This is a genomic window from Brucella anthropi ATCC 49188 (genome assembly GCF_000017405.1).
Taxonomy (GTDB): Bacteria; Pseudomonadota; Alphaproteobacteria; order Rhizobiales; family Rhizobiaceae; genus Brucella; species Brucella anthropi.
In genome coordinates, this window is the sequence record NC_009668.1 from 1545302 (window position 1) to 1600000 (window position 54699).

Consider the following 54699-nt stretch of genomic DNA (forward strand, 5'->3'; position numbering starts at 1 on the left):
TGGTGCGCGTCCGCTTAATGACCTCAAAGTCATTTCTTTGCTCGGCGGTATTGTGCAGCCACGGCGCTCGAACCCGCCGGAATTTGCATGGCAATTTGCGCAGATTTTTCAGGGCGAAGGCTATCTGATCCCAGCGCCTGCGTTGGTTGACAGCAAGGAAACCCGGATTGCGCTTATCGAGCGCTGCGGCTTGAACACTGTGCTTGATATGGCAGAGCAACTCGACATGGTGCTGCTCAGCGTCGGTGACATTCAGACAGCCAGCAGCACGTCTTATCGCGTCGGCCTGATTGACGAGGAACAGAAGCTATCGCTCATTGCAAATGGCGCTGTTGGCGACGTACTTTTCCACTTCTATGACAAGAACGGCAAGATCGTTGATGATCCCGTGCACGACCGCGTCATGTCGGCCAAAATTGAAAGTCTTCAGAAGACGCCGCAGCGTATTCTTACATCAGGCGGCAAAGAGAAGATTGCCGCTCTGCTTGGTGCAATCGAACTTCTGAAACCCACCGTTCTCATCACCGATGAAGAAAGTGCGACACAGATGCTGAAAGACAAGGCTTAATAAGGCTAAAAACAAAAAGCACATCGTCGCAAACGATGTGCTTTTTAAATTGCTTTAGGCTCGTATTAATTGGCAGCGGCGGCGCATTCTTTGAGAATTTGCAACACCGCAGCCCGCTCTTCGATTTGTGGCATATGTCCACAACCTGCGAAAATGTGGACGCCAACTTTCCCTGGCAAACCATGGGCCTGGGCAACGGGAATAACCCGATCTTCGGCACCGAAGATGAGCCGCACCGGCATTGCAAGCGAAGCAATGCTTGAACGAACCTCAAAAGTCTGTGTGCCATCCGCAAAAAACCGATGACCAATCGCTTCCTGCGTATCGCGCAGTTCTGCATCAGCGGCTTGAGCAACTGTTGCATTGATGAACGGCTTCGTCAGATGGCTCTCATCGGCAACGAGCAGTTTCAACCAGGGAACGATGCTGGCTTCGCTTTTCGCGCCGACGAGACCTTTTATGAACGCGCCGTTGACCTGCGGTCCCAAGCCCCCCGAAGAAATAAGCAACAGGGAACGCACATCGACAACACCACGCGCAGCGGTGACTGTGGCGACGGCTCCGCCAAGCGAGTGACCAACCAGCAGGCACGACGTCACGCCGAAAGCAGAAAGCGTCGCTTCGACTGCCGTAGCAATATCATCGATGCTTTCAGGAACAACACGTGGCGAATTACCGTGTCCCGGAAGATCAAGCGCCAGTATCGGGTGGCCAAGCGATGCCCCGGCAAACAAGCCACGCCATGAGTTGAGGTCTGCGGCAAAGCCGTGGATCAGCACAATCGGCAACCGATCGGCCTCGCCCTCACGCAACCAGACTGCATTGAGCTGACCGGGCGCGGATGGTTCAGCATTTTTAATCGCAGGCGATTTAGCCGATACTGTATGCTTCGCAATGCCGGTATTGCCTTCAACGTCCTTCTTCTGCACGCGGCCCTTCGGACCTGAGCCCTGAATGGTGGCGAGATCAATGCCTGCTTCACGGGCGAGCCGCCGTGCAAGCGGCGTTGCCCGCACATCATCAGCTGAACCATTTTTATCGTCTTGGGAGGATTTTGGTTCAACCGGGTTTGGTGCTACCGTCTCAATGATAGTTTCGACGGGCACAGCAACAATTGGCTCTTCAACGACGGGCGCTGACTTGGCACTACGTTCTTCACCTTCGTCGTAAATCCAGGCGACAGTCTGACCAACCGGGACAACAGTGCCTTCTGCGGCACTGATATCCGCAATGATGCCTGATGCCGGAGCATCGACTTCCATCGCCGCCTTGTCAGTCTCAATTTCAAAGAGAAGCTGGCCCTTCGTGACAGTATCACCATCCTTGGCATACCAGCGCGAAATCTGCCCCGTCTCCATATCCATATCGACCTTGGGGAGAATGACTTCCACAGCCATGGTCAGCGCACTCCTTTAGCCAGATCACGAGCGCTTTTCAGGATGTCAGGCACCTGTGGAACGGTCGCACGTTCAAGATCAGGATTGTAAGGAATTGGAGTTTCTGCCCCGCCAAGACGCACGATTGGCGCATCGAGATAATCAAAAGCGTCACTTTCTGCGACGATTGCGGAGATTTCAGCACCGATACCAAGCGTCTTCACCGCTTCATAAACGCAGAGAAGCTTGGACGTCTTCTTGACGCTTTTAATGATGGTTTCGCGATCAATCGGGCGCACGGTGCGCAGATCGATCACTTCAACATCAATGCCTTCCTTGGCAAGTTCAGCGGCCGCATCAAGTGCTTTGTGCACCATGATTGCGGTTGCAACGATGGTCAGATCGCGCCCCTCGCGAACCACTTCCGCCTTCCCGATTGGCACGGTGTAGAAGCCTTCAGGAACCGGACCTTTGGTTTTGTAAAGCAGCTTGTGCTCGAAAATCATAACCGGATCAGGATCTTCAACGGCTGCAAGCAACATGCCCTTGGCATCATAAGGTGTCGAGGGCTGCAAAACCTTGAGGCCCGGAACATGGCCAAGCCATGCCTCTAAGCTCTGACTGTGCTGTGCTGCGGCACCCGTTCCCGAACCTGCAGGAAAGCGCATGACCAGTGGCACAGAAACCGCACCGCCAAGCATGTAGCGGATTTTTGCTGCCTGATTGACGATCTGCTCCATAGCAAGTGCTGCAAAGTCGGAGAACTGGAATTCAAAGATCGGGCGCATGCCGGTCAGTGCTGCGCCGACAGCAACACCTGCGCCGCCCAGTTCTGAAATTGGGGTGTCCATAACCCGGTCTTCGCCGAAGCGATGCACCAGATCACCCGTCACCTGAAATGCGCCGCCATAGACGCCAATATCTTCACCCATCAGAAAAACGCGGTCGTCGCGTTCCATGGCAATTGCCATAGCTTCTTGAATGGCTTGCGAGTAGCTCAACTCACGGATTGTCGTGTCCATGTTCAAATATCGTCCGTGTAAACGTCGCGGGTCAGGTTGGTCAGATCAGGCACGGGGCTGTTCTTGGCAAACTCAATCGCGTCAGCGATTTCCTTTTCCACCTCAGCACGAATTGCCTCGATCTCGGCGTCATTGATGAAGCCATAGGCTTTCAAGTCGGCCTCAAAATGCGCGATTGGATCGCGATCATGCTGCCAATGCTCAATTTCTTCCTTGGTGCGATAGCGGTTGCGATCGCTCTTGGAATGACCACGAATGCGGTATGTTTTGTTTTCAATGAGCGTAGGCCCATCGCCGCGCCGTGCGCGTTCGGTGGCTTCGTTCACGGCCTCTGCCACTTCCGACAGATTGTTGCCATCCACGATCACGCCCGGCATGTTATAGGCCGAGGCGCGGTCAGCAACATTGGCAACTGCCGTAGAGCGCTTGGTCGAGGTGGACATGCCGTAGCCATTGTTTTCGCAGATGAAAACGACCGGTAACTTCCAGACCGCGGCCATATTGAGTGCTTCGTGAAAAGCACCCTCATTGTTCGCACCATCGCCAAAGAACGAAACGACCACCTTGCCGTTTTTCTGCTTCTTTGCAGAAAGAGCTGCACCTACCGCAATCGGGATACCTCCGCCGACAATACCGTTCGCACCGAGATTTCCCTTGGAAACATCGGCAATGTGCATCGAGCCGCCACGGCCTTTGCAATAGCCGGTTTCCTTGCCGAAAAACTCCGCAAACATGCGCTTCACGTCTGCACCTTTGGCGATGCAATGACCGTGGCCGCGATGGGTCGACGTAATCATGTCATCGTCGTTGAGCGGCAGGCACGATCCCATCGCACTCGCTTCCTGCCCGATAGAAAGATGCATCGTTCCGTGAATAAGGCCACGCGTGTAGCTTTCTTCCGCGCCTTCTTCAAAGCGGCGGATAAGATACATTTTATGCAGTGCTTCCTTCAGCTGTTCCGGCGAATAAGTGCGGAAAGCATAAGGCAAATTGTGACGGTCGCCCGTATCCTGCGGTTCGACTTTTTTGGCTTGAACCATGATGTTTTGTCCTCACGCTCCGTAAACGAGCTTGTCCTGACGTGCACGCAGTTCGGCAATCTTGGAACCAGGTGCCACAGCCGCATTATCGTAAGTGATGAGCTCGCCCTTCTTGATCGGCTTGGTCACGCTGCCGCCTTGCAGAAGCCCGCAAGGGATCGCGTGCGCATCGCGCGCTTCGCCCGAAGTCATGATCCACGCGCGGTAGCAATATTCGCCGATGGCATCGAGCTTTTCGCCCGGCTGCATGTCTTTCTTTGCAACGGCTGCCACTTCGGCGACCGGCTTTGAAAGCGGAACCATGTCCGGCTTGCCATAGAGCACAACGCGGGCGCAGGTGAGTGGCACTTCAAGGGAAGTCAGGTGATACGGACGATGGAACGTAAAATACGGCCCCTTGCCCATCTTCAGATCTTCCATGCGCTCGGAAATACGCGGATGCGACATGTCGGCCACGACAAATACGCCCGGCGCAACACCCTTGCCGATAGAGTAATCAACCACACCAACCTTCGACAGCACGCCGCCATCCTTTTCAGGGATCAGCGTCTTATTGAGCTGATCGAGCGTTGCAGCGGGGCCGTGCATACCAGCTTTATCGGGGACAAGACCTGTGGCATTGGCAATAGCCGCCATTTCAACCATGGTCTTTGAACCGTCAACGAATTCCACCAACATACGTACATTCATGTTACGGCGCGTGGCTTCTTCCAGATATTGATCCGGAACAGCATCAATATTGAGCGGATTGTTTTTACCCTTACCCGCAGCCACAATTGGGTGGCCCATAGCGCTTACGAACTCGATCAGCTCCATGCAGGATGACGGCTCATCGCCTGCGCCCAGCGAATAGGTCACGCCAAGGCGTTCAGCTTCGGCTTTCAGATAAGCACCGATGGTGACGTCCGCTTCGACATTCATCATGACAAGATGCTTGCCATACTCCATAGCGCGCAGGCCGATTTCAGCCCCCACAGCCGGAACACCGGTTGCATCGATCACGACATCGATAAGATCATTTTCGAGGATCAGATTGGCATTGTCGGTTACAGCAACCTTGTGCGCTTCCATAGCAGCAGTCAGGTCGGAAGCTGTCGAGACCTCGCGGCCATGGCCTTCTTCCTGAAAAGCAATATCCACGGCCTTGAGTGCATTGGGAACGCGCAGTTCAGAAATAGCGCCAACCTCGATGCCCGGCATATGCGCAACGCGCGTGACTATATCGGTGCCCATTTCGCCGGAGCCAATCAGTCCGATGCGAATTGGGCGCCCACTATCCGCCCGCGCCTGCATGTCACGCGCCAAACCTGTCAACGCCACATTGGTTGCCATCGTTTCCTCCTGAACATCCCTGCAAAATTCTCGCAGTCTCCTCTGATGCGCTATCGATTAATGAACATTTGTTTCTAAGTCAATACCAGTGTTCATTTCTCGCAGCGCTTACACCTCTCGAAATGCCATCTTGTTATTCAACTTTAGTTTGCTATAGAATACAAATGTTCTGCCGTTTCGCCCAATTCACATTTTGAAACGTCGATACGTGCGAGCTAATAATGATGTTCTGTTAGTTCGGTGCACTTTGGGACGTGCTCCGAGGGGGAGGAGAGATAAATGGACGCATTTCTGAGCGGACTTAAAACGGCAGTCGATACGCTTGGGGCGACAGTCCTGTTGCCTATCGTGATTTTCATTATTGCAGTGGTACTTGGGGCGAAGGTCGGCAAAGCCTTCCGTGCAGCCATAACAATTGGCGTCGCTTTCATCGGTATCAACCTGGTCCTTGGCCTTATGTTCACCTCCATCGGTGAAGTGGCTCAGGCAATCGTGACCAATACAGGCATAAAACGCGATATCGTCGATGTCGGTTGGCCTTCCGCTGCGGCCATTGCCTTTGGTTCATCCGTGGGCTTGTGGGTTATTCCAGTAGGTATTCTGGTCAATATCGTCCTCCTGCTCATGCGCTGGACGCGCACGCTCAATGTGGACGTATGGAATTTCTGGCACTTTGCTTTCGTGGGCTCGCTGGTTGTCGCTGCAACCGATAACCTCGCTTATGGCATCATCATTGCAGCACTGGTTGCAGCACTGTCGCTGTTGTTTGCAGACTGGTCCGCACGCGCTGTTCAGCAGTTCTATGGCGTACCCGGTGTGTCCGTGCCGCATCTGGCCTCGGCGCAGATCCTGCCAATTGCCATCGTGCTCAACTGGATCATGGATCGCATTCCCGGCATCAACAAGATCAACATCAGCACTGAAACCATCGAACGTCGCTTCGGCGTTTTCGGTGAGCCGGTCGTGATGGGGCTGATCATCGGCCTCGTGCTTGGTACTATCGCATTTTATAATGCTGGCGATTTCGGCACGATCCTCGCCAAGGTTCTCGGCACCGGCATGACGCTCGCAGCGGTCATGCTGCTTCTGCCGCGCATGGTGAAAATCCTGATGGAAGGCCTGCTGCCGGTTTCTGACGCTGCACAGGAATTTGTGCGCAAGCGCACAGGCGACCGCGAACTTCTCGTCGGTCTCGACTCGGCAATCCTGATTGGACACCCGGCTGCGATTTCGTCATCACTCATTCTGGTGCCGATTGCGATTATCCTGTCGGTCATCCTGCCGGGCAACCGCGTGATCCTGTTCGCCGATCTTGCCGTCATTCCGTTCATCGTCGCCATGACGGCACCGCTTCTGAAAGGAAACGTGTTCCGCATGGTCGTCGTCGGAACCATCACACTGGCCATCGGCTTCTATGTCGCCAATGCGCTCGCACCATTGTTCACCAGCGCTGCTGTTTCATCGGGCTTCAAGCTGCCTGAGAACGCCTTGCAGATTACTTCGGTGGTCGATGGATTCCTGTGGGTGCCTTACGTCATCATCTCGGCCATCCAGTGGCTCGGTGCTATTGGTATCGCGGTAATCGCCGTCGTTATTGCAGCACTTTTCATGCTCTATCGTCGCAATACGCAGGCATGGGAACGCGCTGCGGGTGCTGAGGACGAACCTGCAGACGAAATTGCTGCCTGAGGGCGACAATGATCGCTGCATGAAATACAAGTCGCACGTCGAGATCGGCGTGCGACCTTCTTTGAATGGAGAATGGAATGGCTGCTGGTCTGATTGAGTTTCTCGACCCACAAGCGATCGAGCTTCAGAGCGAAGCAAAAACCAACGAAGAGATTATCCGGATATTGGCGGGCAAGCTCGAGAAGCTGGGCTATGTAAAGCCAAGCTACGCCGATGCCGTCGTCCGCCGCGAACTGTCCATGCCTACCGGATTACCGCTTGAGCGCGATGATAACGTCGCAGTCCCCCACACCGATCCTGAACATGTGATCAAGGCTGGCATTGCATTCGCGACGCTGAAATCGCCCATCCAGTTCGCCAATATGGAAGACCCGGAAGAAGCTGTCCCGGTTGGATATGTGTTTCTGCTTGCCATCAATGACAAGGATAAACAGATTGAGACCTTACAGCAGATCATGGCAACCATTCAGGATGCTGATGCACTCGACAGGCTGAAGGCCGCACGCACGCTTGGGGACGTTCAAACTGCCTTGCAATAAAGGCTAGAGCATTTCCAGCAAAAGTGCGAAGCGGTTTTGCGTCGGATAATGCGAAAAAACAAAGAAATAGAGCATTTCCAATGATTCAGGAATAACAGGAAATGCTCTAGCGCTCTGAACACACAGGCACCAATTGGAGGAAACCATGGCTAAAATGAAAACAATTCTCTTCGCTTGCGGTACAGGTGTAGCGACATCTACGGCAGTGAATGCAACCGTCACCGAAGAAATGAAAAAGCGTGGGCTTACCTTCAACGCTCAGCAGGCAAAAGCAACTGAAGTTGCTTCTCTGGCTGACAATGTGGATTTCATCGTTTCCACTACGCCTATTTCGGCTTCTGTGACCAAGCCCGTCATAAAAGGCCTCCCCTTCCTGACCGGCATTGGCAAGGATCAGGTTCTCGATCAGATCGAAGCCGAGCTGCGCAAATAAGCGCGGACCGTGAAACCTGACCGTTCACGCGATCTAACGGGTTTAATGCGGGTTATCTTCTGAAATCCGATAATCCCTAAGTTTCGCAACAGCGCAGCGGGCGGCGCCAACCCCTCCCGTTGCGAGTTCTCTCCCGCACTGACTTGAACCAAAGCCCTATCGCAGATCAACCAGATCGCCCACAATCGCCGCAGCCTCGTTCTGCAGGACATCTGTCGCGCTCTTGCGGTTTTTCTCAATCGCCAGATCAGCACTCAAGCTTCGCTCATTCGACTGCAGACCGTCATCCATCCCGGTATCAATACCGTCGTTGACCTTCCCGCGTGCCTTGATCCGCTTTTCCTGAGCAGCCATCTCGTTGCGACGTTCAGTTTCGTTGAGGGATATGGATTTTTTCTCGCGCTGCTCTTTCAGCGTTGCAACGTCTTGCAAAAAGTCCTGAAACTCCGGGGATTTCTGCACGCGCTCATCATGCAGGTTCTGCAGCCGGGGCAACAGCGTCTTTATATTGTCCGATGACTTGTACTTCGCAGCCTTCACCTGCGACCACGGCAACGCATTGTCGAAGCTTGATTCACCGACAAGCTTGAGATCGAAAAGCCCCGGTAGACTAATATCAGGTGTTACACCACGCAATTGGGTCGTACCACCGTCAACTCGGAAGAACTGCGCAACTGTAAATTTAAGCTCGCCATATTCCGGTTTGGGATTATTGGCCACTTCGTCGAGATTGACCACGGTCTGCACCGTTCCCTTGCCGAAACTTGGTTCGCCGATAACCACACCACGACCATAATCCTGTATCGCCGCAGCAAAAATCTCGGAAGCCGAAGCTGAACCGCGATTGATGAGTACGCCCAGCGGGCCCTTCCAGGCAGGTGCCGAAAGAGTATCGCTTTCCACCTTGACTTCGCCGCTTGCATTGCGCTGCTGAACGACCGGTCCTTTTCCAACAAACAATCCTGTCAGATCGATCGCTTCGCTGAGCGAACCACCGCCGTTGTTGCGCAGGTCGACCAGCACACCATCAACCTTGTCTTGCTTCAACTCAGCAATGAGCTTGGCAACATCGCGGCTGGCACTCCTGTAATTCTTGTCGCCCTTGCGCCGCGCTTCAATGTCTTCGTAAAACGCCGGCAGAGTGATCACTCCAATCTTGCGGGAGGCGTCTCCGTCTTTCACCGAAAGGATCTTCTTCTGGGCGGCCTGCTTGTCGAGACTGATCTTGTCGCGGACTAGAGAGATAACATGGTGCTTGCCGTCGGGGCCAGCATCGACGGGCAGGATATCGAGCCGCACAACCGAACCCTTGTCACCACGGATCATCTGCACGACCTCATCGAGACGCATGCCGATCACTTCCTTGATAGGACCTTCCTTGCCCTGTCCAACGCCAACAATACGGTCGCCCACGGCAAGCTTGCCCGATGACTGTGCCGGACCACCCGCAACCAGTTCACGGATCGTCGTATAGTCGTCTCTTTCCTGGAGCACCGCGCCGATACCGACCAGAGACAGCTTCATTGAAATATCGAATTCGGCTGAAGCCTTGGCACCGAAGTAATCGGTATGCGGATCGACCGACGTCGTATAGGCAGCCATGAATGATTGGAAAGCGTCGCTGCTGTTGTATTTAAACGTGCGCTCGATGGAGTTTTCATAGCGCTTGTCGAGGGTTTTGCGAATCGTCGCATCATCCTTGCCGGCAAGCTTCAAACGCAGCCAGTCGTTCTTGACGCGTTTGCGCCACAGATCATTGCTCTCCTCACTTGATCGCGGCCAGGGCTCCTTGTCGCGCACGATGGAGAAATCTTCCTGCTTGCTGAAATCAAACCCCTGCTTGAGCAGGCTGCGCGCAAAGGTCATGCGCTCGATGATGCGCATCTGGTAGGTGTTGAAGATGGAAAACGGAACAGTCAAATCCTGACGTTCGATGGCATCATCGATTTCCTTGCTGCCGGTCAGGAACTTGTCGACATCCGCCTGCAGAAAGATGAGCCGATCCGGGTCCAGCGAGTCGATAAACCGGTTCATGATCCGGACCGACAGCGCATCATCCAGAGGAATGGGCCGATAATGAAAACGCGTGAGAAACTCTGCCGTTAGATTGGCGGCTTGCATTTGCTCCGGCGACGGCTTCAAAATGGCCGGAGAACTGACTTCAAGAGCATGCGCTGACGAAATGCCTGCCAAAAAGAGCCAGACCAAGCCAATTTTAATGCGTTTCAAGCTGTGTTCCATTCTCGACATTGAGCGCTTAGTTCCAACCCTTGTTCAGCAATTATGTTTTTTTGGCAACCGTCTGCATGAATTATTCAGTCGAGCGGCACTTGGTACTGGCCCATAAGAGATAGACATTGGCTACCGGAGGGGCTTCTTCATGATCAATGGCCCATCTGAGGCGGGTGCCGTATATCGCATTACCACCCGGATCGTCCGCGACTTAACCGGAGTTCTGTTCGCGCACTCATTCAGCGCCTGCTGCGCGCTGATTGCGAATTCTCGACCCGCTCGTCTAACTGGTTGATACTCGACAGTCACGATGCGCACCAACTCGCCCTCAGCATTATATGTAACCTCGAAAGTTGCGGACGCTCGTTGATAGTCAATATTCTCGGGCAACTTCCAGCACTCGGAAGCCATATCGGCAACCAATTGCGCGTCGTTTGCAGCAGCGGGAAAGGCTGCGAACAGCATCAGGATAGTTCCGACGAAGCCAGTTCTGTGCATGTTTCTCCGTCGCGATTTCACGGGTTACGATTCCACCCTTATACGTAGTCGTTGAATCGCTAAGCTACCAGTCTGGGGAGGTTTGTGGTTGTAAAACTTGTATGACCATCAAGCCGGATTTTCCCCGCTTTTTCCCGTTCATCATCAGTTCATGCGCCAGATTTCAGGATGCGAGCTTGAAAGGAGTACGCAGAATGAACCTAGTTAAAGGACTGATCGCCGGTGTTCTCGGTGTCGGGATGCTGATCGGAGCAGGTGCTGCCAATGCCGCGCCGACACTGAACGTCGCAAAACCAGACGTGAGTTCGAATGTCGAACAAGTCCGGGATCATCGGGGGCATCATTCACGGAAACATTGGAAGAAACGGCATCACTACAAGCGAAACAACTGGCGCTCGCATCACCGCCATTATCGTGGGCCACGCTGGCATTCGCATCGCCATTACAGGCACAACGCCTGGCGCAATCATCACAGACACCACTATTATAGTGGGCCACGCGTGAGGCGGGGTCACTATTAGTAAAAGGGGCGCGTAACCGCGCCCCTTTTGTCATTCTCGCTGAAAATGATCGGGGTTGAACCACCCTCAGCCCCGATTGTTCATTCTTACCTTGCTTCGATAGCCTGCAGACCGGCAAGTGCGCATTCCGCATCGGTTGCACCCGATGGTGCGCCGCCAACGCCAATTCCGCCAACCAATGCATCCCCGATCTTGATCGGCAACCCACCCGCCTGAATAACGAAGCGAGAATCCATGTCCCGCATGCCATTATTGGCTGGTTTCGACGCGATAAACTCTGCGACTTCACCGGAATCACGGCCCAGAGCAGCCGACGTGAACGCTTTTCCTTCCGCGCTGCTGCCGGTATGCGGACCAGAAAGATCGGCCTTGAGCAGAACCTTGGTCGATCCGTCTCGCGCCACAACTGCAACGCTCACATTATTGCCCTTGGCGACACAGGCATCCAGTGCAGCCTGTGCAGCTTTGGTTGCCAGATCAAGCGGCAGATAGGGCGTGGTGGGAAGAGTCTGAGCGAAAGCGGTAGCCGGGGCCATCGACAAAACGATAATTGCAAGTTTACGGATCATGGTCGTTCCTCAGTTGTGATGAGGAACATTTAGTTCCCGTCAGCAAGCAGTGAAATCCGTAACATTTACGAACTTATCGGTAGTTCTACGGATGTGACTGTCCTTCAAGCCACAAGCGTGTCATTTCCGCTTGCGATGTCGTGCCCAGTTTTGCTCCTATGGCCGCACGGTGGCTATCTATCGTGCGTGGCGACAATTCAAGACCATCGGCAATTTGCCGGGTAGTGAAGCCCTGTGCAATACGATCAAGCACCTCACGCTCACGCGCCGTCAGCGCGTCCAGCAATGCCAGCGTTTCGGCTCTCAGAGCCTCGCTCCCCAGCTTGCGTTCAAGCAGTTGCTGAGCCTTCTGGATTGCATCGATCAAATCCTGCTCATCGACCGGCTTGGAAAGATAATCCACCGCGCCATTTCTAAAGGCGCGACGACAGGCTTCGATATCGCCGTGGCCCGAGATGATGATCACCGGCCAGTCAACTTCCTGCCCGGCCAGAAGCTCCTGAAGCTTCAGGCCCGTCATGACAGGCATGCGAATATCGAAAATCATGCATCCGGGTTTCAGTCGCGGCAGCTGCGCCAGAAAAGCGGAAGGATCAGCAAACCCCCTGACCTCGATGTCTATGGTCGACAGAAGAAGGCTGAGCGACTTTCGTACCGCTTCATCATCATCGACAAGATAGACCGGCTGAACCATCGTCTTAACTTCCTGTGCCATCGGCGATTGGGAGCACAACGCGAAACAACGCACCTTGCTCCTGAGGAATATAGGAAATTTCACCACCAAAGCGTTCAACCAGCCGCTGGCTGAGTGCCAGGCCGAGACCGGTTCCTTCAGGGCGATTTGTCGTAAAAGGGGTAAAAAGACGCGGCAACAACTCTGGCGCAACACCGGGGCCGTTATCGGCAATTTCCAAAATAGCGAGCGATCCATCAGCTTTCAGGGATGCGTTGACCCGTCGATCACCATCACTATCATGAAAGGATTCAATTGCATTGCGGAGAAGATTGAACATCACCTGTTCCATTTCCACCGGGTCAAACGCAGCCAACAAAGGTGTCTCGGGTATCGAGAGTTCAACTTTGACGCCTTGTCGTACAGCCTCCGAGGCGAGCAGTGTCTGCACGTTCTGCAGTGAAAGGCGCAGATCAGCATGTTTCGTCTGCCGGCGCTGCGGACGAGACCAATTGCGTAGCCGATCCAGAATGGCGGATGCCCGACGCGCCTGATCCACCATATCGTCCAGCGCTCCGGCCAGTGCCGTCATATTGTTGCGGCTCAACAAGCGGCGCCCCGCCTGAGCCCCCGCCAGAAGGGCCGTCAGGGGCTGCGTCAACTCATGTGCCATGCCGCTTGCCATTTCGCCCATCGTGTTGACGCGTGAGGCGTGTGCCAATCGGGCTTCGAGGCTACTCAGTTCTGCACGACGTTCCGCATGGCGCGTGCGTTGTGTCTGGCGAACGATGACCAATCCACCAAAGAACAGCAGGTTCGTAAGAACGAGGATCGGAATAAGCTGGTCAAACGGCAAAAGATCAGTCCAGCCCATGGCAAGGGCTGTCTGGAAGAGAAGCGGTTGCGTTGCACTGCCCAGTTTCTTGGAAAAATGCGCTTCACCAAATGTGCCCGCGCTACTGAATAAAACCTTCCCATCTGGCATGAGGATACGCAGCGCAACGCCATCCCGGCTCCAGAATGCATCGTCAGAACTGATAAGACTGCCCGCATTGATCGAGAGTGTCAGGCCGTCGTGCGGGTTGTCCGTATTCGGGCTGCGTTTTACGATCATGTAATGCCCGGGTCGCGCAGCAGGTGCCAGAAGCTCGGGGACGCCTCGCGATGAACGGGCAGCCACACGTATGGCATCAGCCAGTTCCGGTTCCAGCTTTCTTGTGCCGGTCACGGGCTCAGCCGGGTTCATCGGCACCAGTTGAATTTCATCGATGCGCGGATAGAAACGAGTGATCGTTGCCGCCACTTCGAGGAAAACGTCATCCTGCGAAACATCAGCCGTTCGCGCTTTGGATTGAGCGATCGTTGAAAGCGCCGTCAGATGGGCATCGTGTTGGTCGGCCCGTTGGGAAGCCTCACGATGTAACGTAAAGCTGGCAGCTTGAAGTTCGGACAACAGCGCCGCTCGTTGATAAACAGCAAGGCTGCCTATCGCCAGAAGGTTGAACAGCAGACACAAGAGAAATGGAAGCAAGGCAGATCGGATGCTTCCATTGTAGAGGTTCATAAATTGCATCCCGGTATCAGGCTGTGTTCTGGTCTTTATGGCATCTCTGCTATCTATATATACCCGTATTTATCTCCCCGTCCAAACCGCACCATGCACGATACATGCCTGGGCTGTTGAACGGCAGGCTGACATTGCCTTTGCGATCCACCGCAACAAGACCGCCAGAGCCACCGATTTCACCCAGCTCGCGGACAACCGCGCCAGCCGCCTCATTGAGCGATTGCCCTGCCCAGCGCATCCGTGCATCCACTTCGTGACCCACCGCCCAGCGAATGAAATATTCTCCGTGACCTGTGGCGGAAAGCGCTACCGTCTCGTCATCCGCCCAGGTTCCAGCACCGATGACCGGGCTGTCACCAACGCGTCCCGGTGTCTTGGCGGTCATGCCGCCCGTGGATGTAGCTGCCGCCAGATGACCGAAACGATCCAGTGCAACTGCTCCGACAGTGCCGTGTTTGCGGGCAGGATCGCCATCGTCGGCGGCACCACTGCGACGACGTGCCATTTCGTCGTGCAAGGCCTTGCGACGCTGTTCCGTCGAGAACCATTCCGGCGCCATCATTTCCAGACCGGCAGCTTCGCAAAATCGCTTTGCCCCTTCGCCTGCGAAAAATACGTGTTCGGTCTGCTCCATGACTGCACGTGCCGCCAGAACAGGATTGCGCGGCCCGCAAATTCCGGAGATGGCACCGCATGCGCGGCGGCGGAACGGCAAAAGGATTACGTGCAGGCAGCCCTTTCCGTGCCGATGAGTGGCTGGCACGTCGTAACACGGCATATCCTGCCCAACTCCCTGCCACCGCTCATCGTCGTGGCAACTGTGCAAGTTGCTTCAGCCATTTCGCTGGAAGCCACGCTTTCGTTTCTTGGTGTCGGCCTGCCGCCAACAGAGCCCTCCCTTGGAATGTTGATTGCCAATGGCTTCCAGTATCTTCTGTCGGGCCGCTACTGGATTTCCATCTATCCGGGCGTTGCGCTGATCGTTCTGATCATGGCCATCAATCTCATGGGCGATCAGATCAGAGACATACTCAATCCGAGGCTGCGCAAATGACAGCTCTGCTACAAGTCGACAATCTCTCCACTTATTTTGAAACTGACCGCCGTACGGTGAAATCCGTCGAGGGCATCTCATTTGAAATCGCGAAAGGCGAAATACTTGGCCTTGTCGGAGAATCCGGTTCAGGAAAATCGATCACCGGTTTCTCTCTGATTGGCCTGATCGATAAGCCCGGCAGAATTCAACCCGGAAGTTCAATTCGATTTGAAGGCCGGGAGCTGGTCGGATTGCCGGAAAACCAATTGCGCAGCATTCGTGGTCGGGAAGTCTCTATGGTCTTTCAGGACCCCATGATGACCCTAAACCCGGTCCTCAAGGTCATCGACCAGATCGCAATGGCTATCCGCGCTCACGAAAAGGCTTCGGATGCCGAAGTTCGCCGCAGAGCGATCGAAGCTTTGGCGCGGGTGCGCATTGTCGAGCCGGAAAAGAAGGTCGACCAGTATCCACATCAGTTTTCAGGTGGCATGCGCCAACGCGTGGCGATTGCTATTGCGCTGCTTCACAAGCCCAAACTGGTAATCGCGGACGAACCCACAACGGCGCTCGATGTGTCGGTTCAAGCGGAAATCCTCAAAGAAGTGAAAGCGCTCGTCTCTGAACTGGGTATTTCGATGATCTGGATCAGCCATGATCTCGCGACCGTTGCTTCAATCTCACAGAGAATAGCCGTCATGCGGCTTGGCAAGATTGTCGAGATGGGGAGCGTTGCCGAAGTACTCGGTTCTCCCAAGCACTCCTACACTCAAGGCCTGCTTGATGCCCTGCCGTCACGAAAACAGCCAGGGGAGCTTCTAACCTCAAGCGCCACCGAGAACGCTGGCGAATGTTCAATTATAGAGACGCAGAAGAACAAATCTCTCGCCCCAAGCCCGAACTTCGTCAGCGCCGATGACGTTACGATGGTCTTCCAAAAGCCGGTAGGCTCGCTTGGCCGTTTTGCCCAACGGCTCGGCCTCGCCAAACCAGCTCATGCCGTCCATGCCGTTCAGTCCGCAACTCTTACGACTGCACGCGGCGAAGTGCTGGGGCTGGTCGGCGAATCCGGCTCGGGGAAATCAACGCTTGGCCGCATCATCTGCGGCATCTCCACGCCAACTTCGGGTAATGTTCTGGTTGACGCTCGCAAGGTCCGGGAAAAAGACCGCAAGATCGGCACGTCCGTTCAAATGATCTTTCAGGACCCCTTTGCATCGCTTGATCCACGCCGCACAATATTTCAGTCCGTCGCGGAAGGGCCGATCGCACACGGGCTTTGCACCAAGAAAGACGCGCGCGAATATGTCAATCGCTGGCTGAAATCAGTGGCATTCGATCCGGCGCTGGCAGACCGTTATCCTCACCAGTTCTCCGGCGGACAGCGACAGCGCATTGCTATTGCGCGAGCACTGGCAATGCAACCGGAGCTCATCGTTTGCGACGAGCCAGTGGCTTCGCTCGACGTCTCCATTCAGGCACAGGTTATCAATCTCCTGTTGCAACTGAGGAAAAGCCTTGATCTGACATTGCTTTTTATCAGCCATGACCTGTCTGTCGTTCGCCATCTGTGCGACCGCGTTGTTGTCATGCATCACGGCAAGATTGTCGAAGAAGGTACCGTTTCTCAAATATTCACTCAGCCAAAACAGCCATATACGCGCATGCTGCTTGACGCGGTGCCCAAGCTGGCCTGGTGAAAGGGCCTATCGAACAGGGTCAAAAGGCTTCACTCACCCCGTCTCAGAGTATAGGGCAGAATAAACAGATACAGCCCGGTTGCGAGTAATATAAACAGCGGTAGAAGCGGAGAATAGACGATCCACACCGGAGGCTGCCCGAACGCCATAGTGACGAAATTCGCAATCACGGTAAGCGTGAATATGATCGACAACCAGCGGTGAATTTGGCGTATGGATTTATTCAAGACCATATGTGCTTCTCCTTATGGAGTTCGCCAACCACATTGGCTGAACTCCAGCTCCTTCCGGCTCATTATGCTTTGCGGCACTCTCTCCAGGAGCGGGTTCAGTCCAAATCAGCGGCGACGGCATCGAGCTTTTCAAGGAAATTTCGCCATCCATGATGTGCACCGTGAAAGGCCTGTTTCTGACCTGGCATAAAGCCCGACTGTTCCATCCGCAAATGTGTCCCGGTGGCGGTAGGTATCAAAGTCAAGGTCACGATACTTCTGAGATTGTATGCTTCGTCCTCATGGGTGTGGTTCCAGGTGTAGGATAGCCGCCTGTTCGGCTCGACCACCAGAACCTCACAATCCAGCACCCCGCCCCACTCACCTTTGAGCTTGAAACAATGGCCTACGGTCGGAGCGAAATCATTATTCATCAGCCATTCCGCGATGAGGTGAGGCTCCGTCAATGCGCGCCAGAGCTTTTCAGGCCGATGAGGCATTTCACGCTCAACAATTACCGTTCGCACATCATCAGATATCTCGGTCATTGATCCATCCTCTTCAACAGGTCTTCAAGGGCATCGAACTTCTGCTCCCAGAAACCGTTCAACTCTTTCGCCCAATCGATCAGTGGAATTAGTGCCGTGTATTCGGCCCTGTAGTGGCTTTGGCGCCCCTCGTGACGATCACTGACGAGGCCTGCCCTCTTGAGAGCGGCAAGATGCTTTGAGACGACCGGCTGGGACACACTCGTTCCTGCGGTCAAAACCGTAACCGTCTTCTCGCCCTCTCGGCAAAGTCGTTCAAATATCGACCGTCGGGTCGGATCGGATAAAGCTTTGAAAACTTCGTCTCGCATAGTCATCGCTCAATTCATACCCAATTGGCTATGCGTTGATACATAGCCGAATGGCTATACATCAGTCAAGTGCCTTTCGACGAACTGTCCGTAACGACGTGACACACTGACTGACCTGAGAGCCGTCCGATGCAAATAAAATAAGGATGGACAGGCGGAACATGCCGCCTCCGTTATCAGAACTGCTTCTTGAAATTGACCAGGAAACCGTGTTCGCGGTCCCCGTCTGCAGCTATCAGACCACGATATTCAAGCAGTGCTGCTTGTCCCTTTGTCGCCAATATCGCTATCATCACGACCACAGCCGAAGCTGCCCCGACAGTCAGTTCTCTGGCAAGATGATAACCCATGCTAGCGCTGACGCCGGTGGTCGTGAACCTGACGTGCTTGCCATCATCATGCTCACCCACATTGATCGCACCACACCGGTCCGCAGAGTAAGACGATTGCACCGGAACCAATCACTTTGCCAGAATTCATCGTGGCCTTCACCAAAGCCTCAAATGAGCGGTTGAGCATCATGCGCTCATACACCTGTTCCGGTCTTTCGCCACTCGGCTTCCCGCCGCTTCAAAAGTGGGAGTGTTGCAGGATGACTACAAACCGACAAACATGACTCTTTTAATCATGTAATTTCTTGCCAGCACCAATACATGAATATATCACTCATGATTGTCAAAATCATGTTGGGAATATTCTATATGCGCTCCGATTGCATGCCTCTTCGCCGTACAATTCTGGCTGGCACATCCCTGATTGCTCTTGCCGCCACGCCAATTGCGCAGGACCAGACCACTGCCTCTCCAACGGAGAATGGTGCAATCGTTCTCGACAAGATTGTAATCGACGGCGGCAGCGGCGGCGTGATCGATGCGGACGGTTATGTGGCGCGCAGCAGCGCGACCGGCGCCAAGATCGACACGCCATTTGTGCAGACCCCGCAGTCTATTTCGTCCGTCACCCAACAGCAGCTTGAAGATCGTAATCCGCAGACCTTGCTCGACGCCATTGCCTATACGCCCAGTGCACGCGTTGGCGGCTTTGGCTTCGATCCGCGGTTCGACTCCTTCACCGTGCGTGGCTTCGACGTCACGTATACCGGTGTCTTTCGTGACAATCTGCGCCAGCCCGGAGCAAGCTCGGCGCTGTTCAAGACTGAACCCTATGGCCTGGAAGGCGTTTCCATTCTGCGCGGCCCATCGTCAGCCCTTTACGGTGCTTCCGGTGCCGGTGGTCTGTTCAACCTGATCAGCAAGCGCCCGACCGAAACCCCGCTTCACGAAGTACAGGTCCAGTACGGTACCAATAATCGTTATCAGACCCAGTTCGACCTCTCCGGCCCGGTCAAGGAAGGCGACCCACTTTACTACCGCCTGACAGGGCTTTGGCGCAACGCCGATACCGAACAGCCCTCGGTTCCCGACGACCGCATTTACATTGCACCGGCATTTACGTGGAAGCCCGACGAAGACACGCGCCTGACAATCCTCAGCGAGTTCTCCCGCATCAAAACCGGCGGCACTGCCGCTTATTATTACGATGCCGTAACGGGCAAGGTATCCGACATTTTTGCAGGCAACACTGCCTTCAATGACTCAGTACAAACGCAGGGGCGTGTCGGTTATGAATTTGAAACCCGCCTCAACGACACTTTCGTGTTCCGCCAGAATGCCCGCCTTGCATCGACCAAGATCGGAGCCGACTGGGCCTTTGCCTATCAGGCCAATGAAATCGATCCGTTGCTTCTCGACAGCAGCGCAGGCACTTTTGAGGAGCGGCTGACCAGTTTCACCATCGATAATCAACTGGAAGCAAGCTTCGATACCGGCAATTTCGAGCACACGCTTTTGGCCGGCGTAGACCTGACAAAGCTGCAATGGAAGGGATTGAACGGGTATGGCTATACGCCACCGCTGGATACCAGGCATCCGTCCATGGGGCGCCCTGTAGCGCCAATCGATTTCCAGACAAAAGACGTTCAGGACCAGCTCATGGCTGGCATCTATCTGCAGGATCAGATCCGCTATGATGCCTGGACCATAACCCTCGGCGGTCGTCAGGACTGGGTCAGCACCGACACCAAGAACACCGATCTGGCAACCAGCACGTCCAGCGATTTTGATCAGAGCGACAAGGCCTTCACATGGCGCGCCGGGCTGACTTACGAAACACCTTGGGGCATCACGCCATATGCCAGCTATTCGACAGCCTTTTCACCCAATGCCGGTGTAAACCGGGCAACAGGCAATCCGTTCGAGCCAACGGAAAGCGAACAGCAGGAAGTCGGGATCAAGTATCAGCTGCCCAACAGCAACACCCTGATAACGGCCGCCCTGTTCAACATCAATCAGGACAACGGTCTCTATTACGAAGTGGTCGAATTGGATGCTGGCCCGGCCAACATTCAGGTACAGCGCGGGAAACTGCGTTCGCGCGGTCTGGAACTGGAAGCCAGCACCAGTCTCGACAACGGCCTCTCCCTCATTGCGTCCTATAGCTACATGCAGACCAGCATCAAGGACGGCCCGGACGGAACAGTGGGCAATGAAATCTCATCTGTACCGACCCACATGGCGTCAGCCTGGGCTCACTATAAGTTGCCTGAGAACAGCTTCCTTTACGGGCTGGGTGTCGGCGCAGGTGTCCGTTTTGTCGGCTCAAGTTACGGCAATGACGAAAATACTATGAAAAACAGCTCGCGTGCCTTTGTCGATGCAGCAATTGATTTCGATTTTGGCGCGATCAAGAAGGACTATGAAGGTGTCAAACTGCAGGTCAACGCCACCAACCTGTTCGACACCAGCAAGCCGGTCTGCTCCGCAGGTTTCTGTTATCGTGATCAGGGCCGCACTGTTGTCGGCAGCCTGAAATATTCATGGTAAGCGCCGATACCAGAAATGAAGCACTGCAAGCTCTCAGGCCCCAAGGCCTGAGAGCACTGTTCCATGGTGACAATGCATGGTGTGCCGATAGTATGATGCTGTCCTGCGAAATGACTGACAGCATGCCTCTGTCGGAATTTCTGTACGGCCCTCTCCTGACGAAAACCCTGCATCAATGCGCAGCCGCCTATCCTGATGCCGACCTGCGGGCGGTTTCTTCGTTCTGGTCGCTCTATTATTTTTCGCTTCTGGTCATTCCCTATATCTGCGCCCGACAAAGTGGAGTGGCCCTTCCGGTCGAGCTCGAGAATATGACCATTGCCATCAATGATCAGGGCTTGCCACGTTCCTTTGGCTTGCCCCACGAAGGGCAAGCTTGTGACGCGCCGGATGTGATGACGGTTATCAGCCATGTCGCAAAAAGCCATCTGAACACTGTCGTTCAAGTCCTGAAAGACCGCACCGGCATCTCACCGAAGCTCGCCTGGAATAATGCAGCGGTCTATATCGACTACGCCGTCAACAGCGCAGCTGAAAACCATTGTCGTGATGGCTGGCCATGTCGCCCGCTTTTTGAAACGCAGATTTTTGACGATGGAACGCGCAACCCGTTTTTTGGGTGTCTGCGTCAAGAAACAGATCATGGCGCCAATTTGTGCCGGCGCAAGATTTGCTGCCTGCGCTATAAACTGCCGGGCGTTGCCGGATGCGGTGAATTATGCGCGCTCCCCGAACTTAGAAAGCAATGAAATGATCCGTCTTGTTGTGTGTCTGACTGTAATCTGGCTGGCCCTCGGTAAAAGCGCTGTTGCAGAGGTAACCTATCCCATTCACGTCAAGGATGCGCTTGACCGGGAAGTCACCATTACCGCCCAACCAAAATCCATATTGCTTGGCAGCGGATTCAATCTGATTGCGTTGTCGCTCGTCCATCCAGATCCCGTCAGTGTGCTGGCCGGTTGGGCCGGTGACCTCAAGGGGGACAATCCGGAAATCTATGCCGGCTTCAAACAGCGCTTCCCGGAAATTGAAAAACTGCCGATCATTGGCGACGGCATTACAGTTTCGGTCGAGAAAATCGTTTCTGTAAAAGCCGATCTGGTCATTCTTTCAGACTGGCAGATGCGCAATGATGAAGGTGTGCAGGCGATCGCCTATCTCGAGAAAATGGGCATACCGGTGCTCGTGGTCGACTTCGGCAATCATGCACTCGAAAATACTTCGAAAAACATGCGCCTGCTGGGCAAGGTACTCAACCGCGAGGAGCAGGCTAACGCTTTTGCCGACTTCTACGACGAGCGCATTGCCCGCATTCGTGATCGAGTGGTGAAGAGCGATGCCGGACCGACTGTATTGCTGGAAGCCTTTCCCAATGCCGATCAATGCTGCTACGCTTACGGGCGAACCAGTATGGGCGAGTTCATCACATTGACCGGCAGCCGAAATATTGCTGCAGATGGACCAGCACAGGGAGGGGTGATCAGCAGCGAATTTATCGTTGCCGCCGACCCGCAAGTTTACATCGCCACCTCATCCCCAGGCGGGAAGTATAGCGGTTTTTCGGTTGGGCCGGGCGTAAGCGAACAGGAAGCGCGCGACACACTTTCAAATGCCCTGAAAAATCCTTTCCGCGCTGGTTTGAAGGCCGTGAACGACAAGCGCGTGCATGGATTGTGGAACTTTTTCAATGCCGTTCCCTTGAATGTTCTGGCAGCAGAAGCCTTCGCCGTCTGGCTGCGACCGGAACTGTTCGCGGATATCAGCCCCGAAGCGACACTGGCGGAAATTAACCAGCGTTTCGCGGCTGTCCCGTTTGAAGGTTCATACTGGATCAGCCTGAAACCCTGACCCCGCATTTTTCTTGCGTATACTGCTATCGCAGGCCGCCAGAAGCCTGAGTGTGGGCGTCCGCAGCCAGACCCGGCCAGTAATAACCATTGCTGGTCGGACGTGGACCGAAAATGGCCTGCCCGACCCGTACCACGGTTGCCCCCTCCTCAATTGCAACCTCGAAATCGCCAGACATGCCCATGGAAAGTCCGTTCATATGCGGATGCACATCAACAACACGATCCCGCAGACCACGAAGCAAGCGAAAGCAGGCGCGCACGCGCGCTGTGTCGGAGCTGAAAATTGCGAGCGTCATCAGCCCACGTGGTTTGAGGCGGGGAAACTCTGAGAGACGCGCCACGAACGACATGAGATCGTCCGGATGCAGCCCATATTTGCTTTCCTCGTCCGAAGTATTGACCTGAACGTAAACATCAAGATCACGATCTTCCGCGTCCAGTCTGCGATTCAGTTCTTCCGCCAGGCGGAAACTATCCAGCGCATGGAATTCCCATGCAAGACGAACGAGATATTTGACCTTGTTTGTCTGCAGATGGCCGACAATGCTCCAACGGATCGGCAAATCGTTCAGGGCCGCTTGTTTGTCGCGCGCTTCCTGAAGTTTATTTTCTCCGAAATCGAGAATTCCGGCCGCATAAGCGTGCCGCAGGATGCGAGCCGGGACTGTTTTTGTGATCGGGAGAAGGCGCACATCGTTCGGATCGCGTCCGCTGCGATGACAAGCCGCAGCGATCCGCGCGCGAACCTCTTTGAGATTGCTCGCGAAAACAGAAGTCGGATCAGCACCGAAACGCGCTATCTCGTCTTTGATTGCCTGTCCCTCAACCGGCTGCGGCTCGACAGATAGTTGCATCGCCAATCTCCCTTCAAGCGCCGATACAAATGCTTGCCGCTGCCCGGATACGACATGGCAACCATCCCGCCAGCTTGTATCACAGAGGTGGTCTGGTTCTCCCATCCACTTCTAGCACAAAGATCAGACCAATTTCCAAGTCACCCGGTCATGACGATCATTCAACTGCTGACCACTCGAGCACCTATGGCTTCATGATCGTGCGAAAGGTCGTCGCCAGCTTTTTAACTGCGGTCTCGATTTCTGTCGGCGTATAGGCTGCAAACCCCATCAGAAAACCGGCCTTTCCATCACCGGCCGCGTAAAGCCCGGACAGGCCGAGGAGTTCGATACCGACACGCTGGGCTGCAGCGATGGCATTGCGCTCCGATAAATCACCGGTGAGCAGACAAGACATCTGTAACCCTCCGGCAGGCACATGCGGCTCGACGAAATCCGCCAGATATCGCTCGATCAGTCTGGCCAGTACATCGCGCCGTTCAGCATAGATGCCGCGCATGGCCCGGACATGCGCGCCGAAATGTCCACCTTCCATAAACCGGGCAAGCGTCAACTGCGCCATCGGTGCGGAATGCCCATCAAGCAGAGTGCGCGCAACGGTCATCGGTTTGACCAGTTGCGGCGGCAATACCATGTAACCGATACGCAGGCCCGGAAAGAGTGATTTGGTGAAAGTGCCGATATAGATTGTCCGCTCATGCCGGTCGAGGCCTTGTACGCAGGCGGTCGGTTTGCCGGCGTAATGAAACTCGCTGTCATAATCGTCTTCGATAATCCATGTCTGCTGGCGGGCGGCCCATTCGATCAGCGCTAGTCGACGATCCAACGACAAGGTCGCGCCGGTTGGAAACTGGTGCGAGGGTGTGAGAAACACGGCCTTGGCCTTGAGCGTTTCGCCAACCATCCGCTCGATCACAATGCCTTGGTCGTCCACATTGACTGGAATGGATTCAAGGCCTGCAGCATCGAACGCCTTGCGTGCGCCGTAATAAGCCGGGTCTTCGATGAAGATGCGGTCACCGGGGTCGAACAGCATGTTGGCACATAAAGTCAGCGCCTGTTGCGAGCTGGTGAGGATCAGCACCCTGTCAGGTGTCGCGCGTCCTCCGCGCTCCAGGTTCATGTACTCGGCAACAGCGCGTCGCAAAGGCTCTGTCCCCTGCGGATGACCATGCAGCAGCGCTTGCGTGCCGGCTTCCTTCAAAACCTGCCGTTCCAGACGTTCCCAAAGCTGAAGCGGAAAATTTCGTGTTTCCGGAACACCGTGAGCGAAAGGTCGTGGCGCCAGCAGCTCGCGCACACCACCGCTTCGGAACATGGCTGCTCCGCGTTTGCTCAGGTTGGGCGCCTGATTGCGCAATAGCGCTTCGCGCTGGGAAACGCTGTGTCCGGGTGTGAATTCCGTTATCTGCGCCACGAAACTTCCACTGCCCACCCGGCGGTCGATAAAGCCCTCTGCATGCAGCTGCGCATAAGCCGCTTCGATCGTGTCTCGGGAGACACCCAGCGATTTGGCGAGGCTGCGCGAAGCCGGAAGCGGCTTTCCCGGCCCCAGCGCACCATCGATGATCAATTGCCGGATCGACCGCTGAATACGCGCATGGAGCGGCATTGCCGCATGGGCGGGGTGGGCAATCCAAGCCTTGACGGATTCAAGTTGCGAATGCCTGAACAAATGGACTGGTCTTTTTGTCAAAAATGGATGGGCATATCAGGCCATTAAACAGCTAACTGTCAATCAATCTTTTCAGCCCGACTTGCAGGCCATGTGCCCAATTCCCAGAAGGTTTTTGAGGATGATACCATCCCGTGCTTCAACGTCATCGATCCGCTTGAGCGACCTTGCCCATCCCATCGTGGCGGGCCTAATCTCCGTCATTGTCAATTATGGCGGCACATTCATTCTTGTTTTTCAGGCCGCAAAGGTTGCGGGATTGAGCCCGGAACTGACTGCCTCCTGGGTCTGGTCGGTTTCGATTGGCGTCGGGCTTACCGGCCTTTATCTCAGCTGGCGCTACCGCGAGCCGATCATCACCGCCTGGTCGACGCCAGCGGCTGCCTTTCTTGTAACGGCACTTGCCACCACATCCTACGCCGAGGCAATCGGCGCTTTCATGATTTCGGCTCTCGCATTCGTCATCCTCGGTGTGTCGGGCTATTTCGAGAAAGTCATCCGGCTGATACCGCCAAGCATAGCTTCAGGGCTTCTGGCCGGCATTTTGTTGCAATTCGGAATAGGGGCCTTCGGCGGCACCACCACCGACCCGTTGCTGGTTGGACTGCTGATTGTTGCCTATGTGGTTTTGAAACGGCTGTCCGCTCGCTACGCCGTAGTCGGCATTCTCGTGCTCGGACTGGCCTTCCTGCTTCTGCAAAACAGGGTCGACCTGTCTGGACTGCGACTGGAGTTTGCAACTCCAGTCTTCACCATGCCTGCATTCTCTCTCAATGCCCTGCTGTCCGTCGCGCTGCCATTGTTCCTCATCACACTGACGGGACAGTATATGCCGGGGATGCTGGTTCTGCGTAATGACGGTTTCAAGACCAGCGCCAATCCAATCGTTACCGCAACAGGTCTCGGCTCGCTCATCATGGCGCCATTCGGATCGCATGCCTTCAACATTGCGGCAATCACGGCAGCAATCGCGACCGGGCCTGAAGCACACGAAAATCCATCCAAGCGCTGGATCGCCGGTATTGCAGCGGGCGTGTTCTACATTCTCGTCGGCATATTCGGTGTGACGCTCGCAGCTGTCTTCATGGCTTTTCCCGCAAGCTTTATCACAACGCTCGCAGGTCTGGCCCTGTTGGGCACGATAGGCAGCAGCCTGGCTGGAGCCATGTCAGACCACACGCATCGCGAGGCAGCATTGATTACCTTTCTCGCATCCGCCGCAAACATCAATCTCTTCGGCATCGGCGGTGCTTTCTGGGGACTGATAATCGGATTGGTTGCCTATATCGTTCTCAACGGTCGTCTGCCGCGTCGTGAACGGACCGAATTGAGCGTGAGCGAAGGAGTTGCAAAATGACTGCTAAAAGCACTGGAATGACCACTTCCATCATTTCAATCCAGAGCCAGGTTGTGCACGGGCATGTCGGCAACAGCGCTGCGGTTCTGCCCATGCAGGCCCATGGGTTGAATGTCGCTGCAGTCCCCACGACCTTGCTGTCCAACAATCCGCATTTCGAAACCATGCGCGGGCGGGTTCTCGAATCCGAACTGGTCGGCGATCTTCTGCGCGGTGTCGAAGAGCGCGGATTGATTGAAACAAGCCACTATATTGTTTCCGGCTATCTCGGCTCTCAGGCAAACGGGGATGTGGTCGCCGCTTTCGTCGAACGCGCCCGCCAGATCAATCCCGACATAAAATACATTTGCGATCCGGTCATGGGCGATATGAACCTCGGGATCTTCGTTGCCGATCAGGTGGTGGAATGTATCGTTGAACGGCTTGTTCCGCTAGCCGATCTGTTGACACCCAACCAGTTCGAATTGGGTCTTATCGCACAGACAGATGTAACCTCCTGGGCTGCATTTGAAACCGCGGCGGGGCGTGTGCAGGCACTTCACGGCGCGCAGCTGGTTGTGACCAGTTGCGAACTTGCCGACACTCCTGAAGGCTTGCTGGAAAACATCGTCTTCGACCACGAGACCCGCACGCGACTGATATCGCCGCGCCTGCCGATCGTACCTGTCGGGACTGGTGACCTTTTCACCGGCCTTCTGACTGCCAAGCTTACGCGCGGAAAAACATTGATCGAGGCAGCCCGCAGCGCCGCTGCAACTGTGCTTGAAGTACTCAGGCGTACCATGGAGGCAGGTGAACGTGACATGCAGCTTGCCAGTGTCATCGATGCGCTCATTCCGAGCAAGAATGCTCAAGAATGAAATTCCGGACGATACCTGTCAGATAAAATAATAGCTCAGCGCGATGAATCTGCTGGCTGTTCAACTGTTGCCCCGTAGTGCAATCGGGATTTGCCGTGCAGTGTATCCCGATAAAGGAAACGGAAGAAGAAGGCGTCGCCCGTTCCGCGCAGAAGTCTGGCAAATATCGCGACCAGAACAATGGAGAAAATCAATCGACCGAACAGGACGACATAGATATCCGCGCCAAGAGCCACCACGATCAGCGTATCTTCGATCAGGCTGTGGCACAGCCCCATGAAACTCGACGCGAGAAAGACGTCCCGAGGTTGAATGTGTCCGCGCTGTGATTCACGGATGATGAGACCTCCACCATAGGACAGTCCCAGCACCAGCCCGACCACGGTCAATGGCGCGGCATTCTTCGATATGCCGAGCAAGCGCAACAAGGGTGAAAGAAGCAGGTTGAGGAAGCGTGTCACATCCAGCGCGTCCATTGTTCTCAGCACGGCCACCAGACCGAGCAGGACGATAAATATCCAGACCAGCGTGGAGGCCGTATCGGCGACGAAGCTGCTCCAGCTTGAATCGTAATGGCCCGGCACCCAGCTCGGTGCAGCCGGTTCTGCCAGCCAGCCGGTATGACTGGAAATCAGGTTGATCCCCCATGCGAAAACAAGTCCGCCAACAAGCCGTATCAGCGTCGAGACTATCAGGCGCGGGCCGGCCTTTTGTACGATACGCTGTTCGATGGGAAGAGCATGAGCGAAGAGGAAAAGCGAACCGAGGATCGTCACCTGAGCTGTGGTGAGCGTGTCGACCGGCAAGACGGCGAACATCACCACTGCCCCGCTCCACACGCCAACCAGCAGGTTCATAGCCCAAACAAAACCGGCTTCAGGCGGCAGCCCCACGAACTGCATGACGGGAGCGAAGGCAGGAGAAATGGCTTTGATCAAGCCCATCTCGATTGCCAGCTGCGTCAGCACCATCACCGGCAGCATGATCTTGACGAGCGTCCAGTAGACGCCGATCGCCTCGCGCAGGATAACCATGCCAAATGCCGCCAGTCGCTTTGCCAATCCAGTGGCCATCCCGTCCCCTCCGCTTTTGTCCGGAGCGTGCGACGGATCAGGGTCGATGCTTTCGGCTTTGCGAGCAGAAAATCAGCCCACGCACGCCGATGCAAGCCATATTGCTTATGCTTCACGCGATTTATCGGGATTAGCGAAAGTCCGCGACGATGCCGGTTGCGATAATCAGCAGAACCGTTGCGGCAATGACGGTGTAGACGTAATCACGCTCGCGCAGAAAAAGATACATCGTCAGCGCGACCCGGATGATCGGCAGGAGAATGAATACCGCAATGCCAGCTTTCACGATGTCATAGCCGTTCAGTGCAAGCGACGTCGGTTCAATAGAAGTCATAACGACTCCGACCGCGATCAAGGCAGAAGCGAACCATGTGCCATACCAAAGAAGCGCTGCAATGATTTTGTCCCGTCGTCCGGCGTCTGCGGTAACTTTCATTTTAAGCCTCCAGAGATCTCTATACCGAAAGCGCTCAGAAGCATCTGGACCGCGAGAACAAGGAGAACCACGACAAAGAAGATGCGCAGTTTTTCCGCCGGAAGGCTCATCAGCAGGCGGGCGCCGACCAGCGCACCGATGACCGAACCAAGCGCAATCGGTCCCGTGATCCCGATATCGATGTCACCGCGAACAAAATACGCGCTTGCGCTTGCAGCAGCCGTCACGCCGATCATGAAATTGGAGGTGGCGGACGAGACCTTGATAGGAAGTTTCAAGGCGGTGTCCATCGCCGGGATTTTCAAAACACCCGAGCCTATCCCCAGAAGGGCCGAGACCAGTCCCGCCCCATACATCAGCGCCATGCCCAGCGGAACATGGCCGACGCGATAGTGCACCTCCTGCCCGGATATGTGATCGGGAAAGCTGGAATTCAGTCGCAGGCTTGTTGCGAGGCTCTTCGCATCCGGCATCGTTGCGCCGATTTCGTCGCGCCGCCGTACCAGCATCTGCTTTGCAGAAAGCACCAGAATGGCTGCGAACAAACCATATAGAACCGAAGTCGAAACGATTCCGATCAGAAACACGCCGGTCAGCGCGCCAAGCGTGGTTGCCGTCTCAAGAACGACCGCAAGCCGGACATTGGTCAGCCGTCGCTTCAAAAGCGGAGCCGCGCTGCCGCAAGAACAGGCGATAACCGAAACAATACTCGCCCCGATAGCGACATGAATATCCACGCCGAAAAACAGCGTAAGCGCTGGCACGATGAAGATGCCGCTTGCCATGCCCAGCACGCCACCGAGCGCGCTTGCCCCGAAAGCCGCTATGAACAGCCATAAAGCCAACATTTCACCCCCGGCTATTTTTGGCCGCGCGGTCGCCGGGCCAGGCGAGTGACAAAGCTGATGAGATCACCGCGATAGTGAAGCTTTTCGTAGTCGATTGCCCGATGCCCCTCGGTGTAGGACGTGCGCTCGATCAGGAAGACAGCGCTGCCCGGCTCGACTGCGAGGGCCTCCGCAACATCTGGCGAAGCAGTGACAGCCTCCAGCCGATACTCCGCCTCGACAAGCGGCAGATCATATTTGTCTTCCAGCAGTGTGAAGATCGGCTCGACGTCCAGATCGTGCGTAACAATCTTCTCACCGATTTCACGTGGCAGATATGTTTCATCCAGAGACATGGCGACGCCGTCGGCAAGCCGAACGCGCCGGATCCGCATCACCAGAGCTCCGGACGGCAGAGCGAGCTGGCGCGCAATGTCTGCATCGGCTGGCACTATCTCCGTGTCAAGCAATCGTGCCGTCGGCGCGCGGCCAAGCGCCTGCATGTCTTCGACGAAACCGGTCAGCTCCGTCAATTCCTGCGTGACTTTGGGCTGGGCAACGAAGGTTCCCTTGCCGCGACGAATTTCGACAAGGCCACGCGCGACCAAATTCTCAATGGCCTTGCGAACGGTCGTCCGGCTGACTCCGAAACGTTCGATCAGGCGATCTTCTGGAGGAAGCTGACTGCCAGCAGGCAGAGCACCGGCCGAAATATCGTCCGCCAGCGATGTTTCCACCTTGGCATAGAGCGGAGCATGATCTTCTGCGATTTTCATCTAGAGATAGTGACATCATGATGTCATGATGTCAATGAAACTCACCCGGCTGAGTGAACCTTTTCATTAGTTGTTTGTTAACCACGCTGGAGGACATCGCCATGCAGTTGATTTTTTGGATTGAGTTAACAGCGATCCTGGCCGTCAGCGCTGTTGTCTTCGGCATTACCTGGATCGAGATCCACAGAAAATGACGCGCTTGTTATTTGCCGATCAGATTTGGCTGTGGTCAGGCGTCATTTTTTCAACGGTCGTAGGCCTGTATCTGCTGTGGAGATTGCCCCACTGATTTCAGTGGGCGCTCCCTGTTACCGCGCAGTATGCTTCAGATAATCCCTTTCAGGCGCAGAAGCCCGAAGGCGGCAATAGTACTCGCATCTTTGATATCGCCACGAAGGATCATCTCGACGGCTTCCCCGATAGGAAAGCGGCGGCAGATGAGCCCCTGCTCTTCGGCATCGAGGTTGGGCTTTCCCATTTTCAGCCCTGTAGCGAGAAAGATATGGCACTTGTTAGCCGCAAAGCCGTAGGCTTCGTAAGTCTCTCCGAGATAGACCATTTCCTCAGCGGTCAGCCCGGTTTCCTCTCGCAGTTCTCCGCGAGCCAAAGTGAGCGGATCGACGTTCTCCTGCTCCTGCCAGGCCCCTTGCGGCAGTTCCCAGAAGCGGCGCCCGACGGGATAGCGGAACTGTTCCACTAAATAGACGCCGTCTTCGTCATCCATTGCGAAAATCATTGCGGCATCGTTTTTCTCGACAACGCCATAAATGCTTTCGCTGCCGTCCGGATAAACAATGCGGTCCTCGCGAACCTTCATCCAACGATTTTCGTAGACCCGTCTGGATCCCAGTGTTTTTATTTCCGACATCCAGCCTCCGGTCAAAACCTGCCGCTCTCTTTTACAGGCTAGCGTTAAGGCTTTCCCATCGCAACAGACGGTTGAGTTGACGCGAAAACTGCGCCAAGGTGTCGGCCATGATTGATTGGCCACTCATATTTGCCAGCCTGCTAGCTATCGGCGTGGCAGTGTTTCTGATCTACTGTTTTGCAGTGATGATTTTTGCCAAGCCAGACGGCAAGCCCGTCGAGCCGACGACAATCGACACGGTCGATATGCTCCCCTTCATGAATCATGACGCTGATTGATATCCCGGTCTCAAATGCCAGCTGCCCGCGCATCCCGGAATCTGTCCGAGCGCAGCACTACCACGCGAATTTTCCTTGTTCACTGGATGTTTTGGCATTGAATGCCTCGTTTTCAACGGGGCGACAGTGCTAAAAATCCTCCTAGCAAGAAATAGAATTATTCTTAAAAACAATGCCCGAAACACAACATCACAAGAATGTAATTTAGTACATTTTATAACATCATTATATCATAAATAGACTCCACGATCAGCTCTATATCTTGCCATTGGAGATGCAGACCATGATCCACTCGACATCGAATACAGTCGCCTCAGGCGCACCGGAAGCCGGTGTTCGTGCGTTTGGCAATTCCGGCAGGCTTCAGGAATTGCTTGCCAAAGTCGAAGATGCCAAGCGCAAGGCCAACAACAGCTTGCGACGCGCCCAGTCCGCGCCTGAGCCACATGTAACGACGAATTCCATTTTCGTGTCTCTCTACGAAGAACATCTGCGAGACCGGGAATTGTTGTTTTCATCATTGCGGCAGCTTGATGATATGCGCAAAAATGCGAGTATCTGAGGCGACGCATCCATGAACATGCTTTGCCGTGAAAGAATGACCCAGAATTACGATCAGCCTGAATACGCCGCGCCTTCTGCCGATCTGTCCCGTATGGCTTTGACCGAGGAGCTCGTTTCGCTGAGCCTTCGGCTTGAGGTTGATCGCGGCCCTGATCCGAGCCGGGCACCGATCACCGACAATGAGGTCGATGAACTGGCGGAACAGCTCTTTCACGAAGCAGGAGACAACCCGCTCTGGGTTTTCGCCTATGGCTCCCTGATCTGGAAGCCGGATTTCGAGGCGGTGGACTCGCGCGCCGGAACGGCGAGCGGCTGGCACCGTTCATTCTGCCTTCGGCTGACCCGCTGGCGCGCAACGATGGCCCAGCCGGGCCTTATGCTGGCGCTTCGACCGGGCGGCAGCTGCAAGGGTATTGCTTTCCGGCTGTCCGATGAGGACCGCCTTGGACAATTGCGCCGAATGATCCGGCGCGAAATCAGTTCGATTGACGATGCCTATTCCATCCGCTGGGTTTCGATCGACACCGAGAATGGGCCAGTACGTGCGCTCGTTTTCTGGGCCGGACCGCGTGGAGACAGGCTTTCGGACAACATGCCCCTGACCTCCGTGGCACAATTGCTTGCGCGCGCCTGCGGGCATATGGGCTCCTGCGCCGAATATCTCTATCTCACCGTCAAGCATCTGGAAGAAAAAGGCATCCGCGACCGCAATCTCTGGGAGTTGCAGCGCCTGGTCGCCGAAGAGATCATCAGCATTTATTGCGGGGATATGCCCACGCAGAGCCTGAAACCAGCCTGAACGGAAAGCTGCGCGCTAGTCCTGATAGGCCAGACTATCACTGAAATTGCCGCTGAAATTGCGCCCGGCTTCACGGGCGATATTGGCCACAAGCGTGATCAGGCGCGTCGCTGCGCTTTCGAGATAAATAGCGCTATAGCTCGTCGCCGGGAAAACGGCATTGGTATTCAGCACCTGCAGCTCACCTGTCCGAAGCTCTTTCTGGATCACCACCGGCGGAATGACGGAAATACCGACACCAGCTGAAATCATGTTGATCGTCGTGGTGAGCGAATTGGAATAATGAACGGTCGCGTCTTTCAGGCGCTCTTCCGTGAAATAATTGATGATCTGCTGATAATTATAGGAACCGCTCTCATAGGAAATGAGATTGCAGCCAAGCAGGTCATCGCGTGACAGCATGTCTTCAGCCCCGCCCGGAAACTGATTGCTGCGCGATATCCAGAACATGCCGAAAGTGCATATGTCGACGATGCGCAGGTTGGGCGTAGGCTCGGGCTTGATGGCGAAAACGATGTCGAGTTCCCGCTGCTCCAGCTTCTGCACGATCCCTTTCGATGAGGAGGTCGTGATCGAGATGCGTATCTGCGGGTAGCGCTGGCGGACGATATCGAGAATGCCCGGCAATATGGTCATGGCGAGGCTCGGAACGATGCCAATCTTCAGCGTGCCTTCAAGCCCGTTTTGCGGACTCAGACTTTCCACCAGATCATGATAACGGCGTACGACATCGCGCGCGCCCTCGACAAAGGCTTCGCCTTCCGCCGTCAGATTGACGTCGCGGGCATCGCGGTCGAAGAGCCGGAACCCCAGTTCCTGCTCCATCGCGCCGATACGATTGGATATCGCCGCCGGGGTCATATTGAGGCGAGCCGCCGTCGCCCGGAAATTACGCAGTTCCGACAACCAGATCACCGTTTCCAGAAAACGGATATTCATGGACGGGCATGTCCCTTCCCATTTCAATCACCCGCGCGCCTGCGTTTCTTGAAGTCCCTTATCGCGCTGCGGGCAATCAGATTCGTCCTTTCCTTCTAAGACACTTGCGGGATGAAAATAAGCAAATAGTCATATTCAATCCCACAAATGATCAGGGCCGGCCGAAACCGGCCCGTATCGGATCAGCTTCCCGCGTGGGCGAGAATTTTCTTGGTGGCGCCAGACACGTCACCGAGCTTGAGGCCGGTTTTCACCGAAGCCTCACGCACCTTTCCCTTGTCCTGTATATCGAGCGCGCGCGAGGCAACCGCGTTCACTTCGTCCCGCGGCAGGACCAGAACCCCGCTCTCATCGGCCAGAATGGCATCACCGGGATTGACAACCACACCGCCGCAAGAGACCGGAATGTTGATGCCACCGCCCAGATCATAGAGCCGGGTGGTGATGGGCGAGATACCCCTCGCCCACATCGGAAAATCGGAATCCTCGATTTCCGTCAGGTCCGTGCACGGGCCATCCACGATGCCAGCAACCGCACCCGAGGCCTTCGCAGCGATGGTCACACCGCCGCCCCAGCACGCATAGCGGTCGTCGCCCATCCGATCCACCACCAGAATATCGCCGGGGCGAAGCATTCCGGTTACGTGGTGAAGCAGGGTGGAATCCGGGCCCGGTATGGCGATGGTGACGGCAGTGCCGACCACACGGCGCTTCGGGAGGAGCGGCTGGATGGAACGGTGCATGAAACCGAAGAAGCGCCAGTGTCCGACAGTGGCTGTCTCGACCCCCGACAGAAGCTGGAGGTCACCGGCAGCAACCTGCTCCGGCATGGGATTGATCGTATACATATGACGCCTCCTATGCGCAGGCTTGCAACTGCTTGCCGATACGGCGATGGCTGACCATGGGGATGAGCGAACGCACACGTTCGATCTGCGCGCGCTCGATGCGCGCCGTCACGAAGCCGACACCGTCTGACGCGCGCGCCACAACGTGGCCCCACGGATCGCAGACGAGCGAGTGACCATAGGTATGACGCCGTTCGCCATTCGAAACCGTGCTGCCGGTCTGGCCGCAGGCGGCAAAATAGGTCTGGGTTTCGATGGCACGGGCACGCGCCAGCACTTCCCAGTGGTCCTTGCCGGTTTGCAGCGTGAATGCGGCGGGAAGCACGATGACATCGGCACCGGCCTTTTCCAGCTCCAGATAAAGTTCGGCAAAGCGGATGTCGTAGCAGATCGCGCAGCCGACCTTGAACCCGTCGAGGTCATAGACGACGACATTCTCGCCCGGCTTGACGGTTGCGGATTCCTTATATGCCGTCCCATCCGGCCCGACGATGTCGAACATATGGATCTTGCGATAATGCGCAATCTCCTTGCCTTCGCGATTAAAGACGAAGGTGGAATTGTAGATGCGCTTTTCGTTTGGAACCTTTTCCATCAAGGTTCCGGCATGGACGAAGACCTTGTGCTCGCGAGCAAAGTCCTGCGCCATCTTGTAGGCAGGGCCACCGGGAACGCTCTCGGCTGCCGCAAGTTTTTCTTCCGGAGTACCACCGTAATATTCGAAATACTCGGGCAGCACGATCAGGTCCGGAGAATCCGTGCGCACGGCATCTTCCATCAATCCCCGCGTAATACGCAGGTTGTCTGCCTTGTCGGTCTGCGGGCTCGTTTGGATCAGGCTAATCTTCATTTCTTCCTCCAGCGAATGAGTGGGTATTCAGTTCAGTCAGGCAACCAGGGCTTCGTTTTTCAGCATGTTCACAGTCGAAACCATGCCCTGGCGAAGCGTCATGTTCTGGGTAGCGACGACCAACATCGCGGCGCCCTCTTCCTGTGCGAAGCGCCGTTCGGCTTCAGTCCAGGCGGGCATGATCCATGGCTTCCCGGCAGCGCGTGCAGCCGTCGCACAGCGGCGCAGATCGGCCTTGTCGTCATCATTGAAAGCGTAGGCTCCCCGACCACGCGCAAGCGCCAGATCCGAAGGGCCGGGAAACAAGCCGTCAACCGTATCAAGCGCGATAATCTTCTCGACGTCGGCAAGACTTTCCGCCGTCTCGATCATGGCGAAGCATTTGGTGCGCCTGTTCTCTTTTTCGAAGGCATCGGTCGCCGGGCGGGCATAGCCGAAAATGCGGCCACCCGTATAAGAACGCGTGCCGACCAGCGGATATTTTGCAGCCTTCGTAACCTGATGCGCATGTTCTACACCGAGGATATGCGGAACGATGACGCCATCCGATCCGAAGTCCAGCGCCTGCTGAATGGCTTCTGGCGTCGGTGCCAGCACCTTCGTCAGGGTGGAGAGACCTTGCGCCTTGGTGAAAGCCAGAAACTGGTCCAGCGTCGACAGGTCGAAGGTTCCGTGTTCGAGTTCCAGCACGAAGGATGAGAAGCCGCAGGTCCGGGCAATTTCGAGATAGCTGAAATGCGGTTGCGACATCCAGAGGGCGATATTTTCCATGCTTGCAGTCACTTTCAGTTGGGAGGTTATTTGCCGATTGTGCGTGACAATCCGAGTGTGCGTTCGATGACGAAGATGATGAGCAGCGTGGCCGCGATCAGCACGACCGAGATGGAAGCGGTCATCGGGTCGGTGCGGCTTTCGACATAGTTGAAGATTTCCACCGGCAGCGTCGTCATGCGCGGTCCGGTGATGAAGAGCGAGATCACCACCTCATCGAAGGACAGAAGGAAGGACAGTGCGGCACTTGCCACCAGACCCGGCATCATCAACGGCAGGGTGATGCGACGAAACACGGTGAACGGTGACGCACCCAGCATCGTGGCCGCCTCTTCAACCGATGGCGGCAGTGTCGAGAACGCCGTTATCATGATGCGGATGACGTAAGGGGTCGTCACGATCAGATGGGCGATCACCAGACCGGTGAACGTGCCGAGCAGTTCCAGCCGCACGAAGACCAGCAGAATGGCGAGGCCAAGCACGATGGAAGGCAGAAGCAGCGGCGCGGTAAAGAAGTTCAGCACCGCTTCGCGTCCACGGAACTGATAACGGCGGATGGCATAGGCCGCCGGGATACCTGCCAGAAGCGACAGGACGGTGACGACCGATGCAATGCCGAGGCTGATCCAGAACGCCTGAATGAGCGTTTCATGATGCAGCATTTCCGCATACCACCGCACACCCCAGCTCTGCGGCGGAAAGGTGAGATAGTTGTCGTTGCTGAACGATAGCGGCACGACGACCAGAATTGGGGCCAGCAGGAACAGATAGAGCAGGCCGACCAGTAGGCGGAATGGCAATGAAGTTGAACCAATCATCTCGTTTCTCCTTTGCCAATCAGTCGATGCGACGTGCGATGCGGGAATAGACCATCAAAGCGAGACCGAAAATGATCAGGACAATGACGGAGGTTGCGGCGGCTCGCGGCCATTCAAGCTGGATCACAGCCTGGTCGTAGATTTCCGTCGCCAGCAGGAACACGCGCCCGCCACCAAGCAATTTCGGTGTGATGAAGGAGCTGATTGCCAGCACGAAGCAAAGCAGGCAGCCAAGTGCGATGCCCGGCAAGGTGAGTGGCAGGATGATCCGGCGAAACCGCGTGAAGGCATTGGCGCCGAGGGATGCCGCAGCCTCCTCAAGCGAGGCATTCAGGCGCCCGAAACCGGCAATCAACGACAGCGCCATATAGGGGATCAGGATTTCCACCATCCCGATGAATACGCCGAGCGTATTGTTGACGAGCCTGATGGGGGAGGAAATGATGCCGAGGTTCATCAAGGCTCCATTGACAAGTCCCTGATCGCCGAGAAGCACCATCCAGCCATAGGTGCGCACCACGCTGCTGACGAGCAGCGGCGAGACCGTCACCACGAAAAGGAAGTTGCGCCAGACCGGCGAAACACGGTGCAGGAAAAGCGCAATCGGATAGGCACAGATAAGCGTTGCCAGCGTGATGAACGCGCTCAGCCAGAGCGAGTTGAACACCAGACCCCAATTGAAACTGTCGGTGAAGAAATTGATATAATTCTCGAACGTATAGCGGTCTGTCAGGACACCGCCGCTCTCGCTCTGCAGGAAGGATATCTGCGCCAGGTGGGCAACCGGCGCAATGAAGGCAATGAGATTGATCAAGGCCATCGGCAGAAGAAGCGCAACGGCGACGAGGCTGTAGCGTCTGCGCCTTGATGACTTTGCCGGGATGATGTCGGTCGATGTGATCGCTGTCATGACATCAGCTCCCGAAAACCAGCATGTCTTCCGGCTTCCATTCGCACAGCAGCCGGTCGCCGGTATGGAATGCATGTCCTGCACTGGCGGTTGGCACTTCTACTTTCAGGCAGGCGCCCTCAATCTCGATGTCATATTGAACGATGTCACCGATATAGGTCGTGCGCTCGACCACGCCGTGGGCGCTGTTGGTTACGACACTGACAAGATTGCGATCGCGGTTGGGTGTGAGATTGATGCGATGCGGACGAATGGCGATCTGCCCTGACCCGCGTGACTTTCCATGCGTGTTGCAGCGATAGGTGCCGCTGCCCAGACGGCAGACATTTTCGTCAACGATCTCGCAATTGTGGACATTGGCGCGTCCGACAAATTTGGCCACAAACAGGGAGGATGGCTTCTCATAGATTTCTTCCGGCGAGCCGAGCTGTGCCAGCTTGCCGCTATCCATCACGCCGACGACGTCGCACATTGTCAGTGCTTCGACCTGATCATGCGTGACGAAAACCGTCGTGATGTCGAGGCGCTTCTGAATCTCGCGGATTTCGATCCGCATGTCGTCGCGCAACTTCGCATCCAGATTGGACAGGGGCTCATCCAGCAGAAGAATGCGCGGACGGATGACCAGCGCACGCGCCAGCGCCACGCGCTGCTGCTGACCACCGGACATCTCCTTGGGCTTGCGCGAACCGTAGCCGGGAAGCCGCACCATTTCGAGTGCTTCCTCAACGCGCTTCTTTGCTTCGGCCTTGCCGACCTTACGCATATCGAGACCGAAAGCGACATTTTCGGCCACGGTCATGTGTGGGAACAGGGCGTAGTTCTGGAAAACCAGACCGATATCGCGCTGATGGGGCGGCCTGTGCGAAATATCGTTGCCATCAATCAGGATGTTGCCGTCCGAGATCGAGGCGAGACCTGCAATCATGCGCAAAGTCGTCGTCTTGCCGCAACCGGATGGACCGAGGAGGCCAAGCAGTTTTCCGCGCGGCAGATCGAGATGAAGATCGTCCACTGCCCGGTAGTTGTTACCGTAAAGCTTGGTGAGGGCCTTCAACTGTAGAAATGAGCTTTCTGCTACCATATCGAAACCTGTGAGGGGTCGTTGCCGCCCCGGAGAAACGGGGCGGAAGCGTGAATTTCAGGGTGAGGTAGAGTTTTAACGACCAGCCGGAATGATCTGGCGACGCCAGGGATTGAGCAGCTTGTCGCGCATATCGCCAATGGTCATCCAGTTGACCGGAATGAGCTTTTCGCGTTGAGCCGCATCCATGTACGGAATGCGCTTCTTCGTTTCGTCGTTCACGTCCGCTTTCATGTTCGATGGCGCATAGAACATGATCTCGGCGAACCGGGCCTGCGTCTCGGGGCTTATCGCATAGTCGATGAATGTCTTGGTTGCATCCATGTTCTTGCCGTTGGCAATCGCACTGATGACATTCACTTGCGCAGCCGTGCCTTCCTTCGGGCCTACCGACTGAAGCTTTCCGCCGGTCTGGTCAAAGTAGAACTGGGCGCGGGCATTATAGCCGATGGACAAGGTTGCGGTGCCGTTTGCAACCAGCGTATAGGCATCGGGCTTCGGTTCCCACGTCTGCACGGCAGGCGCCAGCTCCACCAGCTTGTCGACGCCCGGCTTCACAGTCTTCGTATAGTCGTCTTCACCAGCGAGACGGTTCGCGATGATCGTAAGCAGGATGGCTTGAATATCGCCGCCGCCCTGTGCCGGAATGATAACCTTGCCGCTTTGCTGCTTGTCCCAGAGCGCTTCCCAGCTATCCGGTGCACCTTGCGCAAATGCATCGTTGTTATAAAGAAGCGAAAGCGTGTCATATGTGATCGGAATTGCAGCGCCTGCGAGTTCCTTGCCGAGGTCGGCGACATCCGCATAATTTTTGAGCGATGCCGGATCGAGCTTCTCGACCAGCCCTTCCTCATCGGCGATCTTGGCGACCGAAAGGTCATAGATGACCGCATCCGTCTGGGGAGAGGACTTCTGGGCGCGCATGTTGCCGAGCGATGTCGCTGCATTCTGCACACCGTAATAGGTGACCTTGATGTCGGGATGTTCCTTCTGGAATGGTTCGATGACGGCCTTGACGTAATTATCCTGGAATGCACCGCGATAACCCATCACCGTGATTTCAGCAGCATTGGCTGCGAAAACAGTCATTGCCGAAACACTCAACGCTAAACTTGCCAGAAAAGCCGATTTTCTGTTGATCGAACGTGCCATCAGTCACTCCCCTTTTGTTTGAAGGTAAGGTGAAGAATGGTGGCCGGAGCGTCCAACGACTTATTCTGTCCGCCTGTTCGATTTTGCTTTATGCCTTTGAATTTCAGGGGGTTCTGGGCTTGAATGACAGGTGTCAAGACAGGGATGACGCACCCGGTATTTCAGGCGTGATGAAATTCTAATCTGTTGCCTGTTTTTTGAGCAGACATTCTCCGCTTTCCGTTGTGTAAATTTTGCCCGCTTTATCGCTTGCGCCTGTGTCACCGTGGAAATGCGTCAAATTTGAAACTGGCACGGTCCTTGCTTCTATTAAATCGAACACCGAGCCGCGCGACACCGCATGACTTGTGGTGATCGATCAACCGAGGATGACAGAGAGACTAGCGATGACCAAGTACAAGCTCGAATACATTTGGCTCGATGGATGCACCCCTGCTGCCGGACTGCGCGGCAAGACGCAGATCAAGGAATTCGACGCTTTTCCGACACTTGAGCAACTGCCGCTCTGGGGTTTCGACGGCTCGTCGACGATGCAGGCCGAAGGCCGCAGCTCCGATTGCGTCTTGAAGCCGGTCGCGATCTATCCTGATCCCGCACGCAAGAACGGCGTTCTCGTGATGTGTGAAGTCATGATGCCGGATGGCATCACGCCGCATCCATCCAACAGCCGCGCAACCGTCCTTGAAGACGATGATGCATGGTTCGGTTTCGAGCAGGAATACTTCTTCTACAAGGATGGCCGTCCGCTCGGCTTCCCGGAACAGGGCTTCCCTGCCCCGCAGGGTCCATATTACACCGGCGTCGGCTACAAGAATGTCGGCTCCATCGCCCGCAAGATCGTTGAGGAACATCTCGATCTCTGCCTCGATGCCGGTATCAATCACGAAGGCATCAATGCTGAAGTGGCCAAGGGCCAGTGGGAATTCCAGATTTTCGGCAAGGGCTCCAAGAACGCCGCCGACCAGATCTGGATGGCCCGTTATCTCCTGCTTCGCCTCTGCGAACAGTACGAAATCGATATCGAATTCCATTGCAAGCCGCTCGGCGATACCGATTGGAACGGCTCGGGCATGCACTGCAACTTCTCGACCAAGTATATGCGTGAAGTGGGCGGCAAGGACTATTTCGAAGCGCTCATGGCTCAGTTCGACAAGAACCTGCAGGACCATATCGACGTTTACGGCCCGGACAACCACATGCGCCTGACCGGCAAGCATGAAACCGCACCATGGAACAAGTTCTCCTATGGCGTTGCCGACCGTGGCGCTTCGATCCGCGTTCCACACGCATTCGTCAGAGATGGATATCGCGGTTATCTGGAAGATCGCCGCCCGAACTCGCAGGGCTGCCCATACCAGATCGCTTCGCAGGTTCTGAAGACGATTTCTGAAGTCCCAACCTCGGAAGACGAAGCACTGGCTGCTTAATTTCTAGCCAAACGGCCTGCTTGAGGATTTCAGCAGGCCGTTTTGCTTCATTCTCGCGAAACTGCAGACAACAAAAAAGGCCGGGGCGAAAACGCACCGACCTTCCTGATCATCGCTTTCCTACCAGTGCCAGTACATCCGTGGTCAAAAGCATCAAGCGATGAAGGCTATTGCGAGCGACAGACGCGTTCCAGCGCTCTTAAGCAATGCCTATGACAGCCATATAGGTGCACATCTTGTTCAAAACAAGGTCGTGCAACAATTTCTATAAATTAGTTTGACGCTTTAACCTGACGTCGTGCCAGCAGATACACGACGACAATTCCGGCACCGATCGCATAGGCCAGAACGTCCAGCCAATCCGGCGTCGCTCCGAGAATAATACGCAGGGCCGGGTTTCCGATCACGATATCGAACTGCTTTGCAAGATACTGACCGTATTCCACCGCCACCCCGGTCAGAAACGCGATCAAGGCCAGCAGCAGGCGGTTTCCGTCAATAAAGGTTCTGAGCACCGCATAGACAAAGATGACGGCGATCACATCCCCGATGAAGCTTCTGATCCAGCCCAATCCTGCCCCCATTGTCGCGAGCAGAGCAAGTAGCGCCAGAAGCATCAGCGTGAAACACAATGCCGATCGCGAAAATTTAAACTGCACGGGATTTTCCTGCCAGGATATAGATCAAAGCCTAATCCAGCTTTTTCCCGTTCCACGCAAGACCGACGCACCGGAATATTAGTGGACTACTTGTTACTGCGATGGCACAAAGCGCCATCGCAGTCCCTTTTCATCGCTGTTCCTATAAAGCCTCACGCCACGTTCAGAACGCTTTCGGGCGCGAAAGCTTCATAACCGAGCGCCTCAGCAACAGGTTTGTTGGTGATGCGCCCCTTGTGAACGTTCAAGCCATTGCGCAGGTGCTTGTCCTCGGCAATTGCCCTCAGGCCACGATCGGCAAGCGCCAGACCGTAATGAAGGGTGGCATTGTTGAGGGCGTGCGCCGAGGTCACCGGAACAGCACCCGGCATATTGGCCACGCAGTAATGGACGATTCCGTCCACTTCGTAAGTGGGATCGGAATGTGTCGTTGCATGGGATGTCTCGAAACAGCCACCCTGATCGATAGCCACATCGACGATAACTGCCCCCTTCTTCATGCCCGAGAGCATTTCGTGGGTGACGAGTTTCGGCGCTGCGGCACCGGGGATCAGCACGGCGCCGATGACGAGATCGGCAGAGAAGACTTCATCTTCAAGCGCCTGAATGCTGGAATAGCGGGTATGAACGCGACCGCTAAATATATCGTCGAGCTGGCGCAGACGCGGCAGCGAGCGATCCAGAATGGACACGTCGGCGCCAAGTCCCACTGCCATTCTGGCCGCATGAAACCCGACGACGCCACCGCCGATGATCGTGACTTTTGCCGGTAGCACGCCGGGCACGCCACCCAGCAGAATACCGAGGCCGCCATTGGCTTTCTGGAGCGCCGTCGCACCGGCCTGTATCGACAGACGGCCCGCCACTTCCGACATCGGGGCGAGCAGCGGCAATCCACCGCGATCATCCGTTACGGTTTCATAGGCAATTGCCGTCACGCCGGAGGCGAGCAGGCCCTTGGTCTGTTCCGGGTCGGGGGCGAGATGGAGATAGGTGTAGAGAAGCTGGCCTTCGCGAAGCTGCGCCCATTCGGAGGGCTGTGGCTCCTTGACCTTCACGATCATGTCGCACTTCTCAAAAATGTCTTTTGCAGAAGCGGCAATTTTCGCACCAGCGGCGATGTAGCTGGCATCATCGGCACCGATACCGGCACCTGCCTTTGTTTCAATCCAGACTTCGTGGCCATGGGCCACATATTCACGAACCGCGGCGGGGGTCAGTCCGACACGATATTCATGGTTCTTGATTTCCTTCGGGCAGCCGACACGCATAAGCGTTCCTCTCATTTTTTGCCCACTTGCCGTGGGTCGTTGTCGATCCGAAAATGAGAACATCTGCGGCTTGCAATGTCCTTGCAAAGAAGATTTGCCTGCGCAGGTTTTTTAGTGAATTATTGTGCAGATGACCCTCTTTTTCGAAGGTTCTTCGAATGAGCAATCTTGATCCTATCGATCTTGCAATTCTCAGGACATTGCAGGCCAATGCGCGCATCACCAATGCAGAACTTGCGGAGAAGGTTGGATTGTCGCCTTCAGCCTGTTCGCGTCGCCTCGACATTCTGGAAAAAAGCGATGTAATCGCCGGTTATCATGCCCGCCTGTCCCAGAAGGCGCTCGAATACCGGATGATTGCAATTGTCCATATCTCACTCTCCGGACAGTTCGCCAAGACGCTGGCCGAATTCGAGGCTGCAGTGAAGCGTTGTCCCAACGTACTTGTCTGTTATCTGATGTCGGGGGAATATGATTATATTCTGCGCGTTGCGGCGCGTGATCTTGAGGATTACGAGCGCATCCATCGCGACTGGCTCTCGGCTCTTCCGCATGTCGTGAAGATCAATTCCAGTTTTGCGCTGCGTGAGGTGATCGACCGGCCGAATGTCGGTCTCTGACTGTTTATTTTGACGCGCATCTTACCCGAAAACCGTTTCACACTTTTCAGGATGCGCTCTAGATTAAAGCTTTCGAGTCCCTGATCGTTGGATCCATGTTGCAGTTCACCAGAAGAGTTTTGCAAGAGGCCGGTTGGGGCTTGCCAGCCTCAGTGGTCCTGCATCTGGTGCTGGCAACTCTGTTTCTGGTTCGCCTTCCGGCACTCCCTTCGCCGGCTTCGGAACAAAGCGTCAATGTGGAGCTGGTTCAACCACCGCCCCCTGAAAAGAAGCCTCAGCAGCAAACACCAAAGACGCCGGAACAGGCCGCCCCTCCACCGCAGCCACAGGCATTCGAATCTGCCTCGGCGAAGCAAGACGTGAAGTCACCGCCGGAGCAGGACCTGCCGCCCGTAGCGCCTGAAGAAATACAGAAGCCGGACGAACCCTCCGAGACTGCAGCCACAACGGATGCTGACAAGGCGGAAGAAAAACCTTCTGTGACGGAGGGCCAGCCTTCCGAACAGCTTCTTCAAGCGGAGAAACCATCTGAATCCGGTCAGGCCGCCGCGGAAAAAACTCAAACAGCACCGAAGCAAAAAGCCGATGCTCCCAAACCGGCGACGCCTGCCAAGAAACTGACGCGAGCGCGTGAAATCTATTCGAAGGACGCCATGTCCGATCCTCGTGTGAAACAGGCGCTGGGAAAGCTCGCGCCGAAGGACCGGATCATCCAGATTTGCGGCATCGAAGCGCTTGAACAGGTGCGCCGCCATAAAGCCGGTGCTTTTCCGGATATGCTTGCGCGTGAAGGCGGCTCCGTTTCGACAACCGGCCTGACCGTCAGCGACGGCGCCTTTCGCAGCCAGCGCAAGTGGTATGCTATCGACTTCACATGCAAGGTCGATGCGGAAACAATGGTGATTGGCTCTTTCAGCTACAATATCGGCAGGGCAATTCCGGAAAGAGAATGGGCCAGACGACAGCTTCCAAGGGACTGATAGCAGCCATGAAAATGTCGTCCCGCCGATGTATCACCATTCGTCAATGCAAACTGAACAGCATAACTGAAATTCAAGGAGACTGGCATGACTGTGCATTTCGCCCCGCAACTGACTGTGTGTGGAATTCAGGAACTGCCCGATCAGCGGACGCGCAAAGTCACCCATGTTCTTTCGCTGGTTGATCCGGACCTTCCGGAACTGGATGCGTTTCAGACTTTCGAGCAGCACCATCGTGTAACGCTGCGTTTTCACGACATCATCAACGTAGCCGACAACCACACAATGCCAACGCCCGACCATGTGAATGCGATCCTGCAGTTCGGCTCGGAATTCCAGGCGGCACAGAGCCCGCAAGCGCCGAGCCATCTGCTGGTCCATTGCCATATGGGCGTGTCGCGCTCGACGGCGGCAATGGTTTCGCTTATGGCACAGGCCAATCCGGACGAGACGGCAGAAAGCCTTTTCACCCGCCTTGTCGCCATTCGCCCGCAGGCATGGCCGAACTCCCAGATGATCGGCTTTGCCGACGAGCAGCTTGGACGCAGAGGCGAACTGACCGCCGCATTGCGCAGACATTACGGACGCCAGATTGAACGCACCCCCCAGTTTACCGAATTGATGCAGAGGCTGGGACGTCATGCCGAGCTTCAGATGGCGCTGCGGGACTAGCTCCCCGCCCCATCCATATTGTTCAGTTTGAACCTTCGTCCCCGGCAAGCTTCGTAACCTTGCCGGGCGGCGTCAGCGGTTCAGGAACAGGAACGCCGGTGAGCAGCCGATCGGCCCCCGAATAAATATCGCCCTGCACCTGTGCCGTCAGCCGTTCAGCATCGCGCATGCGAATATCGCGTAGCGTATCCTCTGCGAGACTCTCATCCAGACCAAGCTCGCAAAGCGCTTCCTTTCCGAAAAGCAGTGCAGATTCGAACGTTTCGCGCAGTTCAAAATCCACACCTGCTTTCAACAACTCGATGGAATGCGTGCGATCGTAGGAGCGCACCATGATCTTTGCTGCCGGGAAATGAGACTTGACCAGTTCCACGATGCGATTGGCCGTCTTTCGGTCATCCACGCAGATCATGATGACTTCCGCTTCGTCTGCACCTGAATGATGCAGGATATCGAGACGTGATCCATCGCCATAAAATATCTTGAAACCGAACCGCCCGGCTTCACGGATACGGTTGGGATCGGCTTCGATAATCGAAACATCCGATCTCTGGGCAAGAAGCAATTGCGCCGCGATTTGTCCAAAACGCCCGAAACCGATCATCAACACCCGACCTTTGAGATTATGAGCGGTTTCAACGCCTTCGAGAGAAGGCGCTTCCTCGCGCAAAAGTCGGGAACCCAGAAGCAGCACGAACGGTGTCACGGCCATCGATAGAATGATGACAGTCGAAAACAGCGCATTGTCGCGTGCTGAAAGCAACCCGTTACCGAATGCCGACGTGTAAAGCACGAAGGCGAATTCTCCGCCCTGCGCAAAGAGCAACGTCCGTTCGAGCGCCGAACGATGGCTGGAGCCGAAAATTCGGGCGACGGCATAGATGCCGATTGCCTTGGTAATCACATAGGCAATGAGGAAGATGAGGACCGTGGGCCAGTCCGAAGCAACCACGCCGAGATCAAGCGACATGCCGACAGCCAGAAAGAACAGCCCCATCAGGAGCCCCTTGAACGGCTCGATGTCACTTTCGATCTGGTGCCGGTAACTGGAACCGGACAGCATGACCCCGGCCAGGAAAGCGCCCATCGCCATGGAAAGGCCGCTCGCTTCCATCAGCAGGGCGGCCCCGAGCACAACGATCAGTGCGCCAGCCGTCAAAACCTCGCGCGCCCTCGCACGCGCCAGCAAGGAGAAGAACGGATCAAGCAGCCAGCGACCGACAGCAATCAGCAGCAAAATGGCGCCAATGGCCGTCGCAATGCCCAGGATTCCGCCGGACTCATGCTGGGAAGGCGAAAGGAAAGCAACGAGCGCCAGCAGCGGAACGATCATCAAATCTTCGAGCAGGAGAATGGAAACGGCCTTCTGGCCGTCGGGCGTGGCTATTTCGCCTCGCTCCTGCAGCATCGACATGATGACCGCTGTGGAAGACAGCACGAAGCCAGCCCCCGCGATCAAGGCCGTTATCGGAGAAAGGCCCAGAAGAACCCCCGCCCCTGTCAGAAGGGCGATACAGCCAAGAACCTGTGCAAGACCGAGACCGAATATCTGCTGCCGCATCGTCCAGAGCTTGCCAGGGCGCATTTCAAGTCCGATGACGAACAGGAACATGACGACGCCGAGTTCGGAAAAATGCAGGATCGTTGCGGGGTCAGTGAAGAAGCCGAAGACCGAAGGCCCCACCAGGGCACCGGCAGCGAAATATCCCAGCACAGAACCGAGACCCAGTTTCCGAAACAACGGCACCGCCACGACACCGGCGGCAAGCAGAACCACCGCAGGCCCGAGTGTCTGTCCAAGTCCTTCAGTCGCCATATGGTCTCCGTGTCAGGATCCGTTTGTTATGTTTCACTAATATACCAAGTCAATAAAAACTGAACAATTAACGCATCTCCGTCAACCGGATTCAAATTCCATCCGCGATGTGGCAGCCGAACTGATTATGGCTTACATTCCATGTGGTTAGATAGAACGGAGCAAGAATGAACCTGATCGCTCATGTGGAAATACCGGTAGCTGATCTTGAAAGGGCTATGCGATTCTACTCCGCAGTGTTCGGAGTGACTTTTGGTGACGTCGTTACGATACACGGAAACAGAATGGCCTATTTCCCTTTTGAAGAAGGCAAGGATGGCGCGAGTGCCGCGCTTGCCGAAGGCGACGTCTATATTCCAACCGTGCATGGCGCGATTATCTATTTCAACGTCGACAATGTGGACACCGTCATCACCAAGGCCGTGCAAGAGGGCAGCGAAATGCTGTTCCCGAAAACACCGGTTGGAAACGGCTTTGTCGCGGAGATCAGGGACAGCGAAGGCAACCGGATTGCGATCCAGACTACCTGATATCTAAACCGGCTTTGCAAGCAGGCCGGTTGCAAGCGCTCGAAAGGCATCAATCGCCTTCGAAAGAACCCCTTTCGGATCTTCACTGGCGGCAATCCAGAGTGCTGCATTCAATGCTGCCCCGTTGAGCAACCGTGCGGCGGCTTCCGGGTCAACCGGTTTCAGCACGCCTTGCTCTATCAAAAGAGCAATCTTTTGCCGGGACGCCTGCAGACAACTGTTCTGGCTCGGCCATTGTGACGGATCGCCGAGAAACGCCGGTCCATCAAGCAGCACGATGCGCTGGATATCAGGATCGAGTGCCGCCTCGATATAGGCAACCCCTTCCGCCAAAAGCCCCTCCCACAGATTATCCGCCCGCGCAGCAATCTCTTGAGCACGTTCGGCCATTTCGCCATCCATCTGGCTGACCACAGCCGCCAGCAGCCCGCGCTTGTCTCCAAAATTATGGTAGAGCGCACCACGTGTCAGGCCGACTTCCGCAGTCAGTTCATCCATAGAGGCGGCGGCATAACCCTTTTCCGCAAAAGCCTTCCGGGCTGCCGCTATCAGCTTCACCCGGTTTTCTTCCATCGCCTTGATGCGCAGGTTCATGGCCATCGTCACACCTTTTTTGATATACGCGCCGTATATTAATTGACATACGGATCGTATATGACTATTTAGTATACGTGACGTATATCAAATATCCCGGTTGTTTGTGAAGCCGCAGATACAAAAATCTTCCGATAACGCAGGCCTCAGCATCAAAAAGGAAAACGAAAATGACCAGAAGAGAAACAATTTTTCCCGCCGACCGCAGTGCCCTTTATGACAAGCATCGTTATTCCGCCGCTATCCGCTCGGGCGACCTGCTGTTTGTCTCCGGTCAGGTTGGAAGCCGCAGCGACGGCACGCCCGAACCCGACTTCGCAAAGCAGGTTCAACTCGCGTTCGATAATCTTGAAGCGACACTGAAGGCAGCCGGCGCCACTTTCGATGACATTGTTGATATAACCTCTTTTCATACCGATCCTGAAAACCAGTTCGAGGCCGTCCTGCAGGTCAAGGACCGAATTTTCAGCGCCCCACCTTTCCCCAATTGGACTGCTATCGGCGTCAACTGGCTCGCCGGTTTCGACTTTGAAATCAAAGTCATCGCTCGCATACCGCAATAGGGACAGGCCATAAGCCGGAGCGGCTAATCCCGTTCCGGCAACTGTCATTCGCATTCCGCAATATAATTTGACTTGCAATTCAAACTATATTGCATCTCAATGACCTCATGATTTCAGACACTCCCCGCTCTCAATTCAGTATTCGCTTTTCACTGCTGGCACGGCGCTGGCGACGTGCGCTCGACATCCGCCTTGCCCAAGCCGGGCTGACTGATGCGACCTGGGTTCCCCTTGTCCACCTTCACCAGACCGGCGGCGGCCTGACGCAGAAGGAACTGGCTGCCCTGGTCGGCATAGATGGGTCCAGCCTCGTACGCCTCCTCGACATTCTATGTCGGCAAGGCCTGGCGGAACGCCGCGTCGATGAAAGGGATAGTCGTGCAAGGCTGGTTCATCTGACAGTGCAAGGGGAAAAGCGGGTCGCCGAAATTCATCAGGAGCTGGCAAAGGGCGAGCAAGAAATGCTCGCCGATCTGTCAGACAATGACATTGCAATCATGCTTCGCAGCTTTGACAGCATTGAGCACCGACTGACGCTGATGCAATCCGATCGCGAGCAGGACCGAGAATAATGAAAGCGGACCGATCTCTTTCAGGACGGCGCCACGCCGCCTATAACCTTTTGAAGCCTCAGCAGTTTCGAGAAAGCATCGCCCTTGCTGGCCAGCCATCGCTCCGAAACTCATCGCTTGCCGGGCTTCAGGCTGCCGCCACGGTTGCCATCGCGCTTCCGTTGGTCAGCCTGTCTTCGTGGTCGCATCTGATCGGCTTTGCCTCGCTTGGCTCGCTCGTCGCATTGTTCGGCCGGTTTGCTCCGGAGGCAAAACGCGAATGGATCGTCCTCCTGTGCGCGATCTGCCAGACACTCGCGGTGTTTTTCATGTCGCTCGCCACATGGGTTGGCCTGCCCTTGCCCGGCCAGCTTTTGCTGCTGGCACTTTCTGCGGGCATATTCTCTTTCATAACCGTTACCGGCAAATTCGGACCACCCGGCGCGCTCATATTCATCTTCGCAGCCGGTGCCTCCATGACGCCGGTCGCGTCGCTGCACGTTGTGTTTGAGCGTACCGCCGCGACAGCAATCGTCTCGGCTCTCGCTTGCCTGATCTGTGCCCTGACCGAGAAGTATCGTCATCAGGCATCTCCGGAAAAGCCATTTCCGTCCGAGCCGTCACGTCCGACAGTTCACCGGCTTATTGCCGCCGGTCGGATTTCGCTTGGTGCCGCAATTGCCGCGCTGACCGCTTATGCTCTCGGCGCCCTCCACCCAGCCTGGGCAGCCATGGGCGCTGTCGCCGTAATGCAGGGCGCGCATCTGCACATCAGCATGAACCGAGCCTTGCAACGCATGGCAGGTACGCTTCTGGGCGCCTTGATTACATGGCTGGTGCTTGCGCAAGGCCCCAGTCTCTGGTGCGTCATTGCAATCCTGGCCGGGCTGCAATTCGCCACCGAAGTCATTATTGGCAGCAATTATGCGCTGGGGCAGATTCTGGTAACTCCGATGGCGCTTTTGATGACCTATCTGGCAATGCCCGGAGTGTCCCACAATGGTATGATTTCCGAACGTATCCTCGATACGTTTCTAGGCGCAGCTCTGGCGGTCATCTTCGCAGTCATTTGTTCCAATCGCGACGACCGTATTTTTCTCGCCCAGCATAGGGCAAGAAAATAACGCACCAAAAGAAAAAGGCGCCGTAAGGCGCCTTTTTGCTAACTTACCAATCGGCCCAGCCATATCAATATGCAGGCACCGATAAAGCCCGCGATCAGATAGCCCAGCCAGCCGCCGAACGAAACACCGAGAAATCCGAAAATAAAACTCGCTACGGCTGCGCCGATGATACCGAGAATGACATTCATGAATATCCCGGTATTGCTGTTCATGAAATTGGAGGCAATCCAGCCGGCCAGGCCGCCTATGATGATCGCCGCAATCCAGCCAATTCCTGCGCTTCCCATCGGGAACCCTCCTGATTACAATCCGGCGGGAACTTTACCGCCATTATCCTTGAGTTTCTGGATAACCTGCTTGTGCAGCCAGACATTCATGGTCGCGGAATCGCCTGTGTCGCCGGTATAGCCCAGCTCCTTGGCAAGTTGCTTGCGGTGCTCCAGACTGCTGTCGAGGCCAAGAGCCTTCATCAGATCGACGATCGAAGTCTTCCAGTTGAGCTTCTGGCCGCTTTTGGCAACGGCAGCGTCCAGAATGGCGCCTACGTCGACAGCGCCCGCGGCAGCGGGTGCGGATGCAGATGGCGCCGGAGCGGCGGCAGTAGAGGAAGCGGTCGGTGTCGGAGCAGGCTGTGCAGCCGTTTCCGCCTCAGGAGTTGCCGCTTGTGCCTCGCCCCAAATGGCGTTCTTGATCTTATCGAAAATCCCCATAATGAACTCCAATCGTTGAAAACCGATATGCCCCAGACTCCCGATTTGTGACGACCGGAAACCTGGACACAGCAAATCATCCGGTGATTCCCAGACAAACGCTCGAACTAAATGAATCTGAAGCCATTTTGTTCCCGATAAAGATGCAGTTGAAAGTTTCTTCAACGTATAGGCCGATATTCGAGTGAGCTGAGCCGCATAAATCCGGGCACCAAGACAGGCTCAACGATCTGCACCTGACATATCACCAGCACGAAACAGTCCGCTGACAACGCGCGTGCCAGGCATGTTTATGATGCAACGGGATTTCATGTGACGGGTATCAATATGAATAAGTCCCTCACTTAGTGGGCATTGGGAGCCAGGCTTCCGGACACACTCGATTTTTCATACGATGACTGATAGCTGAGGTTGTTACGCCGAGCTCGATTGCAGCCATTTTCATGCTTTTGCGGCGTACGATTGTCACGAATATGTTGAGATCAGCCAGCGCGGAGCGATCGAGGTTCACGATTGTCTTCCTTTGATAACGAGGCTGTTTGATAGCTTAAGCAGATCAGTTTGTCGTTATGGTTGGGACGGGGAGGTTTTGCAGCTGCCTAGGCTGCTTTGGTCAAAAAAAAGCCCGCGTTGCGGCGGGTTTTGATTTGGTTTTTGGCTGGTGCCTGGTTGCGTTGTCGGGGGATTGTTACGCTGGATCGTTTCTTTTTGCTGCCCACCCTTGGGGTTATGAGCGCGCTGCGGTGCGTGCGTATAGAACTCGCTTCCGTGCATCGATATTAGGTCGAACGGTCTTCTGCGAGAAGAAGGAGCCAGCTCGCAAAGATACGAACATCGGATATGATCGAGAGATTTATGTATTTTCGTGGGAATTTGGTTGCGGGGGCAGGATTTGAACCTGCGGCCTTCAGGTTATGAGCCTGACGAGCTACCGGGCTGCTCCACCCCGCGCTATGGGTGTTTTGTATGTATTTGAGAAGATAGTTTGATTTGTGTTCTTGGCAGACCTGGCAGCGACCTACTCTCCCGTGTCTTAAGACAAAGTACCATTGGCGCTGGAGCGTTTCACGGCCGAGTTCGGAATGGGATCGGGTGCAGCCGCTCCGCCATAACCACCAGGTCGGCGAAGAACACAAATTTGAGAAGCTGGTTGTCTTTCGTGCAGATAAATCAGCGATAAACGCTGATAAACAATAAGCACACGACTGTGTGCCGGCGCCTTTGCGCCGCCCACCCGGAGCCATTCACGAAGTGAATAAGGCGTGAGGGGCAAAGTTTTCATCAAGCTACGCTTGATGGATATTGTAAATGGGAGTGATCAAGTCGATCGAGCTATTAGTACCGGTAAGCTACATGCGTTGCCGCACTTCCACACCCGGCCTATCAACGTGGTAGTCTTCCACGGCTCTGATAGGGAATACTCGTTTTTAGGTGGGTTTCCCGCTTAGATGCCTTCAGCGGTTATCCCGTCCGTATATAGCTACCCTGCTATGCCGTTGGCACGACAACAGGTCCACCAGAGATACGTCCATCCCGGTCCTCTCGTACTAGGGACAGATCCTATCAATATTCCTACACCCACGGCAGATAGGGACCGAACTGTCTCACGACGTTCTGAACCCAACTCACGTACCGCTTTAAATGGCGAACAGCCATACCCTTGGGACCTGCTCCAGCCCCAGGATGCGATGAGTCGACATCGAGGTGCCAAACAACCCCGTCGATATGGACTCTTGGGGGTCATCAGCCTGTTATCCCCGGCGTACCTTTTATCCGTTGAGCGATGGCCCTTCCACGCGGGACCACCGGATCACTATGACCGACTTTCGTCTCTGCTCGACTTGTCAGTCTTGCAGTCAGGCAGGCTTATGCCATTGCACTCGACGAACGATTTCCGACCGTTCTGAGCCTACCATCGCGCGCCTCCGTTACTCTTTAGGAGGCGACCGCCCCAGTCAAACTACCCACCATACACGGTCCTGGACCCGGATAACGGGCCGCAGTTAGACATCCATATAGGCAAGGGTGGTATTTCAAGGATGACTCCACAATGGCTGGCGCCACTGCTTCAAAGTCTACCACCTATCCTACACATGCCGACACGAATGCCAGTGTAAAGCTATAGTAAAGGTGCACGGGGTCTTTCCGTCTAACCGCAGGAACCCCGCATCTTCACGGGGAATTCAATTTCACTGAGTCTGCGTTGGAGACAGCGGGGAAGTCGTTACGCCATTCGTGCAGGTCGGAACTTACCCGACAAGGAATTTCGCTACCTTAGGACCGTTATAGTTACGGCCGCCGTTTACTGGGGCTTCAATTCAATGCTTGCACATCTCCTCTTAACCTTCCAGCACCGGGCAGGCGTCAGACCCTATACGTCGTCTTGCGACTTCGCAGAGCCCTGTGTTTTTGGTAAACAGTCGCTACCCCCTGGTCTGTGCCACCCCCACCTAGTTGCCTAAATGGAGGTCACGCTTCTTCCGAAGTTACGCGTGCATTTTGCCGAGTTCCTTCAACGCAGTTCTCTCAAGCGCCTTGGTATTCTCTACCAGTCCACCAGTGTCGGTTTAGGGTACGGTCTATATGCAGGAGCTATTTCCTGGAACCGCTTCGCTGCAAGATCAATCCAATAAGACCTTACAACACACGCGATCCGTCACTACCTGCAGGCCCACGAATATTAACGTGGTTCCCATCGACTACGCCTTTCGGCCTCGCCTTAGGGGCCGGCTAACCCTGCTCAGATTAACTTTAAGCAGGAACCCTTGGACTTTCGGCGAGGGAGTCTCTCACTCCCTTTATCGTTACTCATGTCAGCATTCTCACTTCCGATACCTCCAGGATG

Annotated in this window: 57 protein-coding genes, 1 tRNA gene, 2 rRNA genes and 1 pseudogene (2 of these 61 only partly in view); 23 read left to right on the forward strand and 38 right to left on the reverse strand. The window is 55.4% G+C overall.

Annotated features, from left to right (window positions below; all coding sequences use genetic code 11):
- Positions 1–568: the 3' portion of a sugar-binding transcriptional regulator gene (locus OANT_RS21215; RefSeq protein ID WP_012093442.1), read on the forward strand. The gene continues 452 nt to the left of window position 1, outside the view; 568 of the gene's 1020 nt are visible here — the last part of the coding sequence; the start codon falls outside the window, past its left edge; it ends in the stop codon at positions 566–568.
- A gap of 65 nt (positions 569–633) precedes the next feature.
- Here OANT_RS21215 and OANT_RS21220 read toward each other — a convergent pair whose 3' ends face one another.
- Genes OANT_RS21220 through OANT_RS21235 form a run of 4 tightly spaced genes read right to left on the reverse strand, consistent with a single transcriptional unit; the run spans position 634 to position 5338 of the window.
- Complete coding sequence (locus tag OANT_RS21220) at positions 634–1965, reverse strand: acetoin dehydrogenase dihydrolipoyllysine-residue acetyltransferase subunit (RefSeq protein ID WP_012093443.1); 1332 nt, start codon at positions 1963–1965, stop codon at positions 634–636.
- Positions 1966–1967: 2 nt separating this feature from the next.
- Entirely contained in the window at positions 1968–2966 is a 999-nt protein-coding gene (locus tag OANT_RS21225) for an alpha-ketoacid dehydrogenase subunit beta (RefSeq protein WP_012093444.1), read from the reverse strand.
- A 2-nt stretch (positions 2967–2968) separates the two neighbouring features.
- A complete protein-coding gene (locus OANT_RS21230; RefSeq protein ID WP_012093445.1) occupies positions 2969–4006 on the reverse strand; it encodes a thiamine pyrophosphate-dependent dehydrogenase E1 component subunit alpha in 1038 nt (345 codons plus the stop codon).
- A 12-nt stretch (positions 4007–4018) separates the two neighbouring features.
- Positions 4019–5338, reverse strand: coding sequence for an NAD(P)H-dependent oxidoreductase (locus tag OANT_RS21235; RefSeq protein WP_012093446.1), 1320 nt, complete (start codon positions 5336–5338; stop codon positions 4019–4021).
- A 279-nt stretch (positions 5339–5617) separates the two neighbouring features.
- On the opposite strand from OANT_RS21235, the gene OANT_RS21240 reads away from it, so the two are divergent.
- The 3 genes from OANT_RS21240 to OANT_RS21250 all read left to right on the forward strand — a co-directional run bounded on the left by OANT_RS21240 (position 5618) and on the right by OANT_RS21250 (position 7999).
- Positions 5618–7027, forward strand: a complete 1410-nt coding sequence (locus OANT_RS21240) for a PTS galactitol transporter subunit IIC (RefSeq protein WP_012093447.1) — start codon at positions 5618–5620, stop codon at positions 7025–7027.
- Positions 7028–7104: 77 nt separating this feature from the next.
- Positions 7105–7566, forward strand: coding sequence for a PTS sugar transporter subunit IIA (locus OANT_RS21245; protein WP_012093448.1), 462 nt, complete (start codon positions 7105–7107; stop codon positions 7564–7566).
- Positions 7567–7711: 145 nt separating this feature from the next.
- The gene (locus tag OANT_RS21250; protein WP_010659301.1) at positions 7712–7999 is read left to right on the forward strand and encodes a PTS sugar transporter subunit IIB; all 288 of its coding nucleotides are present in this window, start codon (positions 7712–7714) and stop codon (positions 7997–7999) included.
- Between the two features lie 156 nt (positions 8000–8155).
- On the opposite strand, the gene OANT_RS21255 is transcribed toward OANT_RS21250, so the two are convergent.
- Entirely contained in the window at positions 8156–10240 is a 2085-nt protein-coding gene (locus OANT_RS21255) for a carboxy terminal-processing peptidase (protein ID WP_040128591.1), read from the reverse strand.
- A gap of 683 nt (positions 10241–10923) precedes the next feature.
- Here OANT_RS21255 and OANT_RS26780 point away from each other — a divergent pair.
- The gene (locus OANT_RS26780; protein ID WP_155269258.1) at positions 10924–11250 is read left to right on the forward strand and encodes a hypothetical protein; all 327 of its coding nucleotides are present in this window, start codon (positions 10924–10926) and stop codon (positions 11248–11250) included.
- A gap of 86 nt (positions 11251–11336) precedes the next feature.
- On the opposite strand, the gene OANT_RS21270 is transcribed toward OANT_RS26780, so the two are convergent.
- The 4 genes from OANT_RS21270 to OANT_RS21285 form a co-directional block, all read right to left on the reverse strand.
- Complete coding sequence (locus OANT_RS21270) at positions 11337–11819, reverse strand: GlcG/HbpS family heme-binding protein (RefSeq protein ID WP_012093452.1); 483 nt, start codon at positions 11817–11819, stop codon at positions 11337–11339.
- 85 nt (positions 11820–11904) lie between these two features.
- Positions 11905–12513 (reverse strand): response regulator transcription factor, encoded by a 609-nt coding sequence (locus tag OANT_RS21275; protein WP_010659306.1) that lies wholly within the window; start codon positions 12511–12513, stop codon positions 11905–11907.
- Between the two features lie 4 nt (positions 12514–12517).
- Positions 12518–14056 (reverse strand): sensor histidine kinase, encoded by a 1539-nt coding sequence (locus tag OANT_RS21280; RefSeq protein ID WP_012093453.1) that lies wholly within the window; start codon positions 14054–14056, stop codon positions 12518–12520.
- 49 nt (positions 14057–14105) lie between these two features.
- Complete coding sequence (locus tag OANT_RS21285) at positions 14106–14837, reverse strand: isoaspartyl peptidase/L-asparaginase family protein (RefSeq protein WP_235822935.1); 732 nt, start codon at positions 14835–14837, stop codon at positions 14106–14108.
- On the opposite strand from OANT_RS21285, the pseudogene OANT_RS21290 reads away from it, so the two are divergent.
- Positions 14757–15113: pseudogene (locus OANT_RS21290) on the forward strand (ABC transporter permease); the annotation flags it as partial. The gene OANT_RS21285 and the pseudogene OANT_RS21290 overlap by 81 nt on opposite strands.
- A complete protein-coding gene (locus OANT_RS21295; protein ID WP_012093454.1) occupies positions 15110–16795 on the forward strand; it encodes a dipeptide ABC transporter ATP-binding protein in 1686 nt (561 codons plus the stop codon). The pseudogene OANT_RS21290 and the gene OANT_RS21295, both read left to right, overlap by 4 nt.
- 29 nt (positions 16796–16824) lie before the next feature.
- Here the strand turns inward: OANT_RS21295 and OANT_RS27210 are convergent, their stop codons facing one another.
- The 4 genes from OANT_RS27210 to OANT_RS21315 form a co-directional block, all read right to left on the reverse strand.
- Positions 16825–17028: a hypothetical protein gene (locus OANT_RS27210; RefSeq protein ID WP_010659316.1), complete on the reverse strand. Its 204-nt coding sequence runs from the start codon at positions 17026–17028 to the stop codon at positions 16825–16827.
- A gap of 95 nt (positions 17029–17123) precedes the next feature.
- The gene (locus tag OANT_RS21305; protein WP_010659317.1) at positions 17124–17555 is read right to left on the reverse strand and encodes an SRPBCC family protein; all 432 of its coding nucleotides are present in this window, start codon (positions 17553–17555) and stop codon (positions 17124–17126) included.
- The gene (locus OANT_RS21310) at positions 17552–17872 is read right to left on the reverse strand and encodes an ArsR/SmtB family transcription factor (RefSeq protein ID WP_010659318.1); all 321 of its coding nucleotides are present in this window, start codon (positions 17870–17872) and stop codon (positions 17552–17554) included. Before OANT_RS21310 ends, OANT_RS21305 begins: the two co-directional genes overlap by 4 nt.
- A 170-nt stretch (positions 17873–18042) precedes the next feature.
- Positions 18043–18276 (reverse strand): hypothetical protein, encoded by a 234-nt coding sequence (locus OANT_RS21315; RefSeq protein WP_144243786.1) that lies wholly within the window; start codon positions 18274–18276, stop codon positions 18043–18045.
- 306 nt (positions 18277–18582) lie between these two features.
- Here OANT_RS21315 and OANT_RS21320 point away from each other — a divergent pair, with 306 nt between their 5' ends.
- Genes OANT_RS21320 through OANT_RS21330 form a run of 3 tightly spaced genes read left to right on the forward strand, consistent with a single transcriptional unit; the run spans position 18583 to position 22596 of the window.
- On the forward strand, positions 18583–20748 hold the full coding sequence (locus tag OANT_RS21320; RefSeq protein WP_235823037.1) for a TonB-dependent siderophore receptor: 2166 nt from the start codon (positions 18583–18585) through the stop codon (positions 20746–20748).
- Complete coding sequence (gene fhuF, locus OANT_RS21325; RefSeq protein WP_012093457.1) at positions 20742–21497, forward strand: siderophore-iron reductase FhuF; 756 nt, start codon at positions 20742–20744, stop codon at positions 21495–21497. The genes OANT_RS21320 and fhuF overlap by 7 nt, the downstream gene beginning before the upstream one ends.
- 1 nt (position 21498) lies before the next feature.
- Entirely contained in the window at positions 21499–22596 is a 1098-nt protein-coding gene (locus tag OANT_RS21330; protein WP_012093458.1) for an ABC transporter substrate-binding protein, read from the forward strand.
- 25 nt (positions 22597–22621) lie between these two features.
- Here OANT_RS21330 and OANT_RS21335 read toward each other — a convergent pair whose 3' ends face one another.
- Together OANT_RS21335 and pdxR are read right to left on the reverse strand one after the other, a co-directional pair.
- Positions 22622–23452, reverse strand: a complete 831-nt coding sequence (locus tag OANT_RS21335; RefSeq protein WP_012093459.1) for a YggS family pyridoxal phosphate-dependent enzyme — start codon at positions 23450–23452, stop codon at positions 22622–22624.
- Between the two features lie 184 nt (positions 23453–23636).
- Entirely contained in the window at positions 23637–25127 is a 1491-nt protein-coding gene (gene pdxR / locus OANT_RS21340) for a MocR-like pyridoxine biosynthesis transcription factor PdxR (RefSeq protein ID WP_040128588.1), read from the reverse strand.
- A gap of 121 nt (positions 25128–25248) precedes the next feature.
- Between pdxR and OANT_RS21345 the strand changes: the two genes are divergently transcribed.
- Both OANT_RS21345 and pdxY read left to right on the forward strand, forming a co-directional pair.
- Positions 25249–26484, forward strand: coding sequence for a benzoate/H(+) symporter BenE family transporter (locus OANT_RS21345; RefSeq protein ID WP_012093461.1), 1236 nt, complete (start codon positions 25249–25251; stop codon positions 26482–26484).
- The gene (gene pdxY / locus OANT_RS21350) at positions 26481–27344 is read left to right on the forward strand and encodes a pyridoxal kinase (protein WP_012093462.1); all 864 of its coding nucleotides are present in this window, start codon (positions 26481–26483) and stop codon (positions 27342–27344) included. The genes OANT_RS21345 and pdxY overlap by 4 nt, the downstream gene beginning before the upstream one ends.
- Before the next feature lie 35 nt (positions 27345–27379).
- Here the strand turns inward: pdxY and OANT_RS21355 are convergent, their stop codons facing one another.
- The 5 genes from OANT_RS21355 to OANT_RS21375 all read right to left on the reverse strand — a co-directional run bounded on the left by OANT_RS21355 (position 27380) and on the right by OANT_RS21375 (position 31447).
- Positions 27380–28417: a hypothetical protein gene (locus OANT_RS21355; RefSeq protein WP_012093463.1), complete on the reverse strand. Its 1038-nt coding sequence runs from the start codon at positions 28415–28417 to the stop codon at positions 27380–27382.
- Between the two features lie 130 nt (positions 28418–28547).
- A complete protein-coding gene (locus OANT_RS21360; protein WP_012093464.1) occupies positions 28548–28853 on the reverse strand; it encodes a DUF1634 domain-containing protein in 306 nt (101 codons plus the stop codon).
- Positions 28850–29701: a sulfite exporter TauE/SafE family protein gene (locus OANT_RS21365; RefSeq protein ID WP_012093465.1), complete on the reverse strand. Its 852-nt coding sequence runs from the start codon at positions 29699–29701 to the stop codon at positions 28850–28852. The genes OANT_RS21360 and OANT_RS21365 overlap by 4 nt, the downstream gene beginning before the upstream one ends.
- A gap of 11 nt (positions 29702–29712) precedes the next feature.
- On the reverse strand, positions 29713–30456 hold the full coding sequence (locus OANT_RS21370; protein WP_012093466.1) for a GntR family transcriptional regulator: 744 nt from the start codon (positions 30454–30456) through the stop codon (positions 29713–29715).
- 325 nt (positions 30457–30781) lie between these two features.
- Positions 30782–31447 (reverse strand): NUDIX domain-containing protein, encoded by a 666-nt coding sequence (locus OANT_RS21375; RefSeq protein ID WP_235824338.1) that lies wholly within the window; start codon positions 31445–31447, stop codon positions 30782–30784.
- Here OANT_RS21375 and OANT_RS26785 point away from each other — a divergent pair.
- From OANT_RS26785 to OANT_RS21385, 3 genes are all read left to right on the forward strand, one after another.
- The gene (locus tag OANT_RS26785) at positions 31432–31602 is read left to right on the forward strand and encodes a hypothetical protein (protein WP_155243286.1); all 171 of its coding nucleotides are present in this window, start codon (positions 31432–31434) and stop codon (positions 31600–31602) included. The genes OANT_RS21375 and OANT_RS26785 overlap by 16 nt on opposite strands.
- A gap of 283 nt (positions 31603–31885) precedes the next feature.
- On the forward strand, positions 31886–32164 hold the full coding sequence (locus OANT_RS21380; RefSeq protein WP_010659332.1) for a hypothetical protein: 279 nt from the start codon (positions 31886–31888) through the stop codon (positions 32162–32164).
- A 36-nt stretch (positions 32165–32200) separates the two neighbouring features.
- Complete coding sequence (locus OANT_RS21385) at positions 32201–32965, forward strand: gamma-glutamylcyclotransferase (protein WP_235823046.1); 765 nt, start codon at positions 32201–32203, stop codon at positions 32963–32965.
- 15 nt (positions 32966–32980) lie between these two features.
- On the opposite strand, the gene OANT_RS21390 is transcribed toward OANT_RS21385, so the two are convergent.
- From OANT_RS21390 to OANT_RS21425, 8 genes are all read right to left on the reverse strand, one after another.
- The gene (locus OANT_RS21390; RefSeq protein WP_010659334.1) at positions 32981–33904 is read right to left on the reverse strand and encodes a LysR family transcriptional regulator; all 924 of its coding nucleotides are present in this window, start codon (positions 33902–33904) and stop codon (positions 32981–32983) included.
- 182 nt (positions 33905–34086) lie between these two features.
- Entirely contained in the window at positions 34087–34752 is a 666-nt protein-coding gene (locus OANT_RS21395) for an RraA family protein (RefSeq protein WP_010659335.1), read from the reverse strand.
- 10 nt (positions 34753–34762) lie between these two features.
- Positions 34763–35602, reverse strand: coding sequence for a carbon-nitrogen hydrolase family protein (locus OANT_RS21400; RefSeq protein ID WP_010659336.1), 840 nt, complete (start codon positions 35600–35602; stop codon positions 34763–34765).
- A gap of 36 nt (positions 35603–35638) precedes the next feature.
- The gene (locus tag OANT_RS21405; protein WP_012093470.1) at positions 35639–36373 is read right to left on the reverse strand and encodes an HpcH/HpaI aldolase family protein; all 735 of its coding nucleotides are present in this window, start codon (positions 36371–36373) and stop codon (positions 35639–35641) included.
- A gap of 26 nt (positions 36374–36399) precedes the next feature.
- Positions 36400–37191, reverse strand: coding sequence for an ABC transporter permease (locus OANT_RS21410; RefSeq protein ID WP_012093471.1), 792 nt, complete (start codon positions 37189–37191; stop codon positions 36400–36402).
- Positions 37192–37210: 19 nt separating this feature from the next.
- Positions 37211–38101 (reverse strand): ABC transporter permease, encoded by an 891-nt coding sequence (locus OANT_RS21415; RefSeq protein ID WP_010659338.1) that lies wholly within the window; start codon positions 38099–38101, stop codon positions 37211–37213.
- A 4-nt stretch (positions 38102–38105) separates the two neighbouring features.
- Complete coding sequence (locus tag OANT_RS21420; RefSeq protein WP_012093472.1) at positions 38106–39185, reverse strand: ABC transporter ATP-binding protein; 1080 nt, start codon at positions 39183–39185, stop codon at positions 38106–38108.
- A 75-nt stretch (positions 39186–39260) separates the two neighbouring features.
- Entirely contained in the window at positions 39261–40337 is a 1077-nt protein-coding gene (locus tag OANT_RS21425; RefSeq protein WP_012093473.1) for an extracellular solute-binding protein, read from the reverse strand.
- Between the two features lie 386 nt (positions 40338–40723).
- Here OANT_RS21425 and OANT_RS21430 point away from each other — a divergent pair, with 386 nt between their 5' ends.
- Entirely contained in the window at positions 40724–41764 is a 1041-nt protein-coding gene (locus OANT_RS21430; protein WP_010659341.1) for a glutamine synthetase beta-grasp domain-containing protein, read from the forward strand.
- A 272-nt stretch (positions 41765–42036) separates the two neighbouring features.
- Here the strand turns inward: OANT_RS21430 and OANT_RS21435 are convergent, their stop codons facing one another.
- Both OANT_RS21435 and ald read right to left on the reverse strand, forming a co-directional pair.
- Positions 42037–42423, reverse strand: coding sequence for a ribosomal maturation YjgA family protein (locus tag OANT_RS21435; RefSeq protein WP_012093475.1), 387 nt, complete (start codon positions 42421–42423; stop codon positions 42037–42039).
- A gap of 152 nt (positions 42424–42575) precedes the next feature.
- Entirely contained in the window at positions 42576–43694 is a 1119-nt protein-coding gene (ald, locus tag OANT_RS21440; RefSeq protein WP_012093476.1) for an alanine dehydrogenase, read from the reverse strand.
- 158 nt (positions 43695–43852) lie between these two features.
- Between ald and OANT_RS21445 the strand changes: the two genes are divergently transcribed.
- From OANT_RS21445 to OANT_RS21455, 3 genes are all read left to right on the forward strand, one after another.
- Complete coding sequence (locus OANT_RS21445; RefSeq protein WP_010659344.1) at positions 43853–44314, forward strand: Lrp/AsnC family transcriptional regulator; 462 nt, start codon at positions 43853–43855, stop codon at positions 44312–44314.
- A gap of 140 nt (positions 44315–44454) precedes the next feature.
- A complete protein-coding gene (locus OANT_RS21450) occupies positions 44455–45294 on the forward strand; it encodes a DUF930 domain-containing protein (RefSeq protein WP_235823036.1) in 840 nt (279 codons plus the stop codon).
- 87 nt (positions 45295–45381) lie between these two features.
- Positions 45382–45966 (forward strand): tyrosine phosphatase family protein, encoded by a 585-nt coding sequence (locus tag OANT_RS21455; protein ID WP_012093478.1) that lies wholly within the window; start codon positions 45382–45384, stop codon positions 45964–45966.
- Positions 45967–45988: 22 nt separating this feature from the next.
- Here the strand turns inward: OANT_RS21455 and OANT_RS21460 are convergent, their stop codons facing one another.
- Positions 45989–47782 (reverse strand): monovalent cation:proton antiporter-2 (CPA2) family protein, encoded by a 1794-nt coding sequence (locus OANT_RS21460; RefSeq protein WP_010659347.1) that lies wholly within the window; start codon positions 47780–47782, stop codon positions 45989–45991.
- Between the two features lie 167 nt (positions 47783–47949).
- Between OANT_RS21460 and OANT_RS21465 the strand changes: the two genes are divergently transcribed.
- Positions 47950–48312, forward strand: a complete 363-nt coding sequence (locus OANT_RS21465) for a VOC family protein (protein ID WP_012093479.1) — start codon at positions 47950–47952, stop codon at positions 48310–48312.
- A 3-nt stretch (positions 48313–48315) separates the two neighbouring features.
- On the opposite strand, the gene OANT_RS21470 is transcribed toward OANT_RS21465, so the two are convergent.
- Positions 48316–48912, reverse strand: coding sequence for a TetR/AcrR family transcriptional regulator (locus OANT_RS21470; RefSeq protein ID WP_012093480.1), 597 nt, complete (start codon positions 48910–48912; stop codon positions 48316–48318).
- A gap of 164 nt (positions 48913–49076) precedes the next feature.
- Between OANT_RS21470 and OANT_RS21475 the strand changes: the two genes are divergently transcribed.
- The 3 genes from OANT_RS21475 to OANT_RS21485 all read left to right on the forward strand — a co-directional run bounded on the left by OANT_RS21475 (position 49077) and on the right by OANT_RS21485 (position 51144).
- Positions 49077–49469: a RidA family protein gene (locus OANT_RS21475; RefSeq protein ID WP_012093481.1), complete on the forward strand. Its 393-nt coding sequence runs from the start codon at positions 49077–49079 to the stop codon at positions 49467–49469.
- A gap of 89 nt (positions 49470–49558) precedes the next feature.
- Positions 49559–50041: a MarR family winged helix-turn-helix transcriptional regulator gene (locus OANT_RS21480; RefSeq protein ID WP_235823035.1), complete on the forward strand. Its 483-nt coding sequence runs from the start codon at positions 49559–49561 to the stop codon at positions 50039–50041.
- Positions 50041–51144 carry an FUSC family protein gene (locus OANT_RS21485; protein ID WP_012093483.1) on the forward strand — a complete coding sequence of 368 codons (1104 nt, stop codon included), beginning with the start codon at positions 50041–50043 and terminating at the stop codon, positions 51142–51144. The genes OANT_RS21480 and OANT_RS21485 overlap by 1 nt, the downstream gene beginning before the upstream one ends.
- A gap of 38 nt (positions 51145–51182) precedes the next feature.
- Here OANT_RS21485 and OANT_RS21490 read toward each other — a convergent pair whose 3' ends face one another.
- The 6 genes from OANT_RS21490 to OANT_RS21510 form a co-directional block, all read right to left on the reverse strand.
- Positions 51183–51431 (reverse strand): GlsB/YeaQ/YmgE family stress response membrane protein, encoded by a 249-nt coding sequence (locus OANT_RS21490; protein ID WP_010659353.1) that lies wholly within the window; start codon positions 51429–51431, stop codon positions 51183–51185.
- Positions 51432–51446: 15 nt separating this feature from the next.
- Positions 51447–51854, reverse strand: coding sequence for a DUF3597 domain-containing protein (locus tag OANT_RS21495; protein ID WP_010659354.1), 408 nt, complete (start codon positions 51852–51854; stop codon positions 51447–51449).
- A gap of 340 nt (positions 51855–52194) precedes the next feature.
- Entirely contained in the window at positions 52195–52299 is a 105-nt protein-coding gene (locus OANT_RS27445; protein WP_343212535.1) for a hypothetical protein, read from the reverse strand.
- A gap of 429 nt (positions 52300–52728) precedes the next feature.
- A tRNA-Met gene (locus tag OANT_RS21500) sits at positions 52729–52805 on the reverse strand.
- 54 nt (positions 52806–52859) lie between these two features.
- A 5S ribosomal RNA gene (gene rrf / locus OANT_RS21505) occupies positions 52860–52974 on the reverse strand.
- Between the two features lie 194 nt (positions 52975–53168).
- Positions 53169–54699 (reverse strand): 23S ribosomal RNA (locus OANT_RS21510) (it continues 1376 nt past the right edge of the window).

Coding starts and splice junctions, on each gene's coding strand:
- OANT_RS21220 (WP_012093443.1), bottom strand. CDS start 1,965: ATGGCTGTGGAAGTCATTCTCCCCAAGGTCGATATGGATATGGAGACG.
- OANT_RS21225 (WP_012093444.1), bottom strand. CDS start 2,966: ATGGACACGACAATCCGTGAGTTGAGCTACTCGCAAGCCATTCAAGAA.
- OANT_RS21230 (WP_012093445.1), bottom strand. CDS start 4,006: ATGGTTCAAGCCAAAAAAGTCGAACCGCAGGATACGGGCGACCGTCAC.
- OANT_RS21235 (WP_012093446.1), bottom strand. CDS start 5,338: ATGGCAACCAATGTGGCGTTGACAGGTTTGGCGCGTGACATGCAGGCG.
- OANT_RS21240 (WP_012093447.1), top strand. CDS start 5,618: ATGGACGCATTTCTGAGCGGACTTAAAACGGCAGTCGATACGCTTGGG.
- OANT_RS21245 (WP_012093448.1), top strand. CDS start 7,105: ATGGCTGCTGGTCTGATTGAGTTTCTCGACCCACAAGCGATCGAGCTT.
- OANT_RS21250 (WP_010659301.1), top strand. CDS start 7,712: ATGGCTAAAATGAAAACAATTCTCTTCGCTTGCGGTACAGGTGTAGCG.
- OANT_RS21255 (WP_040128591.1), bottom strand. CDS start 10,240: ATGGAACACAGCTTGAAACGCATTAAAATTGGCTTGGTCTGGCTCTTT.
- OANT_RS26780 (WP_155269258.1), top strand. CDS start 10,924: ATGAACCTAGTTAAAGGACTGATCGCCGGTGTTCTCGGTGTCGGGATG.
- OANT_RS21270 (WP_012093452.1), bottom strand. CDS start 11,819: ATGATCCGTAAACTTGCAATTATCGTTTTGTCGATGGCCCCGGCTACC.
- OANT_RS21275 (WP_010659306.1), bottom strand. CDS start 12,513: ATGGTTCAGCCGGTCTATCTTGTCGATGATGATGAAGCGGTACGAAAG.
- OANT_RS21280 (WP_012093453.1), bottom strand. CDS start 14,056: ATGAACCTCTACAATGGAAGCATCCGATCTGCCTTGCTTCCATTTCTC.
- OANT_RS21285 (WP_235822935.1), bottom strand. CDS start 14,837: ATGCCGTGTTACGACGTGCCAGCCACTCATCGGCACGGAAAGGGCTGC.
- OANT_RS21295 (WP_012093454.1), top strand. CDS start 15,110: ATGACAGCTCTGCTACAAGTCGACAATCTCTCCACTTATTTTGAAACT.
- OANT_RS27210 (WP_010659316.1), bottom strand. CDS start 17,028: ATGGTCTTGAATAAATCCATACGCCAAATTCACCGCTGGTTGTCGATC.
- OANT_RS21305 (WP_010659317.1), bottom strand. CDS start 17,555: ATGACCGAGATATCTGATGATGTGCGAACGGTAATTGTTGAGCGTGAA.
- OANT_RS21310 (WP_010659318.1), bottom strand. CDS start 17,872: ATGACTATGCGAGACGAAGTTTTCAAAGCTTTATCCGATCCGACCCGA.
- OANT_RS21320 (WP_235823037.1), top strand. CDS start 18,583: ATGCCTCTTCGCCGTACAATTCTGGCTGGCACATCCCTGATTGCTCTT.
- fhuF (WP_012093457.1), top strand. CDS start 20,742: ATGGTAAGCGCCGATACCAGAAATGAAGCACTGCAAGCTCTCAGGCCC.
- OANT_RS21330 (WP_012093458.1), top strand. CDS start 21,499: ATGATCCGTCTTGTTGTGTGTCTGACTGTAATCTGGCTGGCCCTCGGT.
- OANT_RS21335 (WP_012093459.1), bottom strand. CDS start 23,452: ATGCAACTATCTGTCGAGCCGCAGCCGGTTGAGGGACAGGCAATCAAA.
- OANT_RS21345 (WP_012093461.1), top strand. CDS start 25,249: ATGATACCATCCCGTGCTTCAACGTCATCGATCCGCTTGAGCGACCTT.
- pdxY (WP_012093462.1), top strand. CDS start 26,481: ATGACTGCTAAAAGCACTGGAATGACCACTTCCATCATTTCAATCCAG.
- OANT_RS21355 (WP_012093463.1), bottom strand. CDS start 28,417: ATGGCCACTGGATTGGCAAAGCGACTGGCGGCATTTGGCATGGTTATC.
- OANT_RS21360 (WP_012093464.1), bottom strand. CDS start 28,853: ATGAAAGTTACCGCAGACGCCGGACGACGGGACAAAATCATTGCAGCG.
- OANT_RS21365 (WP_012093465.1), bottom strand. CDS start 29,701: ATGTTGGCTTTATGGCTGTTCATAGCGGCTTTCGGGGCAAGCGCGCTC.
- OANT_RS21370 (WP_012093466.1), bottom strand. CDS start 30,456: ATGAAAATCGCAGAAGATCATGCTCCGCTCTATGCCAAGGTGGAAACA.
- OANT_RS26785 (WP_155243286.1), top strand. CDS start 31,432: ATGATTGATTGGCCACTCATATTTGCCAGCCTGCTAGCTATCGGCGTG.
- OANT_RS21380 (WP_010659332.1), top strand. CDS start 31,886: ATGATCCACTCGACATCGAATACAGTCGCCTCAGGCGCACCGGAAGCC.
- OANT_RS21385 (WP_235823046.1), top strand. CDS start 32,201: ATGACCCAGAATTACGATCAGCCTGAATACGCCGCGCCTTCTGCCGAT.
- OANT_RS21390 (WP_010659334.1), bottom strand. CDS start 33,904: ATGAATATCCGTTTTCTGGAAACGGTGATCTGGTTGTCGGAACTGCGT.
- OANT_RS21395 (WP_010659335.1), bottom strand. CDS start 34,752: ATGTATACGATCAATCCCATGCCGGAGCAGGTTGCTGCCGGTGACCTC.
- OANT_RS21400 (WP_010659336.1), bottom strand. CDS start 35,602: ATGAAGATTAGCCTGATCCAAACGAGCCCGCAGACCGACAAGGCAGAC.
- OANT_RS21405 (WP_012093470.1), bottom strand. CDS start 36,373: ATGGAAAATATCGCCCTCTGGATGTCGCAACCGCATTTCAGCTATCTC.
- OANT_RS21410 (WP_012093471.1), bottom strand. CDS start 37,191: ATGATTGGTTCAACTTCATTGCCATTCCGCCTACTGGTCGGCCTGCTC.
- OANT_RS21415 (WP_010659338.1), bottom strand. CDS start 38,101: ATGACAGCGATCACATCGACCGACATCATCCCGGCAAAGTCATCAAGG.
- OANT_RS21420 (WP_012093472.1), bottom strand. CDS start 39,185: ATGGTAGCAGAAAGCTCATTTCTACAGTTGAAGGCCCTCACCAAGCTT.
- OANT_RS21425 (WP_012093473.1), bottom strand. CDS start 40,337: ATGGCACGTTCGATCAACAGAAAATCGGCTTTTCTGGCAAGTTTAGCG.
- OANT_RS21430 (WP_010659341.1), top strand. CDS start 40,724: ATGACCAAGTACAAGCTCGAATACATTTGGCTCGATGGATGCACCCCT.
- ald (WP_012093476.1), bottom strand. CDS start 43,694: ATGCGTGTCGGCTGCCCGAAGGAAATCAAGAACCATGAATATCGTGTC.
- OANT_RS21445 (WP_010659344.1), top strand. CDS start 43,853: ATGAGCAATCTTGATCCTATCGATCTTGCAATTCTCAGGACATTGCAG.
- OANT_RS21455 (WP_012093478.1), top strand. CDS start 45,382: ATGACTGTGCATTTCGCCCCGCAACTGACTGTGTGTGGAATTCAGGAA.
- OANT_RS21460 (WP_010659347.1), bottom strand. CDS start 47,782: ATGGCGACTGAAGGACTTGGACAGACACTCGGGCCTGCGGTGGTTCTG.
- OANT_RS21465 (WP_012093479.1), top strand. CDS start 47,950: ATGAACCTGATCGCTCATGTGGAAATACCGGTAGCTGATCTTGAAAGG.
- OANT_RS21470 (WP_012093480.1), bottom strand. CDS start 48,912: ATGGCCATGAACCTGCGCATCAAGGCGATGGAAGAAAACCGGGTGAAG.
- OANT_RS21475 (WP_012093481.1), top strand. CDS start 49,077: ATGACCAGAAGAGAAACAATTTTTCCCGCCGACCGCAGTGCCCTTTAT.
- OANT_RS21485 (WP_012093483.1), top strand. CDS start 50,041: ATGAAAGCGGACCGATCTCTTTCAGGACGGCGCCACGCCGCCTATAAC.
- OANT_RS21490 (WP_010659353.1), bottom strand. CDS start 51,431: ATGGGAAGCGCAGGAATTGGCTGGATTGCGGCGATCATCATAGGCGGC.
- OANT_RS21495 (WP_010659354.1), bottom strand. CDS start 51,854: ATGGGGATTTTCGATAAGATCAAGAACGCCATTTGGGGCGAGGCACAA.
- OANT_RS27445 (WP_343212535.1), bottom strand. CDS start 52,299: ATGAAAATGGCTGCAATCGAGCTCGGCGTAACAACCTCAGCTATCAGT.